Source organism: Streptomyces sp. NPDC059850, from assembly GCF_042731515.1.
Classification (GTDB): domain Bacteria; phylum Actinomycetota; class Actinomycetes; order Streptomycetales; family Streptomycetaceae; genus Streptomyces.
In genome coordinates this window covers 17,188-74,858 of sequence record NZ_JBHWJI010000039.1, presented here as the reverse complement: position 1 = coordinate 74,858, position 57,671 = coordinate 17,188, and the positions used below count along the sequence as shown (strand labels likewise).

Here is a 57,671-nt window from a genome sequence, read left to right as displayed (position 1 = left end):
GTCGAGCCCCGGCACCTCGGCGCCCTCGGTCAGCGCGGGCTCGACCCGCTTGGCGAGCACCTTGCCCAGCTCGACGCCCCACTGGTCGAACGAGTCGATGTTCCAGATGGCGCCCTGGACGAACACCTTGTGCTCGTAGAGCGCGACCAGCTGGCCGAGCACGGACGGGCTCAGCTCGGCGGCCAGGATGGTGGTGGTGGGGCGGTTGCCCTGGAAGGTCTTGTGCGGCACCAGGTCCGCGGGCACGCCCTCGGCGGCGACCTCTTCCGGCGTCTTGCCGAAGGCCAGCGCCTGCCCCTGGGCGAAGAGGTTGGCCATCAGCAGATCGTGCTGGGCGACCAGCCCGGGCCGCAGGTCGTCCACCGGCTTGGCGAAGCCGATCAGATCGGCCGGGATCAGCTTGGTGCCCTGGTGGAGCAGCTGGTAGTAGGCGTGCTGGCCGTTGGTGCCAGGGGTGCCCCAGACCACCGGGCCGGTCTGCCAGTCGACCGGCTCGCCCTCCCGGTCCACCGACTTGCCGTTGGACTCCATGTCCAACTGCTGGAGGTAGGCGGTGAACTTGGACAGGTAGTGGCTGTAGGGCAGGACGGCGTGCGCCTGGGCGTCGTGGAAGTCGCCGTACCAGACGCCCAGCAGGCCGAGCAGCAGCGGTACGTTCTGCTCGGGCGGGGCGGTGGTGAAGTGCTCGTCCACCAGATGGAACCCGGCCAGCATCTCGCGGAAGCAGTCCGGTCCGATGGCGACCATCAGGGCGAGGCCGATCGCCGAGTCGTAGGAATACCGCCCGCCGACCCAGTCCCAGAACTCGAACATGTTGTCCGTGTTGATGCCGAACTCGGCGACCTTCTCCGCGTTGGTCGACACCGCCACGAAGTGCTTCGCGACGGCCTCGTCACCGGCCCCGAGCCCGCTCAGCAGCCACTCGCGGGCGGAGACGGCGTTGGTGATGGTCTCGATGGTGGTGAAGGTCTTGGAGGCGACGATGAACAGCGTCTCCGCCGGGTCCAGGGCGCGCACCGCCTCATGGAGATCGGCACCGTCCACATTGGAGACGAAGCGGAACACCAGCTCGCGGTCGGTGTAGGCGCGCAGCGCCTCGTACGCCATCGCCGGGCCCAGATCGGAGCCGCCGATGCCGATGTTGACGATGTTCTTGATGGGCTTGCCGGTGTGGCCGTGCCAGTCGCGGGACCGGATGCGGTCGGCGAATACGCTCATCTTGGTGAGGACCGCGTGGACCTCGGGGACGACGTCCTCGCCGTCCACCGTGATGACCGCCGAGCGGGGCGCGCGCAGCGCGGTGTGGAGCACGGCGCGGTTCTCGGTGGTGTTGATCTTCCCGCCGCGGAACATCGCGTCCCGCAGCCCGGCCACTCCGGTCGCCCGCGCCAGCTCCCGCAGCAACCGCAGCGTCTCGTCCGTCACCAGGTGCTTGGAGTAGTCGACATGGAGATCGCCGACCTGGAGCGAGAGCCTGCTCGCGCGCTCCGGGTCGTTAGCGAACAGTTCGCGCAGCTGCACGTCGCCCAGCACCTTGCGGTGCTCGGCCAGCGCGTTCCACTCCGGCAGCTGATCGAGCCTGGTGCGGCCTTCTGCGTTCATCTCGGACATCAGCCCACTTCTCATCGGTGCCTGGCCCCCGTTGGCCACCAACCTAATTGATGACGGTCCGCATTCCGGGAACGAGGGCCAGCACCCCGCCCGCGACGAGCACGGCGCACCCCAGCGCTGGCGTGTTCAGCCCCCAGGCGGCGGCCGTCACCCCGCCGAGCAGCGCGCCGACCGGGCTGCCCGCGATGGACAGCGTGCGGAAGGCGGAGCTGACCCGGCCGAGCAGGTCGGCGGGGCTGCGCCGCTGGGTCATCGTCACCTCGGTGACGTTCCATATGATCCCCGCGAAGGCGAACACCCCCATGGCGGCGATGGCGGCCGCCAGGCTCCGTATCGTGCCGAGCGCGACCAGGGCACCGGTCTGCGCGGCTCCGCACAGCACCAGCGCGCGGTACTCCCCCAGCCGCTCGGCGACCCGCGCGGCGACCAGTCCCCCGGCCACACTGCCGATCCCGTACGCCGTGATGACCACCGCGTACCCGGTGTTCCCGGCGTCCAGCCAGCCGGTGACGTGCAGCACCAGGGCGGCGATGAGCGCGCCGATGCCGATATTGCACAGGGTGGTGGAGACGCACAGCCCCCGCAGCACCCGGTCCCGCCACAGCACACCGATGCCCTCGGCGATGTCCCGGCGCAGCGATCCGCCGGACGGGCGCGGGGCGCGCTCCGGGGCGGCCGCGCCGAGCGAGGCGATGAGCAGCGCGGCGACGAGATAGGTGGCCGCGTCCGCCGCGTACGGCATGGCGACGCCGAGACCCAGCAGCACGGGCACCAGCGGGGCGCCCACGAACCGGCCCATGACCTCCTGCCCGGTCATCAGCCGGGCGTTGGCCCGGCTCAGCGCCTCCCGCTCCACGACGGACGGCAGCAGGGCAGTCGCGGCGTTGTCGAAGAGGGTCTGCAGGGTGGTGAGGGCGAAGGCGAGCGCGAGCAGCAGCCCGATCGTGGCGTGGCCCAGCCAGACGGCGACCGCGAACCCGCCCATCAGGACGGCCCGTATCCCGTCCACCACCCACATCGCCCGCCGCTGGTCCACCCGGTCGGCGATGGCCCCGCCGAGCAGGCCGAACAGCAGCCAGGGCAGGAAGCCGCACGCGGTCACGAGCGACACCAGCACCGGCGAATCGGTCAGCGACACGGCCAGCAGCGGCAGTGCCGCGCCGCGTAACGCGTCCCCGAAGCGGGAGATCACCGCGGCGGTCCACAGCCGCCCGAACCCCCCGCGCCAGGCGAGCACAGCCGCCTGCTCCCCGCCCCGTCGCATCAGCATGCGAAGACCGTAGCCCGCACCACTGACAACGGGTCCTGAGCAGCGGGTCCACGACAACGGCCCGGTCGAGCACCCCTGATGGGTACCTGACCGGGCCGTCGTTCGCGCGCTGTCGCCGGGTGTCCGGGCTCGGCTCAGATCTCGCCGCGGAGCTTGGCGAGCGCCTCGGCGAGGATCGCCTCACCGTCGGCGTCGCTGCGCCGCTCGCGCACATAGGCGAGGTGGGTCTTGTACGGCTCGGTGCGGGGCGGGTCCGGCGGGTTCTCCCGGTCCTTGCCGGCCGGGAAGCCACAGCGGGGGCAGTCCCACGTCTCCGGGATCTGCGCGTCGCTGGCAAAGCTCGGCACGGTCTCATGCCCGTTCGAGCACCAGAAGGAGATGCGCAGACGCGGCGCCGATTCGCCTCGCTCGGCTTCTCCCATCGGCCCCGCTCCGACCCGACTTCCACGGATCGCGTTGCCACTTGCCACGGTCGTAACTCCCTGCGTGATGGTGCCGCGAAGCATCGAATGGCGGCCCCGCTGCCCGGCGCCCCAGACTACGAAAGGCCCAACGCGCGTCCATCGAGAGGAGTTACACCCGCCCTTGAGGACGCCACCCCATGATAGGCCGCGAATCAGCCGCACTGACGACGGTACGTCAGTTATGGGGCCGGATTCGGGCCTCGATCGCGCTTTGGTCGAACGTCAGTCGAGCTTCATCAACAGGCCGAGCACGACGATGACGACGAACCACAGCAACCCGACCACGATGGTAATGCGGTCCAGGTTGCGCTCAGCGACCGAAGAGCCACCGACGGAGGACTGCATTCCGCCACCGAACATGTCGGACAGACCCCCGCCCTTCCCCTTGTGCATGAGCACCAGCATCATCATCAAAAGGCTCAAGACGATGAGGGCGATCGAAAACCCCATGATCACAGCTGGACCAACTCTCTCGGGCTCGTTACGGACGGTTTCTTACGGGAGACGGGGGCCGGGCGGCACATTTCGCGCCACCACGACCCCCGACAGAGTACGACGAGCCCCGGCTCAGGGCCTACTCACTGGTCGCGGAATCGAACGATCTTGACGAATTCGTCCGCGTCCAGCGCCGCGCCGCCGATCAGGGCGCCGTCCACATCCGGCTGCGCCATGATCGCCGCCACATTGCCGGACTTCACCGAGCCGCCGTACTGGATCCGGACCTTGTCGGCCAGCTCCTGGCTGTACAGCTCGGCCAGCCGGCCGCGGATGGCCCCGCAGACCTCCTGGGCGTCCTCGGGGGTGGCGACCTCGCCGGTGCCGATCGCCCAGACCGGCTCGTACGCGATCACGATGGTCTCGGCCTGCTCGGCCGGGACGTCCTTGAGGGCGCCGTCCAGCTGCGCGAGGGTGTACGCCACCTGGTTGCCCGCCTTGCGGATGTCCAGGCCCTCGCCCACGCACAGGATCGGGGTGAGGTCGTTCCGGAAGGCCGCCTTCACCTTGCCGTTGCAGATCTCGTCCGTCTCGTCGTGGTACTGACGGCGCTCCGAGTGGCCGATGGCCACATAGGTGCACTTCAGCTTGGAGAGCATCGGACCGGAGATCTCGCCCGTGTACGCGCCGGAGTCGTGCGCGGAGAGGTCCTGGGCGCCGTACTTGATCTTCAGCTTGTCGCCGTCGACCAGGGTCTGCACCGACCGCAGATCGGTGAAGGGCGGCAGAACCGCGACCTCGACGGCCTCGTAGTCCTTGTCGGCGAGCGCGAAGGCGAGCTTCTGGACGTGGGCGATGGCCTCAAGATGGTTGAGGTTCATCTTCCAGTTGCCCGCCATCAGCGGGGTGCGGTCACTCACGGTGTTCAGTCCTCCAGTGCGGCGAGGCCGGGGAGCGTCTTGCCCTCGAGGTATTCGAGGCTCGCTCCACCGCCGGTCGAGATATGGCCGAAAGCGGATTCGTCGAAGCCCAGGATCCGGACGGCCGCGGCGGAGTCACCGCCGCCCACCACCGTGAAGGCGGGGCTGTCGAGAAGCGCCTGGGCCACGGCCTTGGTGCCGTCGGCGTAGTCGGGGTGCTCGAAGACGCCCATCGGGCCGTTCCAGAAGACGGTGGCCGTGTCGGCGAGCTTCGAGGCGTACAGCTTGCGGGAGTCCGGACCGATGTCCAGACCCTCCAGGTCGGCCGGGATGGCCTCCGCGGAGACGACCTGCGGATGCGCCGGGGCCTTGGTCTTGAGGTCCGGGAACCCGTCGGCGGCGAGGACGTCGACCGGCAGGACGAACTCCACGCCCAGCTCCTCCGCCCGCCGCAGATAGCCCTGGACGACCGGGACCTGGTCCTCCTGGAGCAGCGACTTGCCGACCTCGTGGCCCTGGGCCTTGAGGAAGGTGTACGCCATGCCGCCGCCGATCAGGATGCGGTCGGCCTTCTCCAGCAGGTGCTCGATGACGCCGAGCTTGTCGGAGACCTTGGCGCCGCCGAGGACCACCGCGTACGGCCGCTGGACGTCCTCGGTGAGCTTCTTGAGGACGGAGACCTCGGTGGCGATCAGACCGCCCGCGGCGTGCGGCAGCCGCGCCGGGAGGTCGTACACGGAGGCGTGCTTGCGGTGCACCGCGCCGAAGCCGTCGCCCACGTAGAGGTCGGCGAGGGCGGCGAGCCGGTCGGCGAACGCGCCGCGCTCGGCGTCGTCCTTGGCCGTCTCACCGGCGTTGAAGCGCAGGTTCTCCAGCAGCGCGACCTCGCCGGCGGCGAGCCCCGCGACGGTGGCGCGGGCGCTGTCGTCCACGGTGTCCGTCGCGAACGCGACCTGCTTGCCGAGGAGTTCGCCGAGCCGCCGGGCGACCGGGGCGAGCGAGAACCGCGGGTCGGGCTCGCCCTTGGGGCGGCCGAGGTGCGAGGCGACGACCACCTTGGCGCCCGCGTCCAGGAGCGCGGTGATGGTCGGCACGGCGGCGCGGATCCGGCCGTCGTCGGTGATCGTCTCGCCGTCGAGCGGGACGTTCAGGTCGGCGCGGACGAAGACCCGCTGCCCCTCGATCTGGAGATCGTCAATCGTCTTCACAGAGTGACTCCTTGTTCATGGCACGGACCCATGGCTCGGGATCCATTGCACCGGGCCCACGGCACGGGGCCCGTTACGACGTGTGCCGTAGCGGGCCCCGTTCCTGGCTCATCGCGGCAGGGTCAGAGCCGGCCGCCGACGTAGACGGTCAGGTCGACGAGACGGTTGGAGTAGCCCCACTCGTTGTCGTACCAGCCGACGACCTTGACCTGCTTGCCCTGGGCCATGGTCAGGCCGGAGTCGAAAGTGCAGGAAGCCGGCCAGTTGACGATGTCCGAGGAGACGATCGGGTCCTCGGTGTACTCCAGGACGCCCTTGAGCTGGCCCTCGGCGGCCTTCTGGAAGGCGGTGTTGATCTCGTCCTTGGTGACCTCGCGGTCCAGCTCCAGCACCAGGTCGGTGACCGAGCCGGTGGGGACCGGGACGCGCATCGCGATGCCGTCCAGCTTGCCCTGGAGCTGCGGCAGGACCAGCGCGGTGGCCTTGGCGGCGCCCGTGGAGGTCGGGATGATGTTCTCCGCGGCGGCGCGGGCGCGGCGCAGGTCCTTGTGCGGGAAGTCCAGGATCCGCTGGTCGTTGGTGTACGCGTGGACGGTCGTCATCATGCCCTTGACGATGCCGAAGTTCTCGTCGAGAACCTTGGCCATCGGCGCCACACAGTTGGTGGTACACGAGGCGTTGGAGATGACGTCGTGGTTGGCGGGGTCGTACTTGTCCTGGTTGACGCCCATCACGATCGTGATGTCCTCGTCCTTGGCGGGCGCGGAGATCAGGACCTTCTTGGCGCCCGCGGCCAGGTGCTTGGCCGCGTCGTCACGCTTGGTGAAGATGCCGGTGGACTCGACGACGATGTCGGCCCCCAGCTCTCCCCACGGGAGGGCGGCCGGGTCGCGCTCGGCCATCGTCTTGAAGGTCTGGTTGCCGACCGTGATGGTGTCCTCGGTGTGGCTGACCTCGTACTTCAGCCGTCCGAGGATCGAGTCGTACTTGAGCAGGTGCACCAGGGTGGCATTGTCGGTCAGGTCGTTGACACCGACGATCTCGATGTCCGCGCCCTGCTCCAGGAGCGCGCGGAAGTAGTTGCGACCGATGCGGCCAAAGCCGTTGATGCCTACGCGGATCGTCACGAACCGATCTCCTCGTTGGTGTGCCGGTCTGGACGCCGGCGAGCTGTATGGGATGTCCCCGACCGCCTCCGACCCTACCGCTATCACGGAACGTGCGTGACATTGGCGGTCGGCGGCCCACAACCACCGGAAAGGGGCATGGGCCGCCGACTCAGTCACGTTCTGTCACGCTGTGTCAACGGCGCAGCGCACGCAGCGCACCGCGTACGAGCCGCTCCCGCTGGGCGTCGTCCTTCACGTGTTCCAGGCCGAAGCCGAGCAGCACGGTGTCCCGTGTGGTGACCCCGGCCGAGGTGCGGAACAGCTCCTTCGAGCGCGTCCAGTCCGCCGCGTTGACGGGGCTGCCCTCCGGCGCCCCCGGCACCGACCAGGGGCCCAGCGCCGTCTCGAAGCCCTCGCTGTCCCGGGTGCCGCCGCCGGTCACGAGCGCGGTGCTGTCGACGAAGGCGCCGCGCCCGGCCGCACTCGAATCGGTGACGTAGGAGAGGGCCAGTTCGACCTTCTCGCCCGCGTAGCGGCTCAGGTCCAGGGAGACCGGCGTCCAGCCGCCGGAGGAGCCCGTGAAGCTGTTCCAGGCGCCCGTGCCGCCCTGGGCGCGGCAGCCGTCGTCCGCGGCGGTCAGATAGCGCTTGAGGAACGGGTGGGTGGTCAGCAGGAAGCCCGCCTCGCACTCGGTCGGGACCTGGTCCGAGCTGGCGCCGCCCGCGTCCGGCAGCGTGGTCCAGTCGTCCTGGCCCGCGGTGTGCGCCTCGGCGATCACATGGTCGTAGCCGGGCTCGGTGTCGTAGCTGAGCCGGAAGGTCAGGCTCGGCTTGTCCTCGGCGCTCACCCCGGTGAGGTCGACGGTGCGGGACAGCCGCATCCAGGCGCTGTTCCGGTGGACGGCGGCGGCCATCCACTCGCCCTCGTAGGGCTGGTACGGGGTGCGCGCGCCGGAGTACGCGCCCGCGCCCGCGCTGCGGAACTGCGGGAAGTCCTCCGGCGGCAGTACATCGGAGGTGACGGTGTACGCGCCCGCGGCGTCCAGGGGGTTGCCGGGCGCGTCGCCGAGCGCCGCGGCGGCGCCGTCGAGCGCCCCGGCGCCCTCGTACGCGGTCGGCGACTTCACCGTGAGGCGGCCGTCGGCGCCCAGGTAGTACTGGCTGAAGTCGTCGGTGTCGGCCGGGCCGACCACGGAGCTGCCGCCCGCCTGCTCACCGGTGGTGATCAGCTTGCCGCCCTCGTTGAGGTAGTCGCGCACCGCGAGCAGGGTGGCCCCGCCGGGCTTCTCCGCGCCGGTGTACCAGAGCACCGTCCTGAAGTGGTCGAGCACTCCGAGCGCGGACGGCGCTCCCCGGGTCGCGACGTCCCAGACGGCCGCCTTGCGGCCGTTCGCGGCGAACGCGTCGGTGTACGCGGCGGTGTGCCGGGCCGGAGAGCCGCCGCCCTCCTCGGCGATCACCAGGGTGTCGGCGCGGGGCCGCTCGGCGACGGTGTAGGTGAACGGCTCGCTCGCGGTCCGCTCGCCGTCCTTCGTACGTCCGGTGAACCACACCCGCACCGTGTCGCCGGGGTCGGCTCCCCGGACCGAGGCCCGGTACTGGTCGAAGCGGATGTTGTCCTCGCCGCCGTAGGTCTCGCCGCCCTTCCAGGGCCGCAGGGACGCGGTGTGGGTGCGCCCGCCGTCGACCCGGTAGGCGAGCCTCTTGTCGCGGACGCTCTTGCGCGCGGTGACGGCGACGTCCTGGGCGGCGCCACGGGCGTAGGAGGTGGTGAACGCGTCCGGGGTGAAGTCGGGCGCGGTCATACCGACCGACGACGACGGCTGGTCGGGATGGAGGGCGGTCTCGGCGACGGAGAGCGCGAAGGGGATGTTCTTGGCGAACTCCTGCTGGATCAGCTTCTCGTCGTCCGGGAAGGTGAAGACGGACGCGCAGTCGCGCGGCTGCCAGGGGTCGTCGGGGCTGATGTTGGAGGCCGTCTGACAGGTCGACATCTCCGGGGTGAACATCATCATCCCGTTGACGTTGGCCGCGTGGCCGTCGGCCTCGCCGTTGGTGGTGTACAGCTCCGAGGACACTTGCGGGTGGTAGCCGGGGATCGCGGAGTGCTCGGGGGTGCCCGCGAGCGCCTCGTAGAGCACGTCGTCGGGGGTCGGGGTGGCGACCTGCCAGCCGACGCCGTAGAGCAGCAGTTCGGCGGCCGAGTGGTAGTTGATGCCGAGTTCGAAGCCGATGCGCTTCTGGAAGCGGTCCAGCGCCTTGGTCTCGGGCTCGGAGCCGGGGCCGGGGCCCCGGTAGGTCTCGTCGGCCGGGTCGGCGGACGACCCCTCGTTGTCGTAGCCCCACTTGTAGGGGAAGTTGCGGTTGGGGTCGACGCCGTCGCCCGGGGTGATCTTGCCGTCGCCGTTGTTGTCGCGCAGGGTCTTGCGCCACTGGCGGTTGGCCGGGCTCTGATGCGTGTAGTCGTAGCCGTCCGGGTTGGCGGAGAGCACGAACCACAGTTCGGTGCGGTCGACGATCCTGGTGACGCGGTCGTCCTTGCCGTAGTTGTCCAGGTAGTAGTGCATCAGTCGCCGGGTCATCTCCGGGGTGATCCACTCACGGGCGTGCTGGTTGGACATGTACAGGACCGACGGCTTGCTGCCGTCGCGGCTCTTCGCGGCGCCCTTGGTGAGCTTGAGCGCGAGGATGTCCTTGCCCTGGGTGGTCTTGCCGATGCTGACCACCTTGGTGATCCCGGGATGCGTCCGGCCGGTCTCGGTGATCTCCTGCCGGAGCCCTCCGTCGCCGCTGTACGGGCGGAAGACGCCGTCACCCGCGGCCTCGACGCGGTTCAGGGCCCGCTGGGAGAGCTTCTTCTCGGTGAGCGCCACGCCCTGGCCGCGCAGGGCGGCGGCCTGGGTGCCGGTCAGATACAGCTCGACCGGTCCGGCGCCCTTCTCGGGCACCTGCGTGCCGAGTTCCGTCCCGTCCACGCCCGCCCGCTGCAGCAGCGGGATCTGGGCCCGGGTGACCTGGGCGGTCCATACGGTCAGCGACTCGCCCGCGCTGTCGGACGCGCTGTCGGACGCGCTGTCGGACGCTGGTTGTGCCTGGGCCGCGGGTGTGGCGGCCAGTCCCCCCAGTAACAGTGCGCTCGCCGCGAGGATCGATGTGGTCATGCGTCTCTTCATGAGCCCCCCTGACTGTCGTTCCGACGTGTGGGTGCACCGACGCATAAGCCTCATGTCGCCACATGACCATGTCAACAGCGCCACGCGACGATAGTCCGATGGTGTGACGATCTATACGCACCGCGCCCCCGGCTCCGCGCGGGGAGCCGGGGGCGCGCGACGCGGCGGCCGGTCAGCCGACCATGCCCTCGGCCATCTCGTCGGTCAGGGTCGACTCCGTCCCCGGGATGCCCAGGTCCTGGGCCCGCTTGTCGGCCATGGCGAGCAGCCTGCGGATACGGCCCGCGACGGCGTCCTTGGTCAGCGGCGGGTCGGCGAGCGCGCCCAGCTCCTCCAGGGAGGCCTGCTTGTGCTCCATGCGCAGCCGCCCGGCCGCGGCCAGGTGCTCGGGCACCTCATCGGCGAGGATCTCCAGCGCGCGCTGCACCCGGGCGCCCGCGGCGACGGCGGCCCGGGCCGAGCGGCGCAGATTGGCGTCGTCGAAGTTGGCCAGCCGGTTGGCGGTGGCCCGCACCTCGCGGCGCATCCGGCGCTCCTCCCAGGCGAGCACCGACTCGTGCGCCCCCAGCCGCGTCAACAGCGCGCCGATGGCGTCACCGTCCCGGACGACCACCCGGTCCACTCCGCGCACCTCGCGCGCCTTCGCGGCGATCTGCAGTCTGCGGGCGGCGCCGACCAGCGCCAGCGCGGCCTCCGGGCCGGGGCAGGTCACCTCCAGGGAGGACGAGCGGCCGGGCTCGGTGAGCGAGCCATGGGCGAGGAAGGCCCCGCGCCAGGCGGCCTCGGCGTCACAGGTGGCGCCGGAGACGACCTGCGGTGGCAGCCCGCGGATCGGCCGGCCGCGGCCGTCGACCAGTCCGGTCTGGCGGGCCAGCTGATCACCGCCCGCCACCACCCGCACCACGTACCGACTGCCGCGGCGCAGCCCTCCGGGGGCCATCACCACCAGATCGGATGAGTGCCCGAAGATCTCCAGGATGTCCTTGCGGACCCTGCGGGCCGCGATGCCCGTATCCAGCTCCGCCTCGATCACAATGCGCCCGCTCACCAGGTGCAGGCCGCCCGCGAACCGCAGGATCGCCGAGACCTCCGCTTTCCGGCAGCAGGTGCGGGTGACGGGGAGCCGGGAGATTTCATCCTTCACCGCTGCCGTCATCGCCATGGGCCGATCCTTCCATGCATCCGAAAAATACGGTCGTAGGCGGCCGCCAGAAGCTCCGGGTCGTGCTTCGGGGAACCGTCGGTCGCGGCCACCGGCGCCAGCTCGACCGTGCCGCCCAGTCGCTTCGCGGCATCGCACAGACTGCTCTGGTCGGGGACGGCGGCCTCGTCGGCCAGCACCACGTCGAAGGCGAGTTTAGGGGCGTGTCGGGCCAAAACCTCCAAATGACGCTGCGGGGAGAAGCCATCGGTTTCACCGGGTTGCGGCGCGAGGTTCAGCGAAAGCACCCGGCGGGCCTTGGTGTCGGTGAGGGCGCGCAGCAAATCCGGCACCAGGAGATGCGGGATGACGGAGGAAAACCAGGAGCCGGGACCCAGCACCACCCAGTCCGCGTCCATCACCGCCTCGACCGCCTCGGGGACGGCCGGCGGGTCGTTCGGCACCAGGTGGACCGACTGCACCTCGCCGGGGGTGAGTGCGACCGTGGCCTGCCCGGCGACCGTCGACACCTCGTCCGGGCGCGCCGGGTCATGGCCCTTGACGTACGCCTGCAGCTCCAGCGGCACCGCCGACATCGGCAGCACCCGGCCGTGCGCGCCCAGCAGCTTGCCGACCAGGTCGAGCGCGGCCACATGGTCGCCCAGCTGCTCCCACAGGGCGACGATCAGCACATTGCCGACCGCGTGGCCGTGCAGCTCGCCCTCGCTGATGAAGCGGTGCTGGATGACCCGGGACCACGTCTGGCCCCAGTCGTCGTCCCCGCACAGGGCCGCCAGCGCCTTGCGCAGATCGCCGGGCGGCAGCACCCCCAGCTCGTCGCGGAGCCGTCCGCTGGAGCCGCCGTCGTCGGCCACCGTGACCACGGCGGTCAGATCACCGGTGATCCGGCGCAGCGCGGCGAGCGACGCCGACAGCCCCATACCGCCGCCCAGCGCGACCACCTTGGGCTGGGCGCTGCGGCCCGTACGGGCCCCGACGAGCCGCCGCAGCCGCCCGTTCCGCATCGTCACTCGCGCCCCATGTCACGGTGGACGATGACGGTCTCGACCCCTTCGGCGCCGAGCCGGGCGGCCAGCCGCTCGGACATCGCGACGCTGCGGTGCTTGCCGCCGGTGCAGCCGACCGCGATCGTCACGTAGCGCTTGCCCTCGCGGCGGTAGCCCGCGGCGATCAGCTGGAGCAGCTCGGCGTACCGGTCCAGGAACTCCTTGGCGCCGGGCTGGTTGAAGACATAGCCGGACACCTCCTCGTTGAGCCCGGTGAAGGGGCGCAGCTCGGGGACCCAGTGCGGGTTGGGAAGGAAGCGGCAGTCCACCACCAGATCGGCGTCGACCGGCAGGCCGTACTTGTAGCCGAAGGACATGACGGTGGCGCGCAGCTCCGGCTCCTCCTCACCGGCGAACTGGGCGTCCATCTTGGCGCGCAGCTCGTGCACGTTGAGGCTGGAGGTGTCGATCACCAGATCGGCGTCACCGCGCAGCTCGCGCAGCAGATCGCGCTCGGCCTCGATGCCGTCCACGATCCGCCCGTCGCCCTGCAGCGGGTGCGGACGGCGCACCGACTCGAAACGGCGCACCAGCGCCTCGTCGGACGCCTCCAGGAACAGCACGCGCCGCTTGACGTTCTTGGCGGCGAGGTCCGCGAGGGATTCGCGGAGGTTGTCGAAGAAACGGCGGCCCCGGACGTCCACCACCACGGCGATCCGGGCCACATTGCCCTGGGAGCGGGCGCCCAGGTCCACCATGGTGGGGATCAGCGCGGGCGGCAGATTGTCCACCACGAACCAGCCCAGGTCCTCCAGACACTTGGCCGCGGTACTGCGGCCCGCGCCGGACATGCCAGAGATGATCACCAGCTCGGGAATGGCTGCCGCCGCCTCGGCGGACTCTCCCGTCGTGCCCGTATTCACCTGCGCTCCGTCTCCGTGGTTCTCGTGCTCTGTCATGATCTCGTCCCCCGGCTCGCGGACGGCGCCGACGATGCGGCCTCGTCCTCAATGATCTCTCCTGTGGCGGTGTTCACGGCGGGGGCGGCCGGAGCCGCTCCGGTGAGCGCCGCCGCCACCGTCTCAGCCGTCTTCCGGCCGACGCCCGGCACCTCGCAAATCTGCTCGACCGTGGCGGCGCGCAGCCGCTTGACGGAGCCGAAGTGCTTGAGCAGCGCCTGCTTACGGCTGTCGCCGAGGCCCGGGACGGCATCCAGCGGCCCGGCCTTCAGCGCCTTGGCGCGCTTGCTGCGCTGGTAGGTGATGGCGAACCGGTGCGCCTCGTCGCGGACCCGCTGGAGCAGATACAGCCCCTCGCTGCTGCGGGGCAGCACCACCGGGTCGTCCTCGTCGGGCAGCCAGACCTCCTCGAGCCGCTTGGCGAGGCCGCAGACGGCCACGTCGTCGACGCCCAGCTCGTCCAGCGCCCGCTTGGCGGCGGCGACCTGCGGCTGCCCGCCGTCGACCACGACGAGCTGCGGCGGATACGCGAACCGCCTGGGCCTGCCGTCGTCGTCCAGGGGGCCGGAGACCTCCTCGGCGGGGGTCTCTTCGGCGGGCTGGCCGGTCTCCTCGCCGGGGGCGTCGCTCGCGGGTTCGGCGCTCTCCTCCCACTCCCCCGACTTCTGCTTCTCCTGCAGATAGCGGCGGAAGCGGCGGCCGACGACCTCGTGCATGGAGCGGACGTCGTCCTGACCGGCGAAGCTTTTGATCTGGAAGCGGCGGTACTCGCCCTTCCGCGCCAGCCCGTCTTCAAAGACCACCATGGACGCCACCACGTCATCGCCCTGGAGATGGGAGATGTCGAAGCACTCGATGCGCAGCGGCGCCGAGTCCAGCCCGAGCGCCTCGGCGATCTCCTCCAGGGCCCGGGAGCGGGTGGTGAGGTCGGAGGCGCGCTTGGTCTTGTGCAGCGCCAGCGACTGCTGCGCGTTCCGCTGGACCGTCGCCATCAGGTCCTTCTTGTCGCCGCGCTGCGGGATGCGCAGATCGACCCGGGAGCCCCGGCGCTCGCTGAGCCATTCGATGACCGGCTCGGCCGGGTCCGGTACGGCGGGCACCAGGACCTCCTTGGGCACCGCGTCGCCCCGCTCCTCCCCGTACAGCTGCTGGAGGGCGTGCTCGACCAGGTCGGCGGTGTCGACGGCCTCGACCTTGTCGGTGACCCAGCCGCGCTGGCCGCGCACCCGGCCGCCGCGGACGTGGAAGATCTGGACGGCGGCCTCCAGCTCGTCCTCGGCGAGCGCTATCAGGTCGGCGTCGGTCGCGTCGGCGAGGACGACCGCGTTCTTCTCCATGGCGCGCTTGAGCGCTCCTATGTCGTCGCGCAGCCGGGCGGCCTTCTCGTACTCCATCTCCTCGGCGGCCTCTTGCATCCGCTGTTCGAGGCGGCGGATGTAGGTGCCGGTGCGGCCCGCCATGAAGTCGCAGAACTCCTCGGCGAGTTCACGGTGCTCCTCGGCACTGACCCGGCCGACGCAGGGGGCCGAGCACTTGCCGATGTAGCCGAGCAGACAGGGGCGGCCGATCTGGGCGGAACGCTTGAACACCCCGGCCGAGCAGGTGCGCACGGGGAACACCCGCAGCATCAGGTCGACGGTCTCGCGGATCGCCCAGGCGTGCCCGTACGGACCGAAGTAGCGCACGCCCTTCTTCTTGGCGCCGCGCATGACCTGGACCCGCGGGAATTCCTCGCCCAGGGTCACCGCGAGCGACGGATAGCTCTTGTCGTCGCGGTACTTGACGTTGAACCGGGGATCGAACTCCTTGATCCACGAATACTCGAGCTGCAGCGCCTCGACCTCGGTCGAGACCACGGTCCACTCGACCGAGGCGGCCGTGGTGACCATCGTCCGCGTGCGCGGGTGAAGGTTCGCCAGGTCCTGGAAGTACGAGGAGAGCCGCGGGCGCAGGCTCTTCGCCTTTCCGACATAGATCACCCGGCCGTGCTCATCACGGAACTTGTAGACCCCCGGCGACTCGGGGATCTGTCCCGGCTTGGGGCGGTAGCTGCTCGGGTCGGCCATGGTCACCACCCTACTGGCGGGCGGTGACAGTGCAGGCGGATCAGGCCTCAGGCCCCGCGACGAGCTTTCCGCCCTCCGTCCTGACCGGCACGGACGGCAGCGGGGCGACGGCGGGCCCCTCCAGGACCTTGCCGGTGCGGGCGTCGAAGACGCTGCCGTGACAGGGGCAGCTGATCTTCCCGTCCTCGACGGCGTCCACGACGCAGCCCCGGTGGGTGCAGACCGCACTGAAGGCCGCGTAGCGGCCCTCGGCGGTCCGGGAGACGACCACCCGGTCCTCGCGGTAGATCTTCGCGCCATCGGCCGGTACGGCGTCGGCCGGGCCGAGGTCGACGGGGGCGGTGGGGGTCGGGGACGCCTTCTTGCCCGATTCCTCCGGCGAGCAGGCCGCCGCCCCGAGCCCGGCGGCTCCGGCCAGCGCCGCTCCGCACAGCACGGTTCGTCGGGAGGCGGGCTGGCTGGTCATGCGGGGCTCCACGGGGCAGGGCGGTACGGGATGGGGCTGGCATATGACGATACCGGTACGGATCGGGCCACTCACCGGCGGATCCGGGTTCGTTCAGAGCGGACGTAAACGATTGCGCAAGCGTTTACGCACGGTCGCCGATGCGGTACGTTCCCCCACGTTCCCGCAGCACACCGCGAAGGCAGCACACCGAGGAGAGGGGCGGACGGATGGCGACCATGGTCGACGTGGCCCGGCGCGCGGGGGTCTCCGTGGCCACCGTCTCGCATGTGGTCAACGAGACCCGCCGGGTGCGCCCGGCCACCCGGCAGGCCGTCCTGGACGCCATCGACGACCTCGGCTACACCCCGAACACCCTCGCCCGCTCCCTCGTCACCGCCCGCACCCGGTCGATCGGGCTGGCCGTCTCGGCGATCAGCAATCCGTACTTCACCGAGATCCTGCAGGGCGTGGAGGCCAGCGCCCTCGAACACGGCTACAGCCTGCTGATCGCCGATCCGCACGACGACCCGGACCATGAGCGGAAGGTCGTCCAGCTGCTCCATGAGCGGCGCGTGGACGGAGTGATCGTCGCGCCGTCCGCCGACCCCACCGAGCTGATCGGCTATCTGACCCGGCACGGGGTCCCGTGCGTCTTCCTGGACCGGCTGGTCGGCGACGGGCACAACCATCCGTACGACCAGGTCGGCGCCGAGAACGCGTTCCCGCTCGAACAGCTGGTGCGCCATCTCGCCGAGCTGGGCCACCGCCGCATCGGCCTGGTCGCGGGCCAACCGGGGCTGAGCACCACCGCCGAGCGGATCGACGGCTACCGCTCCGGACTGCACCACAGCGGGCTGCCGTTCGACCCCGGTCTGCTGGCGGACGGCCACTCCGAGGCGCGCGGCGCGGAGGACGCCACCCACCGGCTGCTGGCCTCCGCCGAACCGCCCACCGCGATCATCACCGCCAACAACGCGATGACGATCGGCGCGCTGCGCGCCCTGCGGGCGGCGGGCCGCGCCGTACCGGGCGATCTGGCGCTCGTCTGCTTCGACGACTTCTCCTGGGCCGATGTCTTCTCCCCCGGGCTCACCGCGATCGCCCAGCCCAGCCGGGAGATCGGCAGCACCGCGGTCCGGCTGCTGCTGGACCGCCTGGAGCGGCCGGAGCGCCCGCCGCGTACCGTGCGGCTGCCGTGTGCGTTCGTCCACCGCACGTCCTGCGGCTGCGCCCCCGAATCCGGGCCCGAATCCGCTCCCCCGTCCCCCGATCGCCCGCCGCCCTCAGGAAAGGACCCCGTCTCGTGATCGTCGTCGCCGGAGAAGCCCTGATCGATCTCGTGCCCGATCGCGCGGCCCCCGCCGCGACGGGCGACGAACTGCCCGCACTGCGTCCGGCACGCGGCGGCGGCCCCTACAACACCGCGATGGCGCTGGGGCGGCTCGGCGTGCCGACCGCGTTCTGCTCCCGGGTCTCCACGGACGGCTTCGGCGAGGCGCTGCTCTCCCGGCTGCGGCAGGACGGGGTGGACACCGCGCTGGTGCAGCGCGGCCCGGAGCCCACCACCCTCGCCGTCGCGTCGATCGGCGCCGACGGTTCCGCGGGCTACGGCTTCTACGTACAGGGCACCGCGGACCGGCTCTTCACGCTGCCCCCGGCCCTGCCCGAGGGGACCACCGCGCTGTCGCTGGGGACCTGTTCGCTGGTGCTTGAGCCGGGCGCGAGCGCGTACGAGGAGCTGCTGCGGCGCGAGGCCGGGCGCGGCGTCTTCACCGCGCTCGACCCCAACATCCGCACCGGGCTCATCCCCGACCCGGACGCCTACCGGGCCCGGTTCCGCGGCTGGCTGCCGTACGTCGGGCTGCTCAAGCTGTCGGTCGAGGACGCGCGCTGGCTGGCCGGTACCGGGGACGCCCCGGCGGACTCCGACGCGGCGGTCGAGGCGGCGATACGGGAGTGGGCGGCGGCCGGACCCGCGGCCGTGGTCTGCACCCACGGCGGGGACGGGCTGAGCGTGCTGTGCCAGGACGGATCCCGCTGGGCCGTGCCCGGGGAGCGGGTGGAGGTCGTGGACACCATCGGGGCGGGCGACACCGTGAACGCCGCGCTGCTGCACCGGCTGACGGCGCACCAGGCGCTGTCGGCGCCCGCGCTGGCCAAGCTGGACGAGGCGGCCTGGCGGGACGTCCTGGGCTTCGCCGCCCGGGCCGCCGCGCTCACCTGCTCCCGGGCAGGCGCCGAGCCGCCGTACGCCGCTGAGCTGGCGTAAGCGCGCGTCGGCCCGGAAGCCGACGGAAGGCGCCGCGCCCGACCGGGCGCGGCGCTTCGTCCGCCTACTTGGCGGCTGTCCGCTTCGAGGCGGCCGTGGACTTGGCCGCCGTCTTCTTCGTGACGGCCTTCTTCGCCACGGCCTTCTTCGCAGCGGTCTTGTTCGCCGCGGTCTTGTTCGCCGCGGTCTTCTTGGCCGCCGCCTTGGCCGGGGCCTTCTTGCCGCCCGTACGAGCGGCGGGCACCGTCGCGTCGCTCACCCGGTCGCCCAGCACCTCCCGCAGGAACTTCCCGGTGTGGCTGGCCGGGACCGAGGCCACATCCTCCGGGGTGCCCTCGGCGATGACCAGACCACCGCCGCTGCCGCCCTCCGGGCCCATGTCGACAACCCAGTCCGCCGTCTTGATCACATCGAGGTTGTGCTCGATGACGATCACCGTGTTGCCCTTGTCGACCAGACCGGACAGCACATTGATCAGCTTGTTGATGTCCTCGAAGTGCAGACCGGTGGTCGGCTCGTCCAGCACATAGACCGTCCGCCCGGTGGAACGCTTCTGCAGCTCGCTCGCCAGCTTGACCCGCTGTGCCTCACCGCCGGAGAGGGTCGGCGCGGGCTGGCCGAGCCGGACGTAACCCAGCCCGACCTCGTTGAGGGTGCGCAGATGGCGGGCGATCGTGGGCACCGCCTCGAAGAAGTCCAGCGCCTCCTCGATGGGCATGTCCAGCACCTCGGCGATGGACTTGCCCTTGTAGTGCACCTCCAGGGTCTCCCGGTTGTAGCGCGCGCCGTGGCAGACCTCGCACGGCACATACACATCCGGCAGGAAGTTCATCTCGATCTTGATGGTGCCGTCGCCGGAGCAGTTCTCGCAGCGGCCGCCCTTGACGTTGAAGGAGAAGCGCCCGGGCATATAGCCGCGCACCTTCGCCTCCATCGTCTCGGCGAACAGCTTGCGCACATGGTCGAAGACCCCGGTGTACGTGGCCGGGTTGGACCGAGGGGTGCGGCCGATGGGCGACTGGTCGACATGGACCACCTTGTCGACCAGATCGTCACCGGCGACCCGGGTGTGCCGCCCGGGGACGGTCTTCGCCCCGTTCAGCTCGCGGGCCAGATGGGTGTAGAGGATGTCGTTGACCAGCGTGGACTTCCCGGATCCGGAGACCCCGGTGACGGCGGAGAGCACTCCCAGCGGGAAGGACACATCGATGTCCTGGAGGTTGTTCTCCCGGGCGCCGTGCACCGTCAGCTGCCGCGCCGGGTCCATCGGCCGCCGGGCCCCCGGCAGCGGGATGACCTTCTTGCCCGACAGATAGTGGCCGGTCGCCGACTCCTCGTTGACCAGCAGCTCGCTCAGCGGCCCGCTGTGCACCACCTTGCCGCCGTGCTCGCCCGCGCCCGGGCCGATGTCCACCACCCAGTCCGAGGTCTTGATGGTGTCCTCGTCGTGCTCCACGACGATCAGGGTGTTGCCGAGGTCGCGCAGCCGCACCAGCGTCTCGATCAGCCGGTGGTTGTCGCGCTGGTGCAGGCCGATCGACGGCTCGTCCAGCACGTACAACACGCCCACCAGGCCGGAGCCGATCTGGGTGGCCAGCCGGATGCGCTGGGCCTCACCGCCGGAGAGCGTGCCCGCCGCCCGGTTGAGCGAGAGATAGTCCAGGCCGACGTCGACCAGGAACCGCAGCCGCTCGTTGACCTCCTTGAGGACCCGCTCGGCGATGGTCTTCTCGCGGTCGGTCAGCTCCATGTTCCGCAGAAACTCGGCGCATTCGCTGATCGACATCGCGGAGACGTCCGCGATGGACCGCTCCTGCACGGTGACCGCGAGGACGATCGGCTTGAGGCGGGTGCCGTCACAGGTGGGGCAGGGCACCTCGCGCATATAGCCCTCGAACCGCTCCCGGCTGCTGTCGCTCTCCGCCTCCGTATGACGCCGCTTGACGAACGGCACCGCGCCCTCGAACGCGGTGGTGTACGCGCGCTGGCGGCCGTAACGGTTGCGGTAGCGGACCTCGATCTGGGTGCGGTGGCCGTTCAGCAGGGCCTTCTTGGCCCGCTGCGGAAGCCCGGCCCAGGGGATGTCCGTACGGAAGCCGAGCGCGTCGGCGAGCGCGCCGACCAGCCGCCCGAAGTAGTCCTTGGTGTGGCCGTGGGACCAGGGGTGGATGGCGCCCTCGTCCAGCGACTTCTCCTCGTCCGGAACGATCAGCTCCGGGTCGACCTCCATCCGGGTGCCGATCCCGGTGCAGTCCGGGCAGGCGCCGAACGGCGAGTTGAAGGAGAAGGAGCGCGGCTCCAGCTCCTCGAAGGACAGGTCGTCATACGGGCAGTAGAGGTGCTCGGAGAACATCCGCTCGCGCTGCGGATCGTCCTCGTCGAGATCCACGAAGTCCAGGATGATCATGCCGCCGGAGAGGCCGAGCGCGGTCTCCACCGAGTCGGTCAGCCGCCGCTTGGCGCTGTCCTTGACGGTGAGGCGGTCCACGACCACCTCGATGGTGTGCTTCTCCTGCTTCTTCAGCGTCGGCGGGTCGGACAGCTGGATCGTCGCGCCGTCGACCCGGGCCCGGCTGTAGCCCTTGGTCTGCAGATCGGAGAAGAGGTCGACGAACTCCCCCTTGCGCTCGCGCACCAGCGGGGAGAGCACCTGGAAGCGGCTGCCCTCGGGCAGCTCCAGCACCCGGTCCACGATCGCCTGCGGCGACTGCCGGGCGATCGGGCGGGCGCACTCCGGGCAGTGCGGCTTGCCGATGCGGGCGAACAGCAGCCGGAGGTAGTCGTAGACCTCGGTGATGGTGCCGACGGTCGAGCGCGGGTTGCGCGACGTCGACTTCTGGTCGATCGAGACCGCCGGGGACAGACCCTCGATGAAGTCCACATCGGGCTTGTCCATCTGACCCAGGAACTGCCGGGCGTAGGAGGAGAGCGACTCGACGTAGCGGCGCTGCCCCTCGGCGAAGATCGTGTCGAACGCGAGGGACGACTTGCCCGACCCGGAGAGTCCGGTGAAGACGATGAGGGAGTCGCGAGGGAGGTCGAGCGAGACGTTCTTGAGATTGTGCTCGCGAGCGCCACGGACGATGAGACGGTCGGCCACGCCGGTCGGCACCTTTCTTGAGGAGAGGTGGGTGCGCCGGGCCCGCTCCCGGTCCCTTCCCGACGGTACCGACGGGCAGGACGGAGCGGAGCGAAGCCCCCAACCCAGGGTATGGGGGCGCCACGGCGATGTCTTAAGGATGCAGCACGCCGAGCCTATAGCACGCACATTCGATTTGCCGGGCCCGCGTGCCTCGTTCACCCGATCGTGTAGCCGGTGCCCTTCGGTTGCTACGGGATAAAAGGCACATCACGCCCCCGATATTCCCCGCCGGGCAGCGTCCTGTCATCTCGCCCCCGACGCCGCGCCGCCCGGCCCTCCGAGACTAGGCTTGAGGTCATGACCTATAGCGGAGCGGTGACGGTCGGCGGACCGGCGGACGTGCACGAACTGCCCGATCTGATGATCTCGAAGGTCGCGGTCGGCCCCATGAACAACAACGCGTATCTGCTGCGTTGCCGGGCCACCGACGAGCAGTTGCTGATCGACGCGGCCGCCGAGCCGCAGACCCTGCTCTCCCTGATCGGCGAGAGCGGCATCGCCTCCGTCGTCACCACCCACCGCCACCAGGACCACTGGAACGCGCTGCGCGAGGTGGTGGACGCCACCGGCGCCCGCACCCTGGCGGGCCGGTACGACGCCGAGGGCATCCCGGTGCCCACCGATGTGCCGGTCGAGGACGGCGAGACGGTGCGGGTCGGCCGGGTCGAGCTGACCGCCCGCCATCTGGTGGGCCACACCCCGGGCAGCATCGCCCTGGTCTACGACGACCCGCACGGCCATCCGCACGTGTTCACCGGCGACTGCCTCTTCCCGGGCGGCGTCGGCAACACCTGGAAGGACCCCAAGGCGTTCGAGAGCCTCCTCCACGACGTCGAGACCAAGCTCTTCGACCGGCTCCCGGACGAGACGTGGGTCTACCCCGGCCACGGCGACGACACCACCCTCGGCGCCGAGCGCCCCCACCTCACCGAATGGCGCGAGCGCGGCTGGTAGCGCCCTCCAGTCCCGTACCGCGCGACTGGTGCGAGCGCGGCTCGTAGCGCCCCCTCCGCCCCCGTACCGCGCCGCGTGCCGCCGCGCGCCCCGTAACCGGTGGGGCGCGGCGGCGGTTGGCGCGGCATGCACGACGTCCCGCGCCACGACGACCGCGCCCCGTCCGCCCCTGCCGCCCCGTCCATGGCTCGCCTCGCCGCCGCGTCGCTGGCAGGCACCGCCATCGAGTTCTACGACTTCTTCGTCTACGGCACGGCCGCTGCCCTCGTCCTCGGCCCGCTCTTCTTCCCCACCTTCTCGCCGCTCGCGGGTACCCTGGCCGCCTTCGGCACCTTCGCCGCCGGATTCATCTCCCGGCCGCTGGGCGCGATGCTGCTCGGGCCGCTCGGCGACCGCCACGGCCGGCGGCCGGTGCTCATCGCCTCGCTGCTGCTGACCGGCCTCGCGACGGTCGCGGTCGGCTTCGTCCCGACGTACGACACGATCGGCATCGCCGCCCCCGCCCTGCTGCTCACGCTCCGCTTCCTGCAGGGGCTCGGGCTCGGCGGCGAATGGGGCGGCGCGGTGCTGCTCACCGCCGAACACGCGCCCGCCGGGCGGCGCGGCCTGTGGTCGGGCTTTCCGCAGGTCGGCCCGGCCATCGGCTTTCTGCTGGCCAACGGCACGATGCTGATCCTGTCCGCCACGCTGTCCGACGCCGCGTTCCGCTCGTGGGGCTGGCGGGTGCCGTTCTGGGGCGCAGGGCTGCTGGTGGCCGCCGGGCTGCTGCTGCGCACCCAGGTGACCGAGACCCCGAGGTTCCAGGAGCTGGCCGAGCGCGACGAGCGGGCCGCCGCACCGCTGGCCGAGGTGGTGCGCGACCACTGGCGGCTGGTGCTGCTGACCGCGGGCGGGCTCGCGGTGGGGTACGCGGTCTTCTACGCGGTGACCACCTGGTCCCTCGCCTACGGCACCGAGCGGCTCGGAGTGGACCGGACGACCATGCTCGGCTGCATCATGGCGGCCGTGGCGGTCAAGGGCGCCGTGACGCCCCTGGCGGCCCATCTCGGCGACCGCTACGGACGGCGGCCCCTGTGCCTGCTGGGCTGCGCGGCCACGGTGGTGTGGACGTTCCCGCTGATCGCGCTATTGCGCACCGGGGAGCCGCCTTGGATGTTCCTGGGCTTCCTGGGCGCGCTGCTCGCCTTCATCACCATGTTCGCCGTGACCTCGGCCTATCTGCCCGAGCTGTACGAGCCGCGGGTGCGCTGCACGGGCGCGGGGCTCGGCTACAACCTCGCGGGGGTGCTCGGCGGCGCGCTCACCCCCATCGTGGCGACCACGGTCTCCCGGGGCGACGGCCCGCCCTGGGGCGTCGCCCTGTATCTGACCGCGATCGCGCTGCTGAGCCTGGGCTGCTTCGCCCTGCTGCCGGAGACACGGCCGACGGCCGACCGTCCGGCGGGCGGACGATCGGCCGTGCGGCCCCTGGAGGCCGGGGAGGCTCCTGCCTGAGCCCCGGTCTCCTGATGGACAGTGCCGGGTAGGCGTCAGACGTCGGCACTGTCCTTGTCCCGGGACGGGCCCTCCCCGGTCCCCGCCTCCGCCAGGGCCTTCTTCTTGGAGGCGTAGAGGCTGGTGATCGTCGTGACCACGAGCACCCCGCAGATCACACCCAGCGAGACCGGTATGGAGATCTGCGGGACATGCACCCCGGACTCGTGGAGCGCGTGCAGCACCAGCTTGACGCCGATGAAGCCGAGGATGACCGACAGCCCGTACGACAGGTGGACCAGCTTCTTGAGCAGCCCGCCGATCAGGAAGTACAGCTGGCGCAGACCCATCAGCGCGAAGGCGTTGGCGGTGAACACGATGTACGGGTCCTGGGTCAGGCCGAAGATCGCGGGGATGGAGTCCAGCGCGAAGAGGACGTCCGTGGTGCCGATCGCCAGCATGACGATCAGCATCGGCGTCATCAGCTTCTTGCCGTTCTCCATGATGAACAGCTTGGTGCCGTGGTACTGGTCGGTGGAGGGGAAGCGCTTCTCGACCGCCTTGAGCAGGCGGTTCTCCTCGAACTCCTCTTCCTCCTCACCGGCGCGCGCCTCCTGGATGAGCTTCCAGGCGGTCCAGATGAGGAAGGCGCCGAAGATGTAGAAGACCCAGGCGAAGGTCGAGATGATCGCGGCGCCCGCGGCGATGAAGACCGCCCGCAGCACCAGCGCGATCAGCACACCCACCATCAGCACCCGCTGCTGGTAGATCGTCGGCACCGCGAACTTCGCCATGATCAGGACGAAGACGAAGAGGTTGTCGACGCTCAGCGACTTCTCGGTGATGAAGCCCGCGAAGAACTCGCCGGAGGGCTGGCCGCCCGCGAAGACCAGCAGGCCGAGCCCGAAGAGCCCGGCGAGCGCGATCCAGACGGCGGTCCAGATTCCGGCCTCCTTGAGGGAGACCTCATGCGGTTTGCGGCCGCCTATGAAGAAGTCGACGGCGATAAGGGCGCAGAGACCGACAATCGTCAGCCCCCACATGGCCACGGAAACGTCCACGGATCCTCCGGCATTCGTACGGCAATTTCAGCGTCGTCGCTGCCGGAGGTCTCTTCCGCCCGGGCTCGCGCCACGGACCGGTGTCCCGGGACCGCGCCCGACCCGACTCAAGGTGCACGGGCGCGATCCGTGGTGACGGGAACACCGCTAAGGAGTACTCCCCTCCGCGTAAAGAAGAGTACAGGAACCCCCATGAAAGAGTAAAGAGAAAGGCAAGTGCCCTGTTCAGAAGGGGCTTTGAGGCAACGGACGAGGTCAGCGTCCGTACGTCTGCCGGGCCCGCGCCACCTGCCCCAGCACCTGCTGCAGCACCTGGCTCCCGGCCGGGGCAAGCGACGGTTCGTACGTCCAGGCGTGGCCGACCCAGGGGTCGGCGAGGTGATCGTCGGCGACCGGTGTGATCCGCAGCAGCGAGCGCCACAGCGGGTCCAGCACCGGCCCGTACGCCTGCGCGTCCTCGCGGTCCGCGACCATCATCAGATGCACCCCGACCGAGGGCCCCTCGTCCGCGAGATAGCGCAGCTGGGTGACGGCCCGGTCGTCGAAGCCGTGCGGGAAGTCGTGGACGATCAGCAGCTGCTGGGCGAGGTCCAGATCGGGCGGCAGCGCGTCCGTGGCCCCGCTGCGGACCGCCATCTGCACCAGGTCGACGCGCCGGGTCAGCGCGGCGAGCGCCGAGGACACCCCCGCCGCCCCGGCCACCGGCGGCTCACGCAGCGCGCCGGACGACAGCAGCGGGGCCAGCGACCCCGCTGCCGAGCCCGCCGGGTCGATCACATGCATCGAGAACTCGTCCACCGGATACACCGCCAGCAGCCGCGCCGCCAGCGCCGCCGCCGTGTCGGCGGCCAGCCCGCGCAGCTCGGTGGAGTCCAGCAGGGCGCCACGGGCCGAGCCGGTGCGCCCCGCGTCGATCCACAGACCGCGCTCCAGCGGCAGCCGCACCAGCATCGGAATGCGCAGCTCCGTGCGCTCCGGAAGGTGCAGATCGCCCAGGCGCAGCGCCATCGGGACCTCCATCGGCACCTGATAGCCCCGCCAGACCGGGCTGTCCCAGCGGGCGTACGCGGGCGGCAGCGCGGGCTCGACGACCTCGGCCTCGGCGGCCAGCTGCGCCAGGTCGCGGTCGAGGGCGGAGCGGGCCTGCTCGACCAGACCGGCCTGCTTGGCGCGGGCCTGCGCGCGGGCGGCGTCGGCCGCGGGGCCGACCCGGGTGCGCGGGTCGGAGAGCACCTTGTCCAGCTCCTGCTCCATCCGGGATTCGGCGAAGTCGACGGCGCTGCGATAGGCGGCGGCGGTGCGGGCCAGGTCCTCGAACATGCCCCAGACCTGGTTGTAGAGCCGCTCGTCCATGGTCCAGCCGGAGGCGTCCCCCGCGACGGGCCGGGCGGGCTGTCCCGGCGTGGCGGGCGGCGCGGCCGGGGGCGGCGTGGGCGGCGCGGCGGTACGGCGGCCGGGGTGCTGGTAGTTGATCGGCCCACCCGGGGCGGTGTCCCCCGCCGAGGACGACGGCTGAGCCCCCGCCTGGGGCTGGGTCTGTGCCTGGGCCGGGGTCTGGGCCTGGGCCGGGGTCTGGGCCTGGGCCGGGGTCTGGGCGTCCGGCGCGGGTCCGGCGCCCGCCGTGGCCGTACGCACCCGGCCATCGCCCCCGGCGGCACGCGGCGGGGGCTGGGCCACCGAGCGGGCCATGCCGCGCGCCACCGCGTCGTTGATCTCGGTGGCCAGCTCGACGGCCTGGGGCAGTCCCTGGTCCCGCAGCATCTCCGCCAGCCCGCCCGCGTACCCCTGGCCCACCGCGCGCACCTTCCAGGCGTCCTGCCTGCGGTACAGCTCCAGGGCGACCACCGCGGACTCCGAGTCCAGGTCGGTGAGGGTGTAACCGGCCACCCCGGTGCCGTCCAGACCCGTGACGGCGACGGACGGCGCGGCCATGGCGCCGAACCGGGCCGGGCCACCGGCCCCGCGCACCAGGGCGAGCAGCACATGCACCCGGTGGACACCCTCGGGCAGCGCGTCGAGATCGACGGCGAGCCGATGGTCGGCCGCCGCCTGTTTGGACACTTCGATGCCGGGCAGCTGCGGCGAGGCGGGGTGCGCGACCCACTCGACGCCCCGTACCGTGCCCTGCTCATCGCCGAGTGTCGCCCCGGCCACGATCGGATTGCCCGCCGAGATCCGGATCTCCAAACGGGTCTCGGGCAGCGGGTGGTTCTGCCCCCGGACCAGCTCGGCCGTCATCGTGCGTCCCCTCGTTGTGTTCCGTTGTGTGCGTGGTGGTGCGGTGGTGCGGCGGCGCGTGAGCGCGTCGGCCCGGTGGGCAGACGCACCACCGGGCCGACGGGGAGAAACCGCTCCGCTTACAGGTGCGGCACGATGTGCGGCATCAGGTCCTGGAAGGTACGGCCGTTGGCCGGTTCACCCACGGCCTTCATCTGCCACGCGCTGCCCGCGCGCTGCACGATGGCCATGATCTGCGCGGTGTACTGGCCGCCGCCGGTGAGCGTGTAGCGGGCCAGCTCATCGCCGTTGGTCTCGTCGACCAGTCGGCAGAACGCGTTCTGCACCTCGGCGAAGGTCTGGCCGGTGAAGGAGTTCACCGTGAAGACGATCTGGTCGATGTGCACCGGCACCCGCTGCAGATCGACCAGGACCGCCTCGTCGTCGCCGCCCTGGCCCGCGCCGCCGACCAGGTTGTCGCCGGTGTGGCGCACCGAGCCGTCGTCGCTCACCAGGTGACGGAAGAACACGACATCGGTCGGCTGCTTGTCGGCGAAGAGCACCGCCGACGCGTCGAGGTCGATCTCACGGGTACGGGAGCCGAACAGTCCCCGGCGGGGCGCCGCCTGCCAGCCCAGTCCCATCCGCACCGCGGTCAGGGTGCCCCCGTCGGCCTTCTGCAGGCTGATGGCCTGTCCCTTGGACATGTTGACCGTCACGCGCTGTCCCTACTCTCGTCTCTCGGTTTCCCCGTGGCCACCGCGCACGGCGCGGCCGAAGCCGCGCCGCCTCGCATGGCCCTCCCGAAAACCCTATGCACGGCGACCAGGGGTCCGGCCAGGCCAGCGCGCTTTTGTGTCGGTCTTGCAACACAGCGGGACCTCGGCGGAACCCCATCCGCCCCAGGGGTCAGGAGAGCCCGGCCTCCCTCATCTGCCGCAGCTCCTTCTTCAGCTCCCCGACCTCGTCCCGCAGCCGGGCCGCGACCTCGAACTGCAGCTCCGCCGCGGCGGCCCGCATCCGGTCGGTCATCTCCTCGATCAGCTCGGCCAGTTCGGCGGCCGGACGGTCGGTCAGCTCGCCGTCCTTCGCCCCCTTCCCGGCCTTGCCGCCCGCCTTGTGGGACGCCAGGGCGGGCACCGGCGCCTTCGCCTGCCCCTTGCCCGCTCCCTTACCCTGGTCCGCCGACTTGCGGTAGCCGGTTTCCAGCAGCTCCTTGGTGTCGATCTCCTCGCGCGCGAGGGTCGCCACGATGTCGCCGATCTTCTTGCGGAGGGGCTGCGGGTCGATCCCGTTCTTCTCGTTGAACGCGATCTGCTTCTCCCGGCGGCGGTTGGTCTCGTCGATGGCCTTCTCCATCGCCGGGGTGACCTTGTCGGCGTACATGTGCACCTGGCCCGAGACGTTACGGGCGGCGCGGCCGATGGTCTGGATCAGCGAGGTGCCGGAGCGCAGGAAGCCCTCCTTGTCCGCGTCGAGGATGGCCACCAGCGAGACCTCGGGCAGGTCGAGGCCCTCCCGCAGCAGGTTGATGCCGACCAGGACGTCGAACTCGCCCGCGCGCAGCTCGCGCAGCAGCTCCACCCGTCGCAAAGTGTCCACGTCGCTGTGCAGATAGCGCACCTGGATGCCCAGTTCGAGCATGTAGTCCGTCAGGTCCTCGGCCATCTTCTTGGTGAGGGTGGTGACGAGGACCCGCTCGTCCTTCTCGGTGCGGGTGCGGATCTCATGGATCAGATCGTCGATCTGCCCGTCGGTGGGCTTGACCACGACCTCGGGGTCGACCAGGCCGGTCGGCCGGATGATCTGCTCCACGAAGCCGTCGCCACGGGACATCTCATACGTGCCGGGGGTCGCGGAGAGGTAGACGGTCTGGCCGATCCGCTTCTGGAACTCCTCCCACTTCAGCGGGCGGTTGTCGAGCGCGGAGGGCAGCCGGAAGCCGTGCTCGATCAGCGTGCGCTTCCGGGACGCGTCGCCCTCGTACATCGCGCCGATCTGCGGCACGGTGACATGCGACTCGTCGATGACCAGGAGGAAGTCGTCCGGGAAGTAGTCGAGCAGGGTGTGCGGCGGGGAGCCGGTCTCGCGGCCGTCGATGTGCAGCGAGTAGTTCTCGATGCCGGAGCAGGTGCCGATCTGCCGCATCATCTCGATGTCGTACGTGGTGCGCATCCGCAGCCGCTGGGCCTCCAGCAGCTTGCCCTGCTTCTCCATCCGGGCGAGGGTCTGGTCCAGCTCGGACTCGATCCCGGCGATGGCCTTCTCCATGCGCTCGGGCCCGGCCACATAGTGGCTGGCCGGGAACACATACAGCTCCTGGTCGTCGCTGATCACCTCGCCGGTGAGCGGATGGAGCGTCGACAGCGCCTCGATCTCGTCGCCGAACATCTCGATCCGGACCGCCAGCTCCTCGTAGACCGGGAAGATCTCGATGGTGTCGCCGCGGACCCGGAAGGTGCCCCGGGTGAACGCCATGTCGTTACGGCTGTACTGGATGTCCACGAAGCGGCGCAGCAGCTGGTCGCGGTCGAACTCCTCGCCGACCTTGAGCGGCACCATGCGGTCCACGTACTCCTGCGGGGTGCCCAGGCCGTAGATGCAGGAGACGGATGCCACCACGACCACATCGCGCCGGGTGAGCAGCGAATTCGTCGCGGAGTGGCGCAGCCGCTCGACCTCCTCGTTGATCGAGGAGTCCTTCTCGATGTAGGTGTCCGACTGCGGTACGTACGCCTCGGGCTGGTAGTAGTCGTAGTACGAGACGAAGTACTCGACCGCGTTGTTCGGCAGCAGCTCGCGGAACTCGTTGGCGAGCTGGGCGGCGAGGGTCTTGTTCGGCGCCATGACGAGCGTGGGGCGCTGAAGCTTCTCGATCATCCACGCGGTGGTCGCGGACTTGCCGGTGCCGGTCGCGCCGAGCAGCACGACATCCTTCTCACCGCCGCTGACGCGCCGCTCCAGGTCGGCGATGGCCGTGGGCTGGTCGCCGCTGGGCGTGTACGGGCTGACGACCTCGAAAGGCGCCACCTTGCGTTCGATCTGAGTCACGGGCCGCATGAGACCCACCGTACGACTCGCCACTGACAACGGCCGGACCTCCCGCTCTCCCCGCCGCTCCGGGAGGGGTACGGGATGGATCAATGTACGGCCTTTCTGTGACTGTCCTCGGGGGCGCGCGTCTGGCACGCTTCGGCCGTCCGCGAGTCAGACGACGCGAGGAGTCCGTATGCAGATCCGCCCCGCCGCCGCGTTAACCGGCGCTCTCCTGGGTGTCTCCGCGCTCTTCCTCCCCACGGCGGCCCAGGCCGCCCCCGGCGCATCGCACCACCACCACCCCACGACGGTGGCGCACCGGGGAGCCTCCGCCTACGCCCCCGAGAACACCCTGGCCGCCGTCGACGCCGCCGATGACCTGGGCGTCGACTGGGTGGAGAACGACGTGCAGCGCACCCGGGACGGCGAGCTGATCATCATGCACGACACCACACTCACCCGGACCACCGACGTCGAGCAGGTCTTCCCGGACCGCGCCCCCTGGAAGATCTCCGACTTCACCCTGGACGAGATCGAGAAACTCGACGCCGGGAGCTGGTTCGGGCCGAAGTTCGCGGGCGAGCCGGTGCCGACCCTGGAGGAGTACCTGGACCGGGTTTCGGACAACCACCAGAAGCTGCTCATGGAGATCAAGGCGCCGGAGCTGTACCCGGGCATCGAGCGGCAGACGCTGCGCGAGCTGCGCCGGGAGGGCTGGCTTGACCGCAAGCACCTCAAGCGGCTGATCGTGCAGAGCTTCAGCGCCGACTGCGTCCGGACGCTCCACCAGCTGCGGCGGGACGTCAAGACCGGGTTCCTGGGCACCCCGCCCGTCGCCGATCTGCCGCGCTACGCGGAGTTCGCCGACCAGATCAACCCGAACCACACGACGATCGACGCCGCCTATGTGAAGGAGATCCAGGCGGTGAAGGGTGTGCACGGCCGTCCGCTGGAGGTCTACACCTGGACGGTGGACAACGGCCCGGCGGCGGTCAGGGTCGCGGGGATGGGGGTGGACGGGATCATCACCAACAAGCCCGATGTGGTGCGGGACGCCCTGGACGACGCCCGCTGACGCCCCTGATACCCGCTGACGGCGGGGCGCTGTCGGACCCCCCGCCTACGCTGAGGGTGTGACGAACGAAGAGCGGCAGCCGGAGCGGCGGCCTGAGCAGCAGGAGACCCAGGACTGGTCCTGGGCGGTGTCCGACACGCCCATCGGTCCCCTGCTGCTCGCGGCCACCGGCCAGGGGCTGGTCAACGTGGTCTTCCACGCCGACCCGAAGACGGCGGCCAGGGCCGTCGACCGGCTCACCCGCCGCCTCGGCACCGGGCCCGCGCCCGAGCCCGGCGCGCATCTCACCGAGGCGATACGGCAGGTGGAGAGCTACTTCGCCGAGCGGACACAGGCGTTCTCCCTGCCGCTGGACTGGTCCCTGTCCGCCGGATTCAACCGCCGGGTGCTGCGCGAGCTGGCCGCCCACGTTCCGTACGGCACGGTCGTCGGCTACCAGGACCTCGCCCGCCGGGTCGGCGAGCCGGACGCCGCCCGCGCGGTCGGCGTGGCCATGGGCAGCAATCCGCTGCCGGTGGTGGTTCCCTGCCATCGCGTCGTGGAGAGCGACGGCGGGATAGGCGGCTTCGGCGGCGGACTGGAGACCAAGCGGACCCTGCTGGCCCTGGAAGGGGTACTTCCGCAACCGCTCTTCTGAGTCGCCAGGAGTCTCCCGGGTCACCGGTTACCGGGTTGGAAAATATTTTGGCCGCCGGAATCCACCGCCATCTTGTCATGGACCCGTTCCACCCTTACCTTAAGAGCGCTCGCGGGCCCCACCCGGCGAGAATGCTACGCAAGCACATTCAGCTACGCGGTGACGCTCTTTCGTTCTTCCGCTCTTCTCGTTCTTCCCGCTCACGCGTTTCCCCGCTCACGCCCGAAAGACGAGCGTGTTCCTTCACGGCTCAACCACGTCCCCCGATGATCGAATTGGAGAGCCATGTCCGGTGTTCTGCTTGCCCGCGGCGCGGCCGCGGCGTTATTCGCCTCCGCCTTTTCCGCCCAAGGTGTTTCCTCGGCCCCCGATGTGCCGCCGGAAAAGATCCAGGTCAGCGTCAAGACGGTGAACGGCTCGGGCTGTCCGAAAGGGACCGCAGCGGTGTCCGTCGCCAGCGACAACACGGCATTCACCGTGACCTACAGCGACTATCTCGCCCAGGTCGGCCCCAGCTCGAACCCCACCGATATCCGCAAGAACTGCCAGCTCAACCTGGGCGTTCACGTACCGCAGGGGTTCACCTACGCCGTCGCGCAGGTCGACTACCGCGGCTATGCCTCGCTGCAAAAGGGCGCGAAGGGCACCGAGAAGGCGAGTTACTACTTCCAGGGGTCGTCGGACACCGCATCGCGCACCCATGACTTCAGCGGTCCGTACAGCGACAACTGGCAGACCACGGACAGCACGGAATACAGCGCACTGGTATGGGCGCCGTGCGGCCAGGACCGGAACTTCAACATCAACACCGAACTGCGGGTAAACGCGGGCACCTCCGCGACGGGCACCACCAGCTTCATGGCCATGGACTCGACGGACGGCGGAGCCAACACCATTTACCACCTGGCCTGGAAGGAATGCCCCTAGCCGTCCAGCAGGGCGGGCCCCTCCAGCAGGGCTGGTAAATCCACCATCGAATGGAGAATCATGCCCGGTGTTCTGTACGCAGGCGGCGTGGTCGCGGCGTTATTCGCCTCGACTCTCACCTCTCAGGCATACGCGGAACCACCGTTCGAGACCGTGCCACCCGACAAGATCGTGATCAAGGTCGCGACCGTCAATGGCTCGGGCTGTCCGGCCGGGACGGCGGCGGTGGCGGTCTCTCCCGACAACACCGCGTTCACGGTCACCTACAGCAACTACCTCGCCCAGGTGGGCAAGGGCGCCAAGCCGACCGACTTCCGGAAGAACTGCCAGCTGAGCCTGGTCACGCATGTGCCGCAGGGCTTCTCCTACGCCATCGCCAGCGTCGACTACCGGGGCTACGCACACCTGGAGAAGGGCGCCTCCGCCACCGAGAAGGCCTCGTACTACTTCCAGGGCCAGTCGCAGACGACGTCGAACTCGCATGACTTCGCCGGTGCCTACGACGACAACTGGCAGGTCACCGACACGGCCGACATCGCCACCGTGGTCTGGTCCCCCTGCGGTGAGCTGCGGAACTTCAACATCAACACCGAGCTGCGGGTCAACGCCGGAACGTCGAACACCCAGACCACGACGAGCTTCATGACCATGGACTCGACGGACGGCGACGTGAGCACCACGTACCACTTCGCGTGGAAGGAGTGCCCGCAGAAGAAGTAGCGCGCGGGCACGGGCGGGCCGCCCCGACAGGTACTTCCTACGGTTCCGGAAGGTGCCACGCCGGATGCCGGGGGTTGTCCGCCCGCACCACCACGTCCGCGCTCTCGACGGGCCGCACTTCGTCCTCGTACCGCGCGAAGGCGGGCAGCGTCCAGCGCTCGTCCTCCTCGGTGCGGCGGCCGAGGGCGCCCGGCGTCAGCCACACATGCACCGACAGATCGAACGGGAACCAGTGCCCCAGCAGCAGCGCCCCGTGCAGCAGGAGCACCCCGCCCGGCGGCAGTTCGGCGTAGGGGCTGCGGGTGGCCCGGTCGGTCGCCGGGTCCCACAGGTCGGGCAGCACCCGCCCGGTGCCGCCCGGGCCCGGCTCCAGCGGGCCGAAGACCTCGCGCCACAGGGCCCCGGTGTCCAGCCAGCGGTCGTAGTACGCGTCGGCGTCCCGCTTCCCGTACTCGTAGCGCAGCGAAGCGGGCCGCAGGAATCCCGCCGCCGCGACCACGAGCACCGGGCGCCCGCGTATCCGCAGCGCCTCCGCCAGGTCCCGGGCCAGCTCCCCGGGGCGCGCCGCGGGGGCGCCGTCGACCGCCACCCTGAGCCAGGGCCCGCCGTCCGCCGCCGTCATCCCGGCGATGCGGTCGGCGGTCGCGTCGGTCAACCGTTCCCAGGTGATCGCTTCCAGCCGCACGCCCCCATGATGCCGTGCCTCCATCCGGCGTAGTGCGGGTACGCTCCCCGCAGGCGTCACGTCAGGAGAACGGCCCATGACATCCCAGATAGCGCTGCTGCGCGGCATCAATGTGGGCGGCAACAAGAAGTTCCCGATGGCGCGGCAGCGCGCGCTGATGGCCGAGCTGGGGTTCGAGGACGTCACCGTCCACCTCCAGACCGGCAACATCGTCTTCGCCGACCCCGGCACCCCGCCCGACCGCACGGCCCGCACGCTCGAGGACGCCTTCTCCGCCGACCTGGGCTTCTCCGTACCCGTGATGGTGCGGACCCGCGACGAGCTGGCCGCCACCGTGGACGCCAACCCGTACCCCGCCGCCGTGGCCGAACCCAAGACCCTGCATGTGGTCTTCCTGTCGGATGTGCCCACCGACACCTCGGCGCTGGACGCGCTGAACGCTGCCGCGTACGCGCCGCACGAGTTCCGGCTCATCGGGCGCGAGATCTACCTCCACGTGCCCGGCGGCCTCGGCCGCTCCAAGCTGGCCGCGAAGCTCGGCAATCCCCGGCTCGGGGTGACGGCCACCGCCCGCAACTGGAACACGGTCACCAAGCTGCTGGCGCTGGCCGACACCTGACGCCGGTACGGCTCAGCGCCAGCCGTACCGCTGCCGCAGCCGCAGCACGACCAGGTCGAAGCGCGGCCGGTCCAGCGCGCACGCCTCGCGCCGCATGCCGTCCGGATGCACCCGCAGGACGCGGTCCACGTCGACCCACGAGTCGCGCCCGGCCCGGTCCCACGGACCGGCGCCGATCGCCACCCACTCGTGGTCGCCGTCATGCCGCTTGCTCGACAGCTGTACGGCCAGCAGCGTGCCGCCGCGCTCCCGCGCGACGACCAGCACCGGCCGGTCCTTGCCGCGCCCGTCGTTCTCCTCGTACGGCACCCACGTCCAGACGATCTCGCCCGGATCGGGGTCCCCGTCCGGATCCGGTGCGTACTCGGTGCGTACCCGCCCGACCTGGCGCGGCTCGGCTTCGACGGTGGCGGTGGGGCCGGTGCTCCCGGGCAGCGCCTCGTCGTCTTCGGTCCCCTTGAATGGCCTGATCACGCCCCACACGTTAGCCCGTCCGAGGTGGCCGGGCGGCGTCGCGGTGCCGGTACGCGCGCAGCGGGAAGGGACAAGCATGTGCCTGATGTCCTCGACCCGGTGGCGGACCTCGTCAAGCGCCGCAAAGCCCCCGTCGTCGTCCAGACTCTGCGATCCGCGGCGGCCGCGACCATCGCGTACGTCGTCGCGCTCCAGCTGAGCACCGAAGCGGCCCCGCTGACCGCCCCGCTCACCGCGCTGCTCGTGGTGCAGGTGACCCTCTTCGCGACCCTCACCACCGGTATCCGCCGGGTGAACGCCGTGGTGGTGGGCGTCCTGCTCGCCATCGCCTTCTCCATCCTGGTCGGGCTGACCTGGTGGAGCCTGGGTCTGATCATTCTCGCGTCATTGACGGCCGGTCATTTCGCCCGAGTGAGCGAATTCGTCCCTGAAGTGGCGATCAGCGCCATGCTCGTCCTCGGCGTAAGCCAAGTGACCACCACCGCCTGGTCCCGGATTCTGGAAACCCTCATCGGGGCCGTCGTCGGACTGGCCTTCAACTTCCTTCTCGCGCCGCCCGTCTGGGTGCGCACCGCAGGCGAGTCGATCGTGGACCTCGCCCGCCGGATGCGTCAGCTCCTGCTGCACATGGCCGAGGAGCTGGGCAGCCCCACCCCGGTCGAACGCGCCGCCGCCCGCCTCCACGAGGCCCGCCGCCTCGACCACGACATCTCCCAGGTCGACGCCGCCCTCCGGCAGGCCGAGGACAGCGTCCGCCTCAACCCCCGCGTCAAGGAGGGCCTGCTGCACCGGGTGGTGCTGCGCACCGGCCTGGACACCCTGGAGATCTGCACGGTCGTCCTGCGCGTCCTCACCCGCACCCTCACCGACCTCGCCAAGACGCGGACGGACGAACCCCTCTTTCCCCCGGACATCGCCGAGGCCCTGGAAGACCTCTTCCGCCACACCGCCGCCGCCGTCGAGAGCTTCGCCATCCTGGTCACCAGCCCGGTCAGCGCCAGCGCCGAAGAGGCCGAAACCCGGCTGGCCACCGAGCTGTCCCGAGCCCACACCAGCCGCGACCAGGCCGCCCAGCTCCTCCTCCGCCGCGTCCAGCGCCACCCGGGCCAATGGCAGCTCCAGGGCGCCCTGCTCGCCGAGATCGACCGCATCCTCGCCGAACTGGACATGGAACAGCGCTCCCGCCGCCTCATGGAAGAACTCGACCGCAGCGCCCGCGAGAACCGCGAACGCTTCCCCGCCCTCCACAACCTCCACCGCCGCCTCCGCGGCAGTCGGCGCGGTCAGTTGAGCGGGTAGCGGTCCTGGGGGAAGAGCGGGGTGGGGTGCGGCTCGGTGGAGGGGTGGAACTCGGCGGCGAAGTCGTCGGCCAGCTCGGCTATCGTGCCGCGGCCCTCCACCTGGGCCAGCCAGGACGGGGGGAGGCGCAGGTCGCCGTGGTGGACGCCCAGGAGGTTGCCGCAGATCGCACCGGTGGAGTCGCTGTCGCCCGAGTGGTTGACGGAGAGCAGCAGGGCCGCCCGGGGGCTGGGGTGCGCCAGGGCGGCGTAGACGGCGATGGCGAGCGCTTCCTCGGCGATCCAGCCGCCGCCGAGCGACTCGGCCTTCTCCGCGGTGGGGTCGCCCCCGGCCGCCAGGTCGATCGCGCGGCGCAGGGCGGTGGCGGTCTCCTCGTGGCGCGGGTAGCCGCGCAGCAGGTTCAGGGTGCGCAGGGCGGCGCCCTCCAGGGAGTCGCCGTCGAGGAGGTACGCGACCATCGCGGCCAGGGCGCCCGCCGCGAGGTAGCCGGTCGGGTGGCCGTGGGTGATCTGGGCGCAGCGGGCGGCGAGTTCGAAGCAGCCGCGGGCGGGCCCGCCGGTGAGGCCGAACGGGGCCGAACGCATCACGGTGCCGCAGCCCTTGGAGCCGCCGTTCACCGGGCCCGGGCCGCCGTGGAGGGGGAGGTCCGGGGCAGGGGTGTGGTCCACGAGGAGGCCGGAGAGGCAGGCGTTGCCGGGCGCGCGGCGCGCGTACAGCCACGGGTGGGTGCGCAGCCAGCCGGAGCGGGAGACCTGGTCCCCGGTCCGCGGGGGTGGCGGCTCGGGGTAGTTCTGGGTGTCGAGCCAGCGCAGATACGCCTGGCGGACGATGGCGATCTCGGCGCCGTCGACGCCCTCGGCCAGCGCGCGGGCATGGGCCCGGATCAGCCCCTCGGCCGTGAACAGGGTCATCTGGGTGTCATCGGTGATCCGGCCGGTGACGCCGCTGTCGTCCGGGACGAGCCCGGTGATGCCCGCCGCGCCGTAGGCCTCGCGGATCCCCGCCAGGGAGCGGAACTCGATCGGGTTGCCGAGCGCGTCACCGATCGCGCCGCCGAGCAGACAGCCGCGTATGCGGGCCCGCCGGGCGGCCGATTCGTCCCAGGACTGCTGGATCACGTGCGGCTCTCCTCTTCGTGCGCGGGTGGAGGCACAGCTCCTGTGTGCTCAGCACATGATCGCAGACCACACCGACAGGCCTGTGGCGGTAGCGTCGGAGAGGGAGACGGTGCGACATGTCGATGCGATTCATCCGGACGGGCGATGAGCCCGCACATGCGCGCAGCCCCCTGCGGATGCGGCTGTGGCTCGCCACCTGGGGACTGCTGTGGACCGTCGGCGGCGCGGTGGCGTTCGCGCTGGCGGACCGGCCGGGCTGGGCGGCCGCCTGCGCGGCACTGGCCGCCGTCACCCTGACCGACCTGGTGCTGGTCATCCGGCACATCCGGCAGGGGCCGCACTACCAGCCGGGGCGGGACGTGCCGCCGTACGCGCCGGTCAGGGGGCGACGGCGCTAGGGGGTGTCCGGCTCAGCCCTGCTCGCCGAACCGCGCCGCCTCCACGAAGTCCGGGCGCGGATCGAGCGCCGCGGCGAGGCGGAAGTGGCGGGTGGCCTCGGCCTTGCGGGAGGCCCGCTCCAGCGTACGGGCGAGGGCGAAGTGGGCGAACGCGTTGTCCGGCTCGCGCTCCAGGACGATGTGGAATTCGAGTTCAGCGGCGCGGAGCTGGGCCGCGCCGAAGAACGCGCGGGCCCGGAGCAGCCGGGCCGCGGTGTTCTCGGGGTGGGCGGTGATGACCGAGTCGAGCAGCTTCACGGCGCCTCGCGGATCTCGGGCGGCGAGCAGCTGCTCCGCGGCGCGGTAGTCGATGACGTGGGTCTCGGGCGTGGGCTCGGGCACAGCCGCTTCCTTCCCCGGGCTTGCGTGATCTTTGGCCCTGTGTGCGGTGATCCCTCGGTGGTTCTCGGTGTCGCTCGGCGGTTCCTCGGCGGTCGCTTCGGTGATGATCGTCGGTACGGGCAGCACAACAACCACCCGGTGCGCCACATTCCCCCTCGGCCCGCCCCGCAAGCACGGCCCGCCGCCTCAGCCCGCCGTCTCAGCCCGTCGCCTCGGCCCGCCGCCTCAGCCCGTGGCGGCCGCCCGCTCCGCCAGCTCCGTCCAGACCTTCCGGACCCGCGGTTCCAGTTCCTCCAGCGGGCCATCGTTGTCGATCACGACATCGGCGACGGCCAGCCGCTCCTCGCGGGTCGCCTGGGCCGCCATCCGGGCCCGCGCCTCGTCCTCGGTCATGCCGCGCTGCCGGACCAGCCGGTCGAGCTGGGTTTCGGGCGTGGCGTCGACGACCAGGACCACGTCGTACAGGGACCCCAGTCCGTTCTCGGCGAGCAGCGGGACGTCGTGGACGACCACCGTCTCCGGTCCGGCGGCCGCCTGCAGCTCGGCGGAGCGGTCGCGGACCAGAGGGTGGACGATGGCGTTCAGCGCGCGCAGCCGCTCGGGGTCGTTGAAGACGATGCCGCCGAGCTTCGGCCGGTCGAGCCGACCGTCGGCGGTCAGCACCCCGGGCCCGAACTCGTCGACGACGGCGGCGAGGCCGGGGGTTCCCGGCTCGACCACCTCACGGGCGATCCGATCGGAGTCGATCAGCACCGCACCGTAAGAGACCAAGATTCGCGAGACTTCGCTCTTGCCCGCGCCGATTCCGCCCGTGAGCCCCAGCTTCAGCATGGGGCCCACGCTATACGGACCGCCGCGCAGGCGCCGCCCTCCCGGCCTCAGGCGCCGCCCTCGCCGCCTTCCCGCTCGGCGAGGAAGCGCTCGAACTCGGCGCCCAGTTCATCCGCCGACGGCAGCTCGGCCGGTTCCGCGACCAGGTTGCCACGGCTCTCGGCCCCGGCCACCGCGTCGTACTGGTGCTCAAGGCCCCGTACGAGCGCGACCAGCTCGTCGTCCCCCTCCGAGACCTGCCGCTCGATCTCCTCCTGCGTCTTCAGCGCCTCGTTGCGCAGCGCGTGGGCGGCGCCCGGCAGCACCAGACCGGTGGCCGCGGTGACCGCCTCCAGCGCGGTCAGCGCCGCGTCGGGGTAGGCGGAACGGGCCAGATAGTGGGGGACGTGGGCGGCGACACCGAGCACGTCGTGGCCCGCCTCGCCGAGCCGGTACTCGATCAGCGACTCGGCGCTGCCGGGCACCTGGGCCTCGTCGAAGAGGCCTCGGTGGCCGGGCATCAGATCGGTGCGGTTGCCGTGCGGGGTGAGCCCCACCGGCCGGGTGTGCGGAACGCCCATCGGGATGCCGTGGAAGTTCACGGCGAGCCGCACGCCGAGCCGCTCGATCATCTGCCCCACCGCGGCCGCGAACCGCTCCCACTCCACGTCCGGTTCGGGCCCGCAGAGCAGCAGGAAGGGCGCCGCGGTCGCGTCCCGCACCAGGTGGAGTTCGATCGCCGGGGTCTCGTAGCCCGTCCAGCGGTCGCGCTGGAAGGTGAGCAGGGGGCGCCGGGCCCGGTAGTCGACGAGCCGGTCGTGGTCGAAGCGGGCGACGACCTGCCGGGGCAGTCCGTCGAGCAGCCGCTCCACGATCTGGTCGCCGGTCTCCCCGGCGTCGATGTATCCGTCGAAGTGGTAGAGCAGCACCAGCCCGGCCGAATCCCGGGAGGCTATCGCGTCGACTTCCGCGAGCCCGCTCGGTTCCCACGCGTACAAATCCTGTGGATCAAGCACTGTGACCGCTCCTCCTTGTGTTCCGTACGCGAAAACACCACGCGGGGGCGGGCGCATTCCCGGTCCCCGGCCACAACTCCTGTGCGCATCATGGCCGTACACGACCGGAGACATGCGTGAGGCCCGCTCCCCCGGAGGGAAACGGGCCTCACACTCGATCAGCCGGTGCCGCTAGCGGTCAGCGGCACAGCGGTTCAGCTCTGGCCACCGGCCAGCTTCTCGCGGAGCGCGGCCAGCGCCTCGTCCGACGCCAGGGCGCCGGAGTTGTCGGCCGACTCCGAGGAGTACGAACCGCCGCCGGAAGCCTGCCCGCCGCCGGGCGCCGGGGCAGCGCTGGTCGCTCCCTCGGCAGCGGCCTGCTCGTCGGCCTCGCGGGACTTGATGACCTGCGCCTGGTGCTGCTCGAAGCGGGTCTGCGCGTCGGCGTACTGACGCTCCCATTCCTCGCGCTGCTTCTCGTACCCCTCGAGCCAGTCGTTGGCCTCGGGGTCGAAGCCCTCGGGGTAGATGTAGTTGCCCTGGTCGTCGTACGACGCGGCCATGCCGTACAGGGTCGGGTCGAACTCGACCACGGACGGGTCGGCACCGAAGGCCTCGTTGGCCTGCTTCAGCGAGAGGCTGATGCGGCGGCGCTCGAGGTCGATGTCGATGACCTTGACGAAGATCTCGTCGTTGACCTGGACGACCTGCTCCGGGATCTCCACGTGGCGCTCGGCCAGCTCGGAGATGTGGACCAGACCCTCGATGCCCTCGTCCACGCGGACGAACGCACCGAACGGCACCAGCTTCGTGACCTTACCCGGGACGACCTGACCGATCTGGTGGGTCCGGGCGAACTGCTGCCACGGGTCTTCCTGGGTCGCCTTGAGCGACAGGGAGACGCGCTCGCGGTCCATGTCGACGTCGAGGACCTCGACCGTGACCTCCTGGCCGACCTCGACGACCTCGGACGGGTGGTCGATGTGCTTCCAGGACAGCTCGGAGACGTGAACCAGGCCGTCGACGCCACCCAGGTCCACGAAGGCACCGAAGTTGACGATGGAGGAGACGACGCCGGAGCGCACCTGACCCTTCTGGAGGGTGGTGAGGAAGGTCTGACGGACCTCGCTCTGGGTCTGCTCCAGCCAGGCGCGGCGGGACAGGACCACGTTGTTGCGGTTCTTGTCCAGCTCGATGATCTTCGCCTCGAGCTCCTTGCCCACGTAGGGCTGGAGGTCGCGGACGCGGCGCATCTCGACCAGGGAGGCGGGGAGGAAGCCGCGGAGGCCGATGTCGAGGATGAGACCACCCTTGACGACCTCGATGACGGTACCGGTGACGATCCCGTCCTCTTCCTTGATCTTCTCGATGGTGCCCCAGGCGCGCTCGTACTGGGCGCGCTTCTTCGAGAGGATCAGGCGGCCTTCCTTGTCCTCCTTCTGGAGAACCAGGGCCTCGATCTCATCGCCGACGGCCACGACCTCGTTCGGGTCGACGTCGTGCTTGATCGAAAGCTCGCGAGAAGGGATGACGCCTTCGGTCTTGTAACCAATGTCGAGCAGGACCTCGTCCCGGTCGACCTTCACGATGACGCCGTCGACGATGTCGCCGTCGTTGAAGTACTTGATCGTCTCGTCGATCGCGGCGAGGAAGGCTTCCTCGGAACCGATGTCGTTTACCGCCACCTGCGGGGTGGTGCGGGTTGCCTCGGTGCTGCTCGTCATGTGGGAAAGGGCTCCGGTACGGACATTGAGTCGTAGGTACTGCTACGCCGAGGACCCTTTACCGCACTGCCGAAGCCGGACAGCCTGTGAGGCGTGGTCTTACGGATCTTCCGAGAGACCGAAAACGCCTCGACAACCGAGGGGACATACAACAGATACGAGCGCGGCCTGCTCCGTCTGAGTCACGCAGGCCCGCAGCGCAACTTGTAGCATACGGGGGCGGCCGGGCATGGTCAATGCACGAAGAGCGCACGTGGGGCCTAACGCCCCGAACCCGGCAATTTGCAAGTCACTGCTGCGACGCGGTCCCTTGCCGTGCCCCGCAGCCACAGGTCGATACAGAGAGTACGACGACGCGCCTGATGGTCCAAGAACACAAGCCCAGCGGTGCCTTCCGGGCCCCCGAGGCCCCCGAGGCCCCCGAGGCCGACGAGCCCACCGCCACCCGCCGGATCGCCGACGACACGGAGAGCAGCCGGGCCAGCCGCGGCTGGTGGGACCGCAACGCGGACGAGTACCAGGAGGAGCACGGCACGTTCCTCGGCGACGACCGCTTCGTCTGGGGCCCGGAAGGGCTGGACGAGGAGGAAGCCGGGCTGCTCGGACCCGCGGACCGGCTGAAGGGGCGCGACGTACTGGAGGTGGGCGCGGGCGCGGCGCAGTGCGCGCGGTGGCTCGCGGCGCGCGGCGCGCGCCCCGTGGCGCTCGACATCTCCCACCGGCAGCTGCGGCACGCCCAGCGGATCGACGGTCCCGGCTCCGACGGCATCGCGCTGGTCCAGGCCGACGCCACCGCGCTCCCCTTCCGGGACGGATCGTTCGACCTCGCCTGCTCGGCGTACGGGGCGGTGCCCTTCGTGGCGGAGCCGGTACGGGTGATGCGCGAGGTGCGCCGGGTACTGCGGCCGGGCGGCCGGTGGGTGTTCTCGGTGACGCATCCGGTGCGGTGGGCGTTCCCCGACGAGCCGGGGCCCGAGGGGCTGAGCATCTCCGGCTCGTACTTCGACCGCACCCCTTATGTGGAACAGGACGACGCGGGCCGTGCCGTCTATGTGGAGCACCACCGGACCATCGGTGACCGGGTACGGGACGTCGTGGGCGGGGGCTTCCGGCTGATCGACCTCGTGGAACCGGAATGGCCCGCCTGGAACCGTCAGGAGTGGGGCGGCTGGTCCCCGCTGCGCGGCGGGCTCATCCCGGGCACGGCCGTCTTCGTCTGCGAGCGGGATTGAGCGGGGGGCCTGGCGTGCGTACGGACGTCCTCGCGCGGCTCCCCGTCCGCGCGGCCGTACCCGAGCTGCTGCGCGCGCTCGACGAGCGGGGGTCGGCGGTGCTGTGCGCGCCGCCCGGGACCGGCAAGACCACCCTGGTGCCGCTCGTCCTGGCCGGACTGCTGGACGGCGCTGGCTCACCGGTTCGCCGTGTCCTGGTGGCCGAGCCGCGCCGGATCGCGGCGCGGGCCGCCGCGCGCCGCATGGCGTGGCTGCTCGGCGAGCGGACCGGCGAACGCGTCGGCTTCACGGTGCGCGGGGAGCGGCAGGCCGGGCCCCGCACCGTGGTCGAGGTGGTCACCACGGGTGTGCTGGTGCAGCGGCTGCAGCGGGACCAGGAGCTGGCCGGGGTCGACGCCGTCGTCCTGGACGAATGCCATGAGCGGCACCTGGACGCCGACACGGCGGCCGCCTTCCTGCTGGACGTCCAGGCCGCCCTGCGCCCGGAGCTGCGGCTGATCGCCGCGTCGGCGACGACGGACGCGGAGGGGTGGGCGCGGCTGCTGGGCGGCGATGGCGGCGGCCCCGCGCCGGTCGTCTCGGCCCCGGGCGTGTCGCACCCCGTCGAGGCGGTGTGGGCGCCGCCCGTACGTCCCGTACGCCCACCGCATGGCATGCGGGTGGACCCGGCCCAGCTCGACCACGTCGCGGACGTGGTGCGCCGCGCGCTGCGCGAGCGGTCGGGGGACGTCCTGTGCTTCCTGCCCGGCGTCGGCGAGATCGGCCGGGTGGCGGGGCTGCTGGGCGGCGCCGACGCGGACGTCCTCCAGGTCCACGGCCGGGCCCCCGCCGCCGTACAGGAAGCCGTGCTCGCGGGCTCGGACGGCGGGCGGCGGCGGGTGGTGCTGGCGACCTCGGTCGCCGAGTCGAGCCTGACCGTGCCGGGCGTACGGATCGTCGTCGACAGCGGCCTCGCCCGCGAACCGCGCATGGACCACGCGCGGGGTCTGAGCGCGCTGACGACCGTCCGGGCGTCCCGGGCCGCGGCCCGGCAGCGCGCGGGCCGGGCCGGGCGCGAGGCGCCGGGTACGGTCTACCGCTGCTGGCCGGAGGCCGAGGACGCCCGGCTGCCGCGCTTCCCGTCCCCGGAGATAGCCGAAGCCGACCTGACGGCCTTCGCCCTCCAGGCGGCGTGCTGGGGCGAACCGGACGCCTCCGGCCTCGCTCTGCTCGACCCACCGCCCGCCGGGGCCATGACGGCCGCGCGGGAGGTGCTGACCGCGATCGGCGCCGTCGACGCGGCGGGCCGCGCCACCGAACGCGGCCGCCGCATGTCCCGCCTCGGCCTCCACCCCCGCCTCGCCCGCGCCCTCATCGACGGCGCGGGCGAGGTAGGCGCCCGCCGGGCGGCCGAGGTGGTGGCCCTGCTGAGCGAGGAGCCGCCACGGGAGTACGGCGACGACCTGGCCGCCGCCTGGCACACCGCCCGCCGAGGTGCCGACCCGTACGCCACCCGCTGGCGCCAGGAGTCCCGCCGCCTGGAGCGCGCGGTGACGGGTGGCGGCGGCCCCCGTACGGACGCCCCCGGCGGACCGTCGGCGGCGACGCCCGCCGCCACCGAGCCGCCCGCGAGGGCAGAGACGGCCGAGCCCGCGGACACCCGAACCGGCCAGCCGGGGCCCACCTCCGGACACCCCGCACCGGACGCGGAGACCGACGCCGAGTGCGCGAGCGCCCCAACCGGACAGCCGGGCGCCGAGGCCGCACCCGGCCGGGCAGCCGCCGGGGCGCAGGCCGGACAGCCGGGGCGCGGGGGCGGGCGGACGCACACCAGCCAGGCCGCAGACAGGAGGCCCACCACGGCGACGCCCACCCCTGGGCACCCCACGCCACCCGCGAGAACCGAGGCCAAGCACCCGCCCGACGCCCCCGGCGGGGGCGAGGCGGCGGGCGCCGGGGCCGCAGCCGGACAGTCGGGCGGCATCCGGCGGGCCCACGGCGCCACGGCCCGGGGCGCACGGAGCGGGACGTCCGGCCGGGGGCAAGTCGTCGCGGGGCGGAGCGATGACGCCGTCGCCGGGCTGGTCGTCGCGCTCGCGTTTCCTGAGCGGGTGGCTCGGTCGCGGGGTGGGCGGGCGTATCTCATGGCCGCCGGGACCGGGGCCGAACTACACGACGGGTCGCGGTTGGGCGGGGCGCCGTGGCTGGCCGTGGCGGTCGCGGACCGGCCGGTGGCCGCCGCGTCGGCGCGGGTGCGGCTCGCCGCCGTCACCGACGAGGAGACGGCCCGTACGGCGGCCGCGGTGCTGGGGTCGGACGGCGAGGAGGTGCGCTGGGCCGACGGGGACGTCGTCGCCCGGCGGGTGTCCCGGCTCGGGGCGATCGAGCTGGTGGTCCGGCCGCTGGCCGCGCCCGACCCGGCGCTCGTGCACGCGGCGCTGCTGGAGGGGCTGCGGCGCGAGGGGACGGGGCTGCTGCGCTGGTCCGCGCAGGCCATCGCCGTACGGCAGCGGATGGCGTTCCTGTACCGGGAGCTGGGGGCGCCCTGGCCGGACGTGTCGGAGGCGGCGCTGCTGGCGGACCCGGACGCGTGGCTGGGCATGGAGCTGGGCCGGGCGCGGCGGCGGGCGGATCTGGAGCGGGTGGACGCCGGTCAGGCGCTGGCCCGGCTGCTGCCGTGGGCGACCGGCGACGCGGCGCGCTTCGAGGAGCTGGCGCCGGAGCGGGTCGAGGTGCCGAGCGGGTCGCGGGTGCGGGTGGACTACGGGGACGAGGGCGGGCAGCCGGTGCTGGCGGCGAAGCTGCAGGAGCTGTTCGGCTGGCAGGAGTCGCCGCGGATCGCGGGCGGGCGGGTGCCGCTGCTGGTGCACCTGCTGTCACCGGCGGGGCGTCCGGCCGCGGTCACGGCCGACCTGGCGTCGTTCTGGCGGGACGGCTACCGGTCCGTACGGGCCGAGCTGCGCGGCCGCTACCCCAAGCACCCGTGGCCGGAGGACCCGACCACGGCCGAGCCGACGCGGCGCACCAACAGCCGCCGCTGAACGGCTTCAGACCGCCCAGGCGCGCAGCCGCCGGGCGGTCTCGCTCAGGCGGAGCCGGTTGTCCCGTATGTCGCGGATGAGGCTCACCATGCCGCCGGACGGCGGGGCGATCGCCTCGCCGGACTCCTCCAGGTACATCTGGGCGCAGGCGGCGCCGATCACCGCGTTGTAGTCGGAGAACGGTTCCAGGATCAGCGAGGTGTGGAGGAAGGTCGCGGCGCGGGCCGCGGCCTCCTCGTAGTACGGCTCGCCCGCGAACCGTTCGTAGCGGTGCCGCTCGCTCATGCAGTGGAGTGCGCCCCAGTCCCGTACGGGAGTGTTCACCGGGGAGACGTCGACCTGCACGTTGAGCACCCAGCCGGCGTCGACATACAGGATCAACGCAGCCCTTCCGGGAACTCCCGCTCGAACTCGGCCTTGTAGCCCATGGCGAACCGCACGGCGCCTTCGACGAAGCGCTGCTTCTGACGCCGCCGAACGACGTCCTCGGTCAGTATGTCGTGGGCGAGGCGCTTGATGGCCACGCCCTTCTCCTTGGCCTCCGCGCGCAGCTCGGCCAGTTCCTGCTCGGTGAACTCGATCGTGATACCCGGCATGGAGCGCATGCTAGCCAGCTAACTACCGAGATCACTACCGGCGTCACTATCAGGAGGGAACGCGGGGACGGAGGTTGACGATCCGTCGCCGCGTCCCCTGCCCGGGCGCCGCCCGGCGGCCGCGCGCCTCCAGCAGCAGCGCGAGCGCGAGCAGTCCGGCGCCCAGCAGCCCGAACCCCCAGGGCACATACGTCGTGAAGGCGAGGACCAGCTGCCGCTGCGAGGTGACCAGCTCGACCGTGTGGGCGACGTAGTCCTCGCGCATCTTCACGTGCCCGGAGAAGACGGTCACCCGGTCCCGGCCACCGAGCAGCGTGCCGCCGCGCAGCTCCTCGCGGTGGATCTCCTGCCCGTTGACGGGCGCCCCGGTGGTGGGCTCGACCCAGAACATCCGCTTGGTGGTGTACCAGCGGGAGGTCCCGGCCTTGCGGACGGTCTCCGGGGTGATGCCGTCGACCGGCATGGTCTTGGGCAGCGGGACCTTGGTCCAGGGGATGGTCTGCTCGAAGTAGTACACCGTCAGACCGCGGAACTGGCGGGTGCCCTGGTAGTGGATGGGCGCGGAGGTGCGGGTCTGGGCGTCGAAGTAGCGGTAGTCGCGCTTCTCGGTGAGGAACGGCCACTTGTACTCGATGCCCTCGCGGCGCACGGCGTCGCCGTCGACGTGCTCGCCGCCCGCGTGCACCGGGTCCTGGGTGTGGGCGTCGAAGACGTAGCGCTCGGGGATGCGGGAGACCATCTTGCCGTCTGGGCCCTGGATGTACGACAGGGCGTCCCAGACGACGACATCGCGCCCGGTCTCCGCGCCGACCTTCTTCGCCGCGCCCACGTTCCCGCGCAGGGTCTGCACGATGCTGACCTTGGGGACCGTGCGGGGCTTCATCGTCGCGTAGTCGAGCAGGGTGGCGGGGCGGGCCTCCAGGACGGCCGTCTGGTACTCGCTGGGCGGGATCTTGGCGAGCCGGGGGAAGGCGTACCAGCGCACCAGCGGCGCGAGGGCGGCGAAGAAGACGGCGAAGGCGAGCAGCACCAGGCTGGCTTTGCGGCGCATGGCGGGGTGTCCCTCCCTCAGGGGCGCTCGGGGACGGTGGTGAGCAGCGGCTTGGGGGAGGTGGTGCCGCTGGGGGCGCCGATGGCCGTCACCGTGAAGACGAGGGCGAGGGCGGCGGCGAGTCCGATCGCGGCGGCGGCGAGGGCGCGCATGCGGGCCTCCCGTGGTTCCAGTGACGACTGCTGACAGGGCGTCAGTTTCAGCCGGGGCTGGGCACCGTAGCAACGAGCGGCGCGAATGAGAACACGCAAGCCCGAATCGCGAAACGCGCCGCCCCCGGGCCCGGTGGGGGCTCGGGGGCGGCGCGCTGGATGCCCTGGCGGCGGCTGCCTAGGAGGCGGCGGCCGGGGTGACCTTCAGCTCGACGTCCAGGACGGCGCCGTCAGCTGTGGTGAGGCGGAGCAGATAGGTGCCCGCGTGCTCGTCGGTCAGGACCTTCGGAAGCATCAGCTGTCCGAGGGCGTTGGTCTTCAGCCCGGTCAGGGTGCGCACCGGCTTGTCCTCGGCGTCGAGGAAGTACGGGCCCTTGTCGTTCAGCTCGGGCTTCTTGGCGTCCTTGATCATGGTCGCGGTGACCGGGACGCCCGCCGCGACCTTGCCCTTGTAGGTCGCCTTGACGGTGAGGAGATCGGCGAAGGAACCACCGGCCTCGGCCGTCAGGACGCCGTCCCCGAGGCGGGCCAGCGCGTCGGCCTGCGGTACGGGGCGGGGCTTGACGGTCCCGGCGTAGTCGACCGGGGCCACCTTGTCGCGCCCGACGGCCGTGGCGCGCAGCGTGAACGAACCGGCCTTCTCGCCCGCGAGCATCTTGGGCGCGGTGACGGTGCCATCGGGGCCGGTGAGCAGGGTGATGGAACGGACGAGGCCGATGAAGCGGGCGCTCGTCTCGCCGCGGATCTCGTACTTCACGCGCGCCGCCGCCACCGGCTTGCCCTTGGCGTCCACCGCGAGGACCTTCGGGGACCGGCTGAACGTCTCACCGGCGGTGGCGGTGAGCTGCTGGGCGCCGATCGCGGTCAGCTTGGCGGCGCCGGTGGGCTTGGGGGCGGGGGTGGTGGGCGGCGTGGTCGGCGGGGTGGGGAGGTTCGGACCGGGCGTCTGCCCGGGGCCCTCGTCGGTCGGGTCGGGCGAGGGGGAGGTGGAGCCGCCGCGCCCGTCGTCGGTCTCGTCGGGCTTGGGCAGGGTGTGCGCCCCGCCGTTGCCCTTCCCGGAACCGTCGCCCTTCCCGGAACCGTTGCCCTTGCCGGATTCCTTCGAGCCGGACGGGGAGCCCTGCTTCGAGCCGTCACCGGACGGCTCGCTCCGCTCCGAGGGCAGCACACCGGCGCCGTCGGGAACCTCGTGGGTGCCGCTCTTGTAGTACTCGAACCACGACAGGACGGTGTTCAGGTACTCCTGCGAGCGGTTGTAGCCGAGGATCGCGGCGTTCAGGTCCTTCTGGACGGACAGGTCACGGTTGTTGGCACACAGATAGTTGCCCGCGGCGAGCGCCGCGTCATAGATGTTGTTGGGGTCGCTGCGCCCGTCCCCATTGCCGTCCTGGCCCCAGCCCGCCCAGGTGGACGGGATGAACTGCATGGGGCCGACGGCCCGGTCGTGGGTGGTGTCCCCGTCGAACTCGCCGCCGTCGCTGTCCTTGATCAGGGCGAAGCCGTTGCCGTTGAGAGCCGGGCCGAGGATGGGGCTGACGGTCGTCCCCTCCCGGTCCACGTTGCCGCCGCGGGCCTGGCCGGACTCGACCTTGCCGATAGCGGCCAGCAGCTGCCACGGCAGGTTGCAGCCGGGCTTGGACTCCCTGAGCGCCGCCTCCGCCTTCTTGTACGCGGCCAGCACGCTCGCCGGGATGCCCGCCTGGGCCTTGGCACTGCTGCCCGGGAACCCCGGCAGATCGACCGAGGAGCCCGGCTTGTCCGGCTTGGTCAGGGGCGGCAGCTCGGTGTGGTACGAACCGCCGCCGTCGATGGGCGTATCGGGCGACGGCTGCGCCCCACTGGCCCGGTCCCGGTGATCCCCGTCGCCGTAGTCCTGCGCGGCGAAGCCGGGCGCCTGGGATGCGGTGAGGGCGGCCATCGCGGCCGCCGCGACCGCCGTCGTGGCCGCCCCCTTACGCAGACGTCGGCCGATAAGCGGTGCCATCCGTGTGTCCCTCCCGTCGAACACAATGCGCTCCCCCGCGCGTCAACCCTGGTGACACTACGACAACTTAGAGCCCGCGACTACCGCTGCCCACCGCCCGTCAGCGGCCATTCGAGGGTCCGGACTTGACGCTTCCGCCCGGGCGCCCGCTCAGTGGGCGGCCGACTCCCAGTCGGTGCCGACACCCACCGACACATCCAGCGGAGCGCGCAGTTGGAACGCACCGGCCATCTCGCGCCGCACCAGCTCCTCCACGCGCTCCCGCTCCCCCGGCGCGATCTCCAGCACGATTTCGTCGTGCACTTGGAGCAGCATCCGCGACGAGAGTTCGCCTGCCGTCAACGCGGCGTCCACCTTCAGCATCGCGATCTTGACGATGTCGGCGGCGGTGCCCTGGATCGGGGCGTTGAGCGCCATCCGCTCGGCCATCTCGCGGCGCTGCCGGTTGTCGCTGGTGAGATCGGGGAGGTAGCGGCGGCGGCCGAGCATGGTCTCCGTATAGCCGATGGCGCGTGCCTCCTCCACAACCCGCTGCAGATAGTCGCGGACCCCGCCGAACCGCTCGAAGAAGGTGTCCATCAGGCGGCGCGCCTCGTCCGGGCCGATGCCCAGCTGCCCGGAGAGGCCGAACGCCGAGAGCCCGTACGCCAGGCCGTACGACATGGCCTTGATCTTGCGCCGCATCTCCGGGTCGACCTCGGACTTGTCGACGCCGAACACCTGGGAGGCGACCGTGGTGTGCAGGTCCTCACCCGAGGTGAACGCCTCGATCAGGCCGTCGTCCTCGGAGAGATGGGCCATCACGCGCAGCTCGATCTGGCTGTAGTCGGCGGTCATCAGGGACTCGAAGCCCTCGCCGACGACGAAGCCGCGCCGGATCGCCCGGCCCTCGTCCGTACGCACCGGGATGTTCTGCAGGTTGGGGTCGGTCGACGACAGCCGGCCGGTCGCCGCCACGGTCTGGTTGAACGTGGTGTGGATGCGGCCGCTGGAGGAGATCGTCTTGATCAGCCCCTCCACGGTGGAGCGCAGCCGGGCCTGCTCCCGGTGGCGCAGCATGATCACCGGGAGTTCGTGGTCGGTCTGCGCGGCCAGCCAGGCGAGCGCGTCGGCGTCCGTCGTGTACCCGGTCTTGGTCTTCTTCGTCTTCGGCAGGCCCAGCTCGTTGAAGAGCACTTCCTGGAGCTGCTTGGGCGAGCCGAGGTTGAACTCGTGGCCCACCGCGGCGTGCGCCTCCTTCACCGCCTGCTGGACGGCGCCCGCGAACTGCTGCTCCATGCCCTCCAGCCAGCCGCGGTCGGCGGCGATTCCGGAGCGCTCCAGCCGGGCCAGCAGCTCGGAGGTGGGCAGCTCCACATCGCTCAGCAGCCCGGCCGCGCCGACCTCCTCCAGCCGCCCGCGGAACGCCTGGCCGAGGTCGAGCACCGTACGCGCCTTGATCATCAGGGCGTCCTGCTCGGCCTGTTCGTCGGCGCCGAAGGCGAGCTGCCCGCTGTCGGCGGCCGCCGCCGGGGACAGCTCACGGCCCAGGTACTCGACGGACAGGGCGTCCAGCTCGAAGGACCGGCGGCCCGGCTTGACCAGATAAGCGGAGAGCGCGGTGTCCATCGAGACGCCCGCGACGGACCAGCCGTGCTCGGCGAAGACCCGCATGGCGCCCTTGGCGCTGTGCAGCACCTTCGGGCGGTCCGGGTCGGCGATCCAGGCCGCGAAGGCCCGCTCGTCGGCCTCGTCCAGCTCGGTCGGGTCGAAGCAGACGGCGGGCCCGCCCGCGGTGGCGAGCGCGATCTCGCTGACGCTGCCGCTGCCCAGCGCCCAGGTGTCCACGGTGGCCAGGCCCAGCGGCTCGGCGCCGCGGTCCGCCAGCCAGGGCGCCAGCTCGCCCGCGGCGAGCGTCACCCCGTCGACCTCGACGCCGGGGGCCGCGGCGGCGGGCTCCTCCTCGGCCGCGCCCGGGTCGACCGCCAGGATCCGGTCGCGGAAGTTCTGGTGGCGGAACTCCAGCGCGTCCAGCACCACGGCCATCGCCTCGCGGTCGTACGGCACGCGCTTGAGACCGTCGGGGCCTGTGCCCAGCTCCACGTCCCTGACCAGCTCGGTCAGCTGGCGGTTGAGCTTGACGGCGTCCAGGTGGTCGCGCAGCTTCTCGCCGACCTTGCCCTTGACCTCGTCGACCCGGTTCACCAGCTCCTGGAACGACCCGAACTGGTTGATCCACTTCGCGGCGGTCTTCTCGCCGACCCCCGGGATGCCGGGCAGGTTGTCCGACGGGTCGCCGCGCAGCGCCGCGAAGTCCGGGTACTGGCGCGGGGTGAGGCCGTACTTCTCCTGGACCTTCTCGGGGGTGAACCGGGTCAGCTCGGAGACGCCCTTGGTCGGGTAGAGGACCGTCACATGGTCGCTGACCAGCTGGAACGAATCGCGGTCACCGGTGACGATCAGCACCTCGAAGCCCTCGGCCTCGGCCTGGGTGGCCAGGGTGGCGATCACGTCGTCCGCCTCGAAGCCGTCCACCGCGAAGCGCGTGACGTTCATCGTGTCGAGCAGCTCGCCGATCAGCTCGACCTGCCCCTTGAACTCGTCCGGGCTCTTGGAGCGGTTCGCCTTGTACTCCGTGAACTGCTCGGAGCGCCAGGTCTTGCGCGAGACATCGAACGCCACCGCCAGGTGCGTGGGCTGCTCATCACGGAGCGTGTTCGCCAGCATCGAGGTGAAGCCGTAGATCGCGTTCGTCGTCTGGCCGGAGGTCGTGCTGAAGTTCTCCGCCGGCAGCGCGAAGAACGCCCGGTATGCCAGGGAATGCCCGTCCAGCAGGAGCAGGCGGGGACGGTCGTCCCCCGTGCGGTCGGGGGCGGGCGCTGCGGTCTTCTTCGATGCTTTCTCTGCCACGCCCCCGATCCTGCCACGCCCCACCGACAACGCTCCCCGCCTCCCACCCCCGGCGGCCTCCCGGGTGACCCCGAAGTCGGTGACTCATGAAAGGATCGAAGGGGAACAGGCCCTGCACACGCCGAGCCAAAAAAAGGGGAGCGACATGGCAGCCAAGCCACCCGCAGGCGATCCGATCCAGGACGCGCCCGAGGTCGCACCCCCGAAACACGCCGCCGCCGGGCTCACCGCGGTCGGTCACTCGCTGCGCATCGCCCATCAGCAGATGGGAATCCGCCGCACCGCCCAAACCCTCATGCGGGTCAACCAGAAGAACGGCTTCGACTGCCCGGGCTGCGCCTGGCCCGAGGGCGACAAGCGGCACGCGGCCGAGTTCTGCGAGAACGGCGCGAAGGCCGTCGCCGAGGAGGCGACCCTGCGCCAGGTCACCCCCGACTTCTTCGCCGCCCACCCGGTGGCCGACCTCGCCACCCGCAGCGGCTACTGGCTCGGCCAGCAGGGCCGGATCACCCAGCCCATGTTCCTGGACGAGGGCGCCGACGCCTACGAGCCGGTGAGCTGGGACCGCGCGTTCGACATCATCGCCGACGAACTGCACGCCCTGGACTCCCCCGACGAGGCCCTCTTCTACACCTCCGGGCGCACCAGCAACGAGGCCGCCTTCCTCTACCAGCTCTTCGCCCGCGAGTTCGGCACCAACAACCTGCCGGACTGCTCCAACATGTGCCACGAGTCCTCGGGCTCCGCGCTGACCGAGACCCTGGGCGTCGGCAAGGGCAGCGTGCTGCTGGAGGATCTCCACAAGGCCGACCTGATCATCGTCGCCGGGCAGAACCCGGGCACCAACCACCCGCGCATGCTCTCCGCCCTGGAGAAGGCGAAGGGCAACGGCGCGAACATCATCTCCATCAACCCGCTGCCCGAGGCGGGTCTGGAGCGGTTCAAGAACCCGCAGAACGCCAAGGGGATCGCGGGCGTCGGCACCTCGCTCACCGATCTCTTCCTGCAGATCCGGATCGGCGGCGACCAAGCCCTCTTCCGCCTCCTCAACAAGCTGATCCTGGAGACATCCGACAACGCCGCCAGCACAGAAGACGGCGTGATCGACGAGGACTTCATCCGCGAGCACACCCACGGCTTCGAGGAGTTCGCCGCCGCCGCCCGCGCCGCCGACTGGGACGAGACGCTGCGCGCCACCGGCCTCACCCGGGACGAGATCGAGCGCACGCTTGCCATGGTCCTCGCCTCCAAGCGCACCATCGTCTGCTGGGCCATGGGTCTGACCCAGCACAAGCACTCGGTGCCCACCATCCGCGAGGTCGTGAACTTCCTGCTGCTGCGCGGCAACGTCGGCCGCCCCGGCGCCGGGGTGTGCCCGGTGCGCGGCCACAGCAATGTGCAGGGCGACCGCACCATGGGCATCTTCGAGCGGCCCGCCCCCGCCTTCCTGGACGCCCTGGAGAAGGAGTTCGGCTTCGCCCCGCCGCGTGAACACGGCCTCGACGTCGTCGACTCCATCCGCGCCCTGCGCGACGGCCGGGCCAAGGTCTTCTTCGCCATGGGCGGCAACTTCGTGGCCGCCTCCCCCGACACCGACGTCACCGAGGCCGCCATGCGCGTCGCCCGGCTGACCGTCCACGTCTCCACCAAGCTCAACCGCTCGCACGTGGTCACCGGCACCCGCGCCCTGATCCTGCCCACCCTCGGCCGCTCGGACCGGGACATCCAGGACGGCGGGCCGCAGTTCGTCACCGTCGAGGACTCGATGGGCATGGTGCACGCCTCGCGCGGCAGGCTGGAGCCCGCGAGCCCGCAGCTGCTCTCCGAACCGGCCATCGTCTGCCGACTGGCCCGGCGGGTGCTCGGCCCCGAAAGCGCCACCCCCTGGGCGGAGTTCGAGCGCGACTACGCCACGGTCCGTGACCGGATCGCGGCCGTCATCCCCGGCTTCGAGGACTTCAACACCCGGGTCGCCAACCCGTCCGGCTTCGCGCTGCCGCACGCCCCGCGCGACAGCCGCAGCTTCCCGACCACCACCGGCAAGGCCAACTTCACCGCCGCCCCGGTCGAGTACCCGAAGGCCCCGGAGGGCCGGCTGCTGCTGCAGACCCTGCGCTCCCACGACCAGTACAACACCACCATCTACGGCCTCGACGACCGCTACCGCGGCATCAAGAACGGCCGCCGGGTGGTGCTCATCCACCCCGAGGACGCCCGCGAGCGGGGACTCGCCGACGGCGCGTACTGCGACCTGGTCAGCGAGTGGACGGACGGCACCGAGCGGCGCGCCGCCGGGTTCCGGGTGGTCCACTACCCGACCACCCGTGGCTGCGCCGCCTCGTACTACCCGGAGACCAACGTCCTGGTCCCGCTGGACTCCACGGCCGACACCAGCAACACCCCGGCCAGCAAGTCCGTGGTGATCCGGCTGGAGCCCACCCATCCCGTCTGACCCCGTCTAAGCGTCCGCTCAGCGCACCTGATAAGAAGCCTGTATAAGAAGGTGGACACCGCACACAACCGAACGGAGCCGTCCCGATGGGCGAGCAGGGCAGCGTGAAGTTCCCGCAAGAGGTCATCGACGAGTACGCGGCGCTCGGCGTCGACCTCCCCGCGCTGTTCTCCGCCGGTCACCTCGGCACCCGCATGGGCGTGCAGATCCTCGAAGCCTCCGCGGAGCGGGTCGTGGGCACCATGCCCGTCGAGGGCAACACCCAGCCGTACGGCCTGCTCCACGGCGGCGCCTCCGCCGTGCTGGCCGAGACCCTCGGCTCGGTGGGCTCCATGCTGCACGGCGGCAGCGGCCGGATCGCGGTGGGCGTCGACCTCAACTGCACCCACCACCGCGGGGCGCGCTCCGGTCTGGTCACCGGGGTGGCCACGCCCGTCCACCGGGGGCGCTCGACCGCCACGTACGAGATCGTCATCAGCGACGAGCAGGACCGCCGGGTGTGCACCGCCCGGCTGACCTGCCTGCTGCGCACGGCGGAGGGCCTGCCGAAGCCGTAACACCCCAGCTCACACGAGGCGCCACCCCCGGATCCCGGGGGTGGCGCTTTCGCGTGCGCGGCCCGCGAACAGGTCTCGCGGACAGGCCGGAACCCCTCCCCCCGGTTGTAACACTCCGTAATACTTGCGCAATACAAGATCAGGCGGCTTCGCCGCGTGACGTCATCGATGATGATCTCTCCTCGCGGGCATGAGCACATCACTCCATGCATCGCTCACGAGTTCCCCTCACTCCTTAGCGGAACTGCAGCTTCTCACTATCCGGACCTTATGAATTGACCGTAAACACCCGCTTTGTCCTTTCCGTTCCGCTACACCGACACAAGAACGTGACCAGTGTCATAACAAGACAGTCACATCATGGTCTGCACCTCTGCCACCTACTGCGCCCCACGCTTAGAGTCACAGCCAGTCACGACCACGACGGGTGTTCGCCAGCACCCGTACGGCTGTTCAAGGTCCACCGGCGCGGACACGGCGTCCCAATCCAGAGGGACGGCCGGGCCAGGGAAAGGATTCTTCGTGCGACAGCGTTCCTTGCTCATCATGACGACCGCGATCACCGCGGGAGCCCTCACCCTCAGCGCCTGCGGTTCGCGCGGCCAGAACGACAGCGAGGACAAGGACAAGAAGACCACCGTCGTCATCGGTGTCGACGCCCCGCTCACCGGGTCGCTGTCGGCACTCGGCCAGGGCATCAAGAACGGCGTCGACCTCGCCGCCAAGGTGGCCACCAAGCAGAACGAGGTCCCCGGCGTCACGTTCAAGATCAAGCCCTACGACGACCAGGCCGTGCCGTCCTCCGGCAAGCAGAACGCCACCTCCATGGTCGACGACGACGCCATCCTCGGCACGGTCGGCCCGCTGAACTCCGGCGTCGCCCAGTCCATGCAGGGCGTCTTCGCCAAGGCGGACCTGGCCGAGGTCTCCCCGGCCAACACCAACCCGGCGCTGAGCCAGGGCGACGCCTGGGCGACGGGCAAGAAGTCCCGCCCGTTCAAGACCTACTTCCGCACCGCGACCACGGACATCATCCAGGGCCGCTTCGCCGCGCAGTACTTCTACAAGGACGCGAAGAAGCGGAAGGTCTTCGTCGTCGACGACAAGCAGACCTACGGCGCCGGACTCGCCAAGATCTTCGCGGAGGAGTTCAAGAGCCTCGGCGGCAAGGTCGTCGGCACCGACCACCTCACCGTCAAGGAGACCGACTTCTCCGGCATCGCGGGCAAGGTCAAGTCCACCGGCGCCGACTCCGTCTACTTCGGCGGCCAGTACCCCGAGGGCGGACTGCTGTCCGACCAGATCAAGCAGGCCGGTGCCAAGGTCCCGGTCATGGGCGGCGACGGCCTCTACGACCCCGCCTTCATCAAGGCCTCCGGCACCAGCAACGAGGGTGACCTCGCCACCTCCGTCGGCTACCCCGTCGAACAGCTCGCCTCCGCCAAGACGTTCGTCAAGAACTACGCGGCCGAGAAGTACAAGGACCCGTACGGCGCCTACGGCGGCTACTCCTACGACGCCGCCTGGGCCATCATCCAGGCCGTCAAGGCCGTCGTCGCGGACAACGACGGCAAGGTCCCCGACGACGCCCGCGCCAAGGTCACCGAAGCGCTGGGCAAGGTCTCCTTCGACGGCGTGACCGGCAAGGTCGCCTTCGACGAGTACGGCGACACCACCAACAAGCAGCTGACCGTCTACCAGGTCAAGAACGGCGCCTGGAAGTCCGTGACGAGCAGGACCTTCAAGGACTAGCGCCTTCCCGGGGCACCACCCCCGCCCACCCACGCAACGCAACCGCGGCACGGGGCCCCCCCCCCCCCCAGCCCGGCGGCAAAAACCACAACCACCACGGACGCCCCGCGGTGCCACAACAGCCCCCAACGCAGGGAAACCGGCAGGCCCACCGGCGGCACG

47 protein-coding genes (1 of these 47 running past the window's edge) are annotated in these 57,671 nt (G+C 71.0%); 16 read left to right on the top strand and 31 right to left on the bottom strand.

Features of this window, described 5'->3' with window-relative positions; genetic code table 11:
- The 13 genes from pgi to ACFV9T_RS28345 form a co-directional block, all read right to left on the bottom strand.
- Positions 1-1,602: the 5' portion of a glucose-6-phosphate isomerase gene (gene pgi / locus ACFV9T_RS28405; protein WP_385445216.1), read on the bottom strand. Its footprint begins 51 nt before the window's first position; the window shows 1,602 of its 1,653 coding nt (coding positions 1-1,602); the start codon lies at positions 1,600-1,602; its stop codon lies off the left edge, out of view.
- A gap of 52 nt (positions 1,603-1,654) precedes the next feature.
- Positions 1,655-2,881, bottom strand: coding sequence for an MFS transporter (locus ACFV9T_RS28400; RefSeq protein WP_385445183.1), 1,227 nt, complete (start codon positions 2,879-2,881; stop codon positions 1,655-1,657).
- Positions 2,882-3,015: 134 nt separating this feature from the next.
- Positions 3,016-3,351: an RNA polymerase-binding protein RbpA gene (locus ACFV9T_RS28395; RefSeq protein WP_385445181.1), complete on the bottom strand. Its 336-nt coding sequence runs from the start codon at positions 3,349-3,351 to the stop codon at positions 3,016-3,018.
- Between the two features lie 216 nt (positions 3,352-3,567).
- The gene (gene secG / locus ACFV9T_RS28390) at positions 3,568-3,795 is read right to left on the bottom strand and encodes a preprotein translocase subunit SecG (protein ID WP_385445179.1); all 228 of its coding nucleotides are present in this window, start codon (positions 3,793-3,795) and stop codon (positions 3,568-3,570) included.
- A gap of 128 nt (positions 3,796-3,923) precedes the next feature.
- The gene (gene tpiA, locus ACFV9T_RS28385; RefSeq protein WP_385445177.1) at positions 3,924-4,700 is read right to left on the bottom strand and encodes a triose-phosphate isomerase; all 777 of its coding nucleotides are present in this window, start codon (positions 4,698-4,700) and stop codon (positions 3,924-3,926) included.
- 5 nt (positions 4,701-4,705) lie between these two features.
- Positions 4,706-5,908, bottom strand: coding sequence for a phosphoglycerate kinase (locus ACFV9T_RS28380; protein ID WP_385445175.1), 1,203 nt, complete (start codon positions 5,906-5,908; stop codon positions 4,706-4,708).
- 122 nt (positions 5,909-6,030) lie between these two features.
- Positions 6,031-7,035: a type I glyceraldehyde-3-phosphate dehydrogenase gene (gene gap, locus ACFV9T_RS28375; RefSeq protein ID WP_385445173.1), complete on the bottom strand. Its 1,005-nt coding sequence runs from the start codon at positions 7,033-7,035 to the stop codon at positions 6,031-6,033.
- Positions 7,036-7,210: 175 nt separating this feature from the next.
- Positions 7,211-10,177 (bottom strand): M14 family zinc carboxypeptidase, encoded by a 2,967-nt coding sequence (locus ACFV9T_RS28370; protein WP_385445171.1) that lies wholly within the window; start codon positions 10,175-10,177, stop codon positions 7,211-7,213.
- Between the two features lie 184 nt (positions 10,178-10,361).
- Positions 10,362-11,351 (bottom strand): DNA-binding protein WhiA, encoded by a 990-nt coding sequence (gene whiA / locus ACFV9T_RS28365; RefSeq protein WP_009718797.1) that lies wholly within the window; start codon positions 11,349-11,351, stop codon positions 10,362-10,364.
- Positions 11,342-12,355, bottom strand: coding sequence for a uridine diphosphate-N-acetylglucosamine-binding protein YvcK (yvcK, locus tag ACFV9T_RS28360; protein WP_385445214.1), 1,014 nt, complete (start codon positions 12,353-12,355; stop codon positions 11,342-11,344). The genes whiA and yvcK overlap by 10 nt, the downstream gene beginning before the upstream one ends.
- Before the next feature lie 2 nt (positions 12,356-12,357).
- Positions 12,358-13,296, bottom strand: a complete 939-nt coding sequence (gene rapZ / locus ACFV9T_RS28355) for an RNase adapter RapZ (protein WP_385445169.1) — start codon at positions 13,294-13,296, stop codon at positions 12,358-12,360.
- On the bottom strand, positions 13,293-15,362 hold the full coding sequence (uvrC, locus tag ACFV9T_RS28350; RefSeq protein ID WP_385445167.1) for an excinuclease ABC subunit UvrC: 2,070 nt from the start codon (positions 15,360-15,362) through the stop codon (positions 13,293-13,295). Before uvrC ends, rapZ begins: the two co-directional genes overlap by 4 nt.
- 40 nt (positions 15,363-15,402) lie before the next feature.
- On the bottom strand, positions 15,403-15,828 hold the full coding sequence (locus ACFV9T_RS28345) for a Rieske (2Fe-2S) protein (protein ID WP_385445165.1): 426 nt from the start codon (positions 15,826-15,828) through the stop codon (positions 15,403-15,405).
- Positions 15,829-16,037: 209 nt separating this feature from the next.
- Between ACFV9T_RS28345 and ACFV9T_RS28340 the strand changes: the two genes are divergently transcribed.
- Both ACFV9T_RS28340 and ACFV9T_RS28335 read left to right on the top strand, forming a co-directional pair.
- Positions 16,038-17,117, top strand: a complete 1,080-nt coding sequence (locus ACFV9T_RS28340) for a LacI family DNA-binding transcriptional regulator (RefSeq protein WP_385445163.1) — start codon at positions 16,038-16,040, stop codon at positions 17,115-17,117.
- Positions 17,114-18,079, top strand: a complete 966-nt coding sequence (locus ACFV9T_RS28335; RefSeq protein ID WP_385445161.1) for a carbohydrate kinase — start codon at positions 17,114-17,116, stop codon at positions 18,077-18,079. The genes ACFV9T_RS28340 and ACFV9T_RS28335 overlap by 4 nt, the downstream gene beginning before the upstream one ends.
- 64 nt (positions 18,080-18,143) lie before the next feature.
- On the opposite strand, the gene uvrA is transcribed toward ACFV9T_RS28335, so the two are convergent.
- Entirely contained in the window at positions 18,144-21,179 is a 3,036-nt protein-coding gene (gene uvrA, locus ACFV9T_RS28330) for an excinuclease ABC subunit UvrA (protein WP_385445159.1), read from the bottom strand.
- 339 nt (positions 21,180-21,518) lie between these two features.
- On the opposite strand from uvrA, the gene ACFV9T_RS28325 reads away from it, so the two are divergent.
- Together ACFV9T_RS28325 and ACFV9T_RS28320 are read left to right on the top strand one after the other, a co-directional pair.
- Complete coding sequence (locus tag ACFV9T_RS28325; protein ID WP_385445157.1) at positions 21,519-22,175, top strand: MBL fold metallo-hydrolase; 657 nt, start codon at positions 21,519-21,521, stop codon at positions 22,173-22,175.
- Positions 22,176-22,358: 183 nt separating this feature from the next.
- A complete protein-coding gene (locus ACFV9T_RS28320) occupies positions 22,359-23,669 on the top strand; it encodes an MFS transporter (protein ID WP_385445213.1) in 1,311 nt (436 codons plus the stop codon).
- A 35-nt stretch (positions 23,670-23,704) separates the two neighbouring features.
- On the opposite strand, the gene ACFV9T_RS28315 is transcribed toward ACFV9T_RS28320, so the two are convergent.
- The 4 genes from ACFV9T_RS28315 to uvrB form a co-directional block, all read right to left on the bottom strand.
- Positions 23,705-24,709, bottom strand: a complete 1,005-nt coding sequence (locus tag ACFV9T_RS28315; protein WP_385445156.1) for a TerC family protein — start codon at positions 24,707-24,709, stop codon at positions 23,705-23,707.
- 255 nt (positions 24,710-24,964) lie between these two features.
- Positions 24,965-26,947, bottom strand: a complete 1,983-nt coding sequence (locus ACFV9T_RS28310; RefSeq protein ID WP_385445154.1) for a TerD family protein — start codon at positions 26,945-26,947, stop codon at positions 24,965-24,967.
- A 119-nt stretch (positions 26,948-27,066) separates the two neighbouring features.
- Entirely contained in the window at positions 27,067-27,645 is a 579-nt protein-coding gene (locus ACFV9T_RS28305; RefSeq protein WP_385445153.1) for a TerD family protein, read from the bottom strand.
- A gap of 190 nt (positions 27,646-27,835) precedes the next feature.
- A complete protein-coding gene (uvrB, locus tag ACFV9T_RS28300; protein WP_385445152.1) occupies positions 27,836-29,986 on the bottom strand; it encodes an excinuclease ABC subunit UvrB in 2,151 nt (716 codons plus the stop codon).
- Between the two features lie 169 nt (positions 29,987-30,155).
- On the opposite strand from uvrB, the gene ACFV9T_RS28295 reads away from it, so the two are divergent.
- From ACFV9T_RS28295 to ACFV9T_RS28280, 4 genes are all read left to right on the top strand, one after another.
- The gene (locus tag ACFV9T_RS28295; protein ID WP_385445151.1) at positions 30,156-31,037 is read left to right on the top strand and encodes a glycerophosphodiester phosphodiesterase; all 882 of its coding nucleotides are present in this window, start codon (positions 30,156-30,158) and stop codon (positions 31,035-31,037) included.
- 58 nt (positions 31,038-31,095) lie between these two features.
- Complete coding sequence (locus ACFV9T_RS28290) at positions 31,096-31,674, top strand: methylated-DNA--[protein]-cysteine S-methyltransferase (protein ID WP_385445150.1); 579 nt, start codon at positions 31,096-31,098, stop codon at positions 31,672-31,674.
- A 285-nt stretch (positions 31,675-31,959) separates the two neighbouring features.
- Positions 31,960-32,601, top strand: coding sequence for a DUF4360 domain-containing protein (locus ACFV9T_RS28285; RefSeq protein ID WP_385445148.1), 642 nt, complete (start codon positions 31,960-31,962; stop codon positions 32,599-32,601).
- A gap of 60 nt (positions 32,602-32,661) precedes the next feature.
- Positions 32,662-33,321: a DUF4360 domain-containing protein gene (locus ACFV9T_RS28280; RefSeq protein ID WP_385445146.1), complete on the top strand. Its 660-nt coding sequence runs from the start codon at positions 32,662-32,664 to the stop codon at positions 33,319-33,321.
- Positions 33,322-33,358: 37 nt separating this feature from the next.
- On the opposite strand, the gene ACFV9T_RS28275 is transcribed toward ACFV9T_RS28280, so the two are convergent.
- A complete protein-coding gene (locus ACFV9T_RS28275; RefSeq protein WP_385445144.1) occupies positions 33,359-34,006 on the bottom strand; it encodes a uridine kinase in 648 nt (215 codons plus the stop codon).
- A 76-nt stretch (positions 34,007-34,082) separates the two neighbouring features.
- Here ACFV9T_RS28275 and ACFV9T_RS28270 point away from each other — a divergent pair, with 76 nt between their 5' ends.
- Positions 34,083-34,625 (top strand): DUF1697 domain-containing protein, encoded by a 543-nt coding sequence (locus tag ACFV9T_RS28270; protein ID WP_385445142.1) that lies wholly within the window; start codon positions 34,083-34,085, stop codon positions 34,623-34,625.
- 12 nt (positions 34,626-34,637) lie between these two features.
- Here the strand turns inward: ACFV9T_RS28270 and ACFV9T_RS28265 are convergent, their stop codons facing one another.
- A complete protein-coding gene (locus ACFV9T_RS28265) occupies positions 34,638-35,099 on the bottom strand; it encodes a type II toxin-antitoxin system PemK/MazF family toxin (protein WP_385445140.1) in 462 nt (153 codons plus the stop codon).
- A gap of 78 nt (positions 35,100-35,177) precedes the next feature.
- Between ACFV9T_RS28265 and ACFV9T_RS28260 the strand changes: the two genes are divergently transcribed.
- Positions 35,178-36,398, top strand: a complete 1,221-nt coding sequence (locus tag ACFV9T_RS28260) for an aromatic acid exporter family protein (protein ID WP_385445138.1) — start codon at positions 35,178-35,180, stop codon at positions 36,396-36,398.
- Here ACFV9T_RS28260 and ACFV9T_RS28255 read toward each other — a convergent pair.
- On the bottom strand, positions 36,383-37,516 hold the full coding sequence (locus ACFV9T_RS28255; protein ID WP_385445136.1) for an ADP-ribosylglycohydrolase family protein: 1,134 nt from the start codon (positions 37,514-37,516) through the stop codon (positions 36,383-36,385). The two genes, ACFV9T_RS28260 and ACFV9T_RS28255, sit on opposite strands and share 16 nt — an antisense overlap.
- Before the next feature lie 116 nt (positions 37,517-37,632).
- Here ACFV9T_RS28255 and ACFV9T_RS28250 point away from each other — a divergent pair, with 116 nt between their 5' ends.
- Positions 37,633-37,914 carry a DUF6343 family protein gene (locus ACFV9T_RS28250; protein ID WP_385445134.1) on the top strand — a complete coding sequence of 94 codons (282 nt, stop codon included), beginning with the start codon at positions 37,633-37,635 and terminating at the stop codon, positions 37,912-37,914.
- A 12-nt stretch (positions 37,915-37,926) separates the two neighbouring features.
- On the opposite strand, the gene ACFV9T_RS28245 is transcribed toward ACFV9T_RS28250, so the two are convergent.
- The 4 genes from ACFV9T_RS28245 to rpsA form a co-directional block, all read right to left on the bottom strand.
- The gene (locus tag ACFV9T_RS28245; RefSeq protein WP_385445132.1) at positions 37,927-38,295 is read right to left on the bottom strand and encodes a tetratricopeptide repeat protein; all 369 of its coding nucleotides are present in this window, start codon (positions 38,293-38,295) and stop codon (positions 37,927-37,929) included.
- 225 nt (positions 38,296-38,520) lie between these two features.
- On the bottom strand, positions 38,521-39,126 hold the full coding sequence (gene coaE / locus ACFV9T_RS28240; protein ID WP_385445130.1) for a dephospho-CoA kinase: 606 nt from the start codon (positions 39,124-39,126) through the stop codon (positions 38,521-38,523).
- 47 nt (positions 39,127-39,173) lie between these two features.
- The gene (locus tag ACFV9T_RS28235; protein WP_385445129.1) at positions 39,174-40,121 is read right to left on the bottom strand and encodes a PAC2 family protein; all 948 of its coding nucleotides are present in this window, start codon (positions 40,119-40,121) and stop codon (positions 39,174-39,176) included.
- Positions 40,122-40,315: 194 nt separating this feature from the next.
- Positions 40,316-41,824 carry a 30S ribosomal protein S1 gene (gene rpsA / locus ACFV9T_RS28230; protein WP_385445127.1) on the bottom strand — a complete coding sequence of 503 codons (1,509 nt, stop codon included), beginning with the start codon at positions 41,822-41,824 and terminating at the stop codon, positions 40,316-40,318.
- Between the two features lie 362 nt (positions 41,825-42,186).
- On the opposite strand from rpsA, the gene ACFV9T_RS28225 reads away from it, so the two are divergent.
- Both ACFV9T_RS28225 and ACFV9T_RS28220 read left to right on the top strand, forming a co-directional pair.
- Positions 42,187-43,056, top strand: coding sequence for a class I SAM-dependent methyltransferase (locus tag ACFV9T_RS28225; protein WP_385445125.1), 870 nt, complete (start codon positions 42,187-42,189; stop codon positions 43,054-43,056).
- The gene (locus tag ACFV9T_RS28220) at positions 42,960-46,076 is read left to right on the top strand and encodes an ATP-dependent RNA helicase (protein WP_385445123.1); all 3,117 of its coding nucleotides are present in this window, start codon (positions 42,960-42,962) and stop codon (positions 46,074-46,076) included. The genes ACFV9T_RS28225 and ACFV9T_RS28220 overlap by 97 nt, the downstream gene beginning before the upstream one ends.
- A 6-nt stretch (positions 46,077-46,082) precedes the next feature.
- Here the strand turns inward: ACFV9T_RS28220 and ACFV9T_RS28215 are convergent, their stop codons facing one another.
- The 6 genes from ACFV9T_RS28215 to polA form a co-directional block, all read right to left on the bottom strand.
- Positions 46,083-46,457: a hypothetical protein gene (locus tag ACFV9T_RS28215; protein WP_385445122.1), complete on the bottom strand. Its 375-nt coding sequence runs from the start codon at positions 46,455-46,457 to the stop codon at positions 46,083-46,085.
- On the bottom strand, positions 46,454-46,672 hold the full coding sequence (locus ACFV9T_RS28210; RefSeq protein WP_234357101.1) for a hypothetical protein: 219 nt from the start codon (positions 46,670-46,672) through the stop codon (positions 46,454-46,456). The genes ACFV9T_RS28215 and ACFV9T_RS28210 overlap by 4 nt, the downstream gene beginning before the upstream one ends.
- A 49-nt stretch (positions 46,673-46,721) precedes the next feature.
- Positions 46,722-47,723 (bottom strand): DUF3068 domain-containing protein, encoded by a 1,002-nt coding sequence (locus tag ACFV9T_RS28205; RefSeq protein WP_385445120.1) that lies wholly within the window; start codon positions 47,721-47,723, stop codon positions 46,722-46,724.
- Positions 47,724-47,740: 17 nt separating this feature from the next.
- A complete protein-coding gene (locus ACFV9T_RS28200) occupies positions 47,741-47,875 on the bottom strand; it encodes an SPW_0924 family protein (protein ID WP_385445119.1) in 135 nt (44 codons plus the stop codon).
- A 178-nt stretch (positions 47,876-48,053) separates the two neighbouring features.
- A complete protein-coding gene (locus ACFV9T_RS28195; RefSeq protein WP_385445117.1) occupies positions 48,054-49,859 on the bottom strand; it encodes a lytic murein transglycosylase in 1,806 nt (601 codons plus the stop codon).
- A gap of 150 nt (positions 49,860-50,009) precedes the next feature.
- Entirely contained in the window at positions 50,010-52,748 is a 2,739-nt protein-coding gene (gene polA, locus ACFV9T_RS28190; RefSeq protein ID WP_385445115.1) for a DNA polymerase I, read from the bottom strand.
- Positions 52,749-52,893: 145 nt separating this feature from the next.
- On the opposite strand from polA, the gene ACFV9T_RS28185 reads away from it, so the two are divergent.
- From ACFV9T_RS28185 to ACFV9T_RS28175, 3 genes are all read left to right on the top strand, one after another.
- The gene (locus tag ACFV9T_RS28185; protein ID WP_385445113.1) at positions 52,894-55,200 is read left to right on the top strand and encodes an FdhF/YdeP family oxidoreductase; all 2,307 of its coding nucleotides are present in this window, start codon (positions 52,894-52,896) and stop codon (positions 55,198-55,200) included.
- A gap of 86 nt (positions 55,201-55,286) precedes the next feature.
- Entirely contained in the window at positions 55,287-55,757 is a 471-nt protein-coding gene (locus ACFV9T_RS28180; RefSeq protein WP_385445111.1) for a hotdog fold thioesterase, read from the top strand.
- A 522-nt stretch (positions 55,758-56,279) separates the two neighbouring features.
- The gene (locus tag ACFV9T_RS28175) at positions 56,280-57,509 is read left to right on the top strand and encodes a branched-chain amino acid ABC transporter substrate-binding protein (protein WP_385445109.1); all 1,230 of its coding nucleotides are present in this window, start codon (positions 56,280-56,282) and stop codon (positions 57,507-57,509) included.
- Positions 57,510-57,671: the final 162 nt, after the last annotated feature.

Coding starts and splice junctions, on each gene's coding strand:
- ACFV9T_RS28400 (WP_385445183.1), bottom strand. CDS start 2,881: ATGCTGATGCGACGGGGCGGGGAGCAGGCGGCTGTGCTCGCCTGGCGC.
- secG (WP_385445179.1), bottom strand. CDS start 3,795: ATGGGGTTTTCGATCGCCCTCATCGTCTTGAGCCTTTTGATGATGATG.
- ACFV9T_RS28370 (WP_385445171.1), bottom strand. CDS start 10,177: ATGACCACATCGATCCTCGCGGCGAGCGCACTGTTACTGGGGGGACTG.
- whiA (WP_009718797.1), bottom strand. CDS start 11,351: ATGGCGATGACGGCAGCGGTGAAGGATGAAATCTCCCGGCTCCCCGTC.
- yvcK (WP_385445214.1), bottom strand. CDS start 12,355: ATGCGGAACGGGCGGCTGCGGCGGCTCGTCGGGGCCCGTACGGGCCGC.
- rapZ (WP_385445169.1), bottom strand. CDS start 13,296: ATGACAGAGCACGAGAACCACGGAGACGGAGCGCAGGTGAATACGGGC.
- uvrC (WP_385445167.1), bottom strand. CDS start 15,362: ATGGCCGACCCGAGCAGCTACCGCCCCAAGCCGGGACAGATCCCCGAG.
- ACFV9T_RS28345 (WP_385445165.1), bottom strand. CDS start 15,828: ATGACCAGCCAGCCCGCCTCCCGACGAACCGTGCTGTGCGGAGCGGCG.
- ACFV9T_RS28340 (WP_385445163.1), top strand. CDS start 16,038: ATGGCGACCATGGTCGACGTGGCCCGGCGCGCGGGGGTCTCCGTGGCC.
- ACFV9T_RS28325 (WP_385445157.1), top strand. CDS start 21,519: ATGACCTATAGCGGAGCGGTGACGGTCGGCGGACCGGCGGACGTGCAC.
- ACFV9T_RS28320 (WP_385445213.1), top strand. CDS start 22,359: ATGGCTCGCCTCGCCGCCGCGTCGCTGGCAGGCACCGCCATCGAGTTC.
- ACFV9T_RS28310 (WP_385445154.1), bottom strand. CDS start 26,947: ATGACGGCCGAGCTGGTCCGGGGGCAGAACCACCCGCTGCCCGAGACC.
- uvrB (WP_385445152.1), bottom strand. CDS start 29,986: ATGCGGCCCGTGACTCAGATCGAACGCAAGGTGGCGCCTTTCGAGGTC.
- ACFV9T_RS28295 (WP_385445151.1), top strand. CDS start 30,156: ATGCAGATCCGCCCCGCCGCCGCGTTAACCGGCGCTCTCCTGGGTGTC.
- ACFV9T_RS28285 (WP_385445148.1), top strand. CDS start 31,960: ATGTCCGGTGTTCTGCTTGCCCGCGGCGCGGCCGCGGCGTTATTCGCC.
- ACFV9T_RS28280 (WP_385445146.1), top strand. CDS start 32,662: ATGCCCGGTGTTCTGTACGCAGGCGGCGTGGTCGCGGCGTTATTCGCC.
- ACFV9T_RS28270 (WP_385445142.1), top strand. CDS start 34,083: ATGACATCCCAGATAGCGCTGCTGCGCGGCATCAATGTGGGCGGCAAC.
- ACFV9T_RS28250 (WP_385445134.1), top strand. CDS start 37,633: ATGTCGATGCGATTCATCCGGACGGGCGATGAGCCCGCACATGCGCGC.
- coaE (WP_385445130.1), bottom strand. CDS start 39,126: ATGCTGAAGCTGGGGCTCACGGGCGGAATCGGCGCGGGCAAGAGCGAA.
- rpsA (WP_385445127.1), bottom strand. CDS start 41,824: ATGACGAGCAGCACCGAGGCAACCCGCACCACCCCGCAGGTGGCGGTA.
- ACFV9T_RS28225 (WP_385445125.1), top strand. CDS start 42,187: ATGGTCCAAGAACACAAGCCCAGCGGTGCCTTCCGGGCCCCCGAGGCC.
- ACFV9T_RS28220 (WP_385445123.1), top strand. CDS start 42,960: ATGGCCCGCCTGGAACCGTCAGGAGTGGGGCGGCTGGTCCCCGCTGCG.
- ACFV9T_RS28210 (WP_234357101.1), bottom strand. CDS start 46,672: ATGCCGGGTATCACGATCGAGTTCACCGAGCAGGAACTGGCCGAGCTG.
- ACFV9T_RS28205 (WP_385445120.1), bottom strand. CDS start 47,723: ATGCGCCGCAAAGCCAGCCTGGTGCTGCTCGCCTTCGCCGTCTTCTTC.
- ACFV9T_RS28200 (WP_385445119.1), bottom strand. CDS start 47,875: ATGCGCGCCCTCGCCGCCGCCGCGATCGGACTCGCCGCCGCCCTCGCC.
- ACFV9T_RS28195 (WP_385445117.1), bottom strand. CDS start 49,859: ATGGCACCGCTTATCGGCCGACGTCTGCGTAAGGGGGCGGCCACGACG.
- ACFV9T_RS28185 (WP_385445113.1), top strand. CDS start 52,894: ATGGCAGCCAAGCCACCCGCAGGCGATCCGATCCAGGACGCGCCCGAG.
- ACFV9T_RS28180 (WP_385445111.1), top strand. CDS start 55,287: ATGGGCGAGCAGGGCAGCGTGAAGTTCCCGCAAGAGGTCATCGACGAG.